Source organism: Corynebacterium sp. HMSC036E10, from assembly GCF_001836265.1.
Taxonomy (GTDB): Bacteria; Actinomycetota; Actinomycetes; order Mycobacteriales; family Mycobacteriaceae; genus Corynebacterium; species Corynebacterium coyleae.
This window is the reverse complement of sequence record NZ_KV827977.1, coordinates 379,652-435,808: the sequence shown is the minus strand read 5'-3', so window position 1 is coordinate 435,808 and position 56,157 is coordinate 379,652. Positions and strand designations below refer to the sequence as shown.

At 61.5% G+C, this 56,157-nt stretch carries 54 protein-coding genes (2 of these 54 only partly in view); 38 read left to right on the top strand and 16 right to left on the bottom strand.

From position 1 onward, the window contains the following. The 9 genes from murC to ileS form a co-directional block, all read left to right on the top strand. A protein-coding gene (gene murC, locus HMPREF2736_RS05980) for a UDP-N-acetylmuramate--L-alanine ligase (RefSeq protein ID WP_070829101.1) crosses the window boundary here: on the top strand, window positions 1-612 show its 3' portion. 810 nt of this gene lie to the left of the window's left edge; the window shows 612 of its 1,422 coding nt (coding positions 811-1,422); its start codon lies beyond the left edge, outside the window; its stop codon occupies window positions 610-612. Window positions 613-629: 17 nt separating this feature from the next. Further along, a complete protein-coding gene (locus tag HMPREF2736_RS05975) occupies window positions 630-1,307 on the top strand; it encodes a cell division protein FtsQ/DivIB (protein ID WP_070829195.1) in 678 nt (225 codons plus the stop codon). A gap of 132 nt (window positions 1,308-1,439) precedes the next feature. Further along, on the top strand, window positions 1,440-2,654 hold the full coding sequence (gene ftsZ / locus HMPREF2736_RS05970; RefSeq protein WP_070422197.1) for a cell division protein FtsZ: 1,215 nt from the start codon (window positions 1,440-1,442) through the stop codon (window positions 2,652-2,654). Between the two features lie 14 nt (window positions 2,655-2,668). Then, on the top strand, window positions 2,669-3,394 hold the full coding sequence (gene pgeF, locus HMPREF2736_RS05965) for a peptidoglycan editing factor PgeF (RefSeq protein ID WP_070829099.1): 726 nt from the start codon (window positions 2,669-2,671) through the stop codon (window positions 3,392-3,394). Further along, window positions 3,387-4,073: a YggS family pyridoxal phosphate-dependent enzyme gene (locus HMPREF2736_RS05960; protein ID WP_070829097.1), complete on the top strand. Its 687-nt coding sequence runs from the start codon at window positions 3,387-3,389 to the stop codon at window positions 4,071-4,073. Before pgeF ends, HMPREF2736_RS05960 begins: the two co-directional genes overlap by 8 nt. 35 nt (window positions 4,074-4,108) lie before the next feature. Further along, on the top strand, window positions 4,109-4,591 hold the full coding sequence (locus HMPREF2736_RS05955; RefSeq protein ID WP_070483971.1) for a cell division protein SepF: 483 nt from the start codon (window positions 4,109-4,111) through the stop codon (window positions 4,589-4,591). A 22-nt stretch (window positions 4,592-4,613) separates the two neighbouring features. Continuing rightward, window positions 4,614-4,922 carry a YggT family protein gene (locus HMPREF2736_RS05950; protein WP_070450893.1) on the top strand — a complete coding sequence of 103 codons (309 nt, stop codon included), beginning with the start codon at window positions 4,614-4,616 and terminating at the stop codon, window positions 4,920-4,922. 131 nt (window positions 4,923-5,053) lie between these two features. Then, window positions 5,054-6,013: a DivIVA domain-containing protein gene (locus HMPREF2736_RS05945; protein ID WP_070829095.1), complete on the top strand. Its 960-nt coding sequence runs from the start codon at window positions 5,054-5,056 to the stop codon at window positions 6,011-6,013. Between the two features lie 218 nt (window positions 6,014-6,231). Then, window positions 6,232-9,396 (top strand): isoleucine--tRNA ligase, encoded by a 3,165-nt coding sequence (gene ileS / locus HMPREF2736_RS05940; RefSeq protein WP_070829094.1) that lies wholly within the window; start codon window positions 6,232-6,234, stop codon window positions 9,394-9,396. A gap of 74 nt (window positions 9,397-9,470) precedes the next feature. Here ileS and HMPREF2736_RS05935 read toward each other — a convergent pair whose 3' ends face one another. Then, entirely contained in the window at window positions 9,471-10,634 is a 1,164-nt protein-coding gene (locus HMPREF2736_RS05935; RefSeq protein ID WP_070450898.1) for a S1 family peptidase, read from the bottom strand. 217 nt (window positions 10,635-10,851) lie between these two features. On the opposite strand from HMPREF2736_RS05935, the gene HMPREF2736_RS12380 reads away from it, so the two are divergent. The 3 genes from HMPREF2736_RS12380 to HMPREF2736_RS05920 are packed head-to-tail and all read left to right on the top strand — an operon-like array spanning window position 10,852 to window position 13,564. After that, window positions 10,852-11,442 (top strand): hypothetical protein, encoded by a 591-nt coding sequence (locus HMPREF2736_RS12380; protein ID WP_070829092.1) that lies wholly within the window; start codon window positions 10,852-10,854, stop codon window positions 11,440-11,442. Further along, window positions 11,390-12,139: an HNH endonuclease signature motif containing protein gene (locus HMPREF2736_RS05925; RefSeq protein ID WP_210399444.1), complete on the top strand. Its 750-nt coding sequence runs from the start codon at window positions 11,390-11,392 to the stop codon at window positions 12,137-12,139. The genes HMPREF2736_RS12380 and HMPREF2736_RS05925 overlap by 53 nt, the downstream gene beginning before the upstream one ends. 42 nt (window positions 12,140-12,181) lie before the next feature. Next, entirely contained in the window at window positions 12,182-13,564 is a 1,383-nt protein-coding gene (locus tag HMPREF2736_RS05920; protein ID WP_070450902.1) for a DNA polymerase IV, read from the top strand. On the opposite strand, the gene HMPREF2736_RS05915 is transcribed toward HMPREF2736_RS05920, so the two are convergent. Then, the gene (locus tag HMPREF2736_RS05915) at window positions 13,553-14,446 is read right to left on the bottom strand and encodes an asparaginase (protein ID WP_070829194.1); all 894 of its coding nucleotides are present in this window, start codon (window positions 14,444-14,446) and stop codon (window positions 13,553-13,555) included. The genes HMPREF2736_RS05920 and HMPREF2736_RS05915 overlap by 12 nt on opposite strands. A gap of 75 nt (window positions 14,447-14,521) precedes the next feature. On the opposite strand from HMPREF2736_RS05915, the gene HMPREF2736_RS05910 reads away from it, so the two are divergent. After that, window positions 14,522-15,118 (top strand): WKL family lipoprotein, encoded by a 597-nt coding sequence (locus tag HMPREF2736_RS05910; RefSeq protein WP_070570073.1) that lies wholly within the window; start codon window positions 14,522-14,524, stop codon window positions 15,116-15,118. A 1-nt stretch (window position 15,119) separates the two neighbouring features. Here the strand turns inward: HMPREF2736_RS05910 and HMPREF2736_RS05905 are convergent, their stop codons facing one another. Beyond that, window positions 15,120-16,040: a hypothetical protein gene (locus HMPREF2736_RS05905; RefSeq protein WP_083308108.1), complete on the bottom strand. Its 921-nt coding sequence runs from the start codon at window positions 16,038-16,040 to the stop codon at window positions 15,120-15,122. A gap of 63 nt (window positions 16,041-16,103) precedes the next feature. Here HMPREF2736_RS05905 and lspA point away from each other — a divergent pair, with 63 nt between their 5' ends. The 7 genes from lspA (at window position 16,104) to dnaE (ending at window position 25,392) form a co-directional block, all read left to right on the top strand. After that, window positions 16,104-16,610 (top strand): signal peptidase II, encoded by a 507-nt coding sequence (lspA, locus tag HMPREF2736_RS05900; RefSeq protein WP_070422208.1) that lies wholly within the window; start codon window positions 16,104-16,106, stop codon window positions 16,608-16,610. Then, entirely contained in the window at window positions 16,603-17,529 is a 927-nt protein-coding gene (locus tag HMPREF2736_RS05895) for an RluA family pseudouridine synthase (protein ID WP_070422209.1), read from the top strand. The genes lspA and HMPREF2736_RS05895 overlap by 8 nt, the downstream gene beginning before the upstream one ends. Continuing rightward, window positions 17,510-18,028, top strand: coding sequence for a hypothetical protein (locus tag HMPREF2736_RS05890; protein ID WP_070450904.1), 519 nt, complete (start codon window positions 17,510-17,512; stop codon window positions 18,026-18,028). The genes HMPREF2736_RS05895 and HMPREF2736_RS05890 overlap by 20 nt, the downstream gene beginning before the upstream one ends. Window positions 18,029-18,066: 38 nt before the next feature. Next, window positions 18,067-19,656: an efflux RND transporter periplasmic adaptor subunit gene (locus HMPREF2736_RS05885; protein ID WP_070829087.1), complete on the top strand. Its 1,590-nt coding sequence runs from the start codon at window positions 18,067-18,069 to the stop codon at window positions 19,654-19,656. A 162-nt stretch (window positions 19,657-19,818) separates the two neighbouring features. After that, window positions 19,819-20,529 (top strand): ABC transporter ATP-binding protein, encoded by a 711-nt coding sequence (locus HMPREF2736_RS05880; protein WP_070422382.1) that lies wholly within the window; start codon window positions 19,819-19,821, stop codon window positions 20,527-20,529. After that, entirely contained in the window at window positions 20,530-21,798 is a 1,269-nt protein-coding gene (locus HMPREF2736_RS05875) for an ABC transporter permease (RefSeq protein ID WP_070450908.1), read from the top strand. It abuts the gene before it with no gap. Between the two features lie 33 nt (window positions 21,799-21,831). Beyond that, window positions 21,832-25,392, top strand: coding sequence for a DNA polymerase III subunit alpha (gene dnaE, locus HMPREF2736_RS05870; RefSeq protein WP_070829085.1), 3,561 nt, complete (start codon window positions 21,832-21,834; stop codon window positions 25,390-25,392). A 233-nt stretch (window positions 25,393-25,625) separates the two neighbouring features. Here dnaE and HMPREF2736_RS05865 read toward each other — a convergent pair whose 3' ends face one another. After that, complete coding sequence (locus tag HMPREF2736_RS05865) at window positions 25,626-26,120, bottom strand: hypothetical protein (protein ID WP_070570065.1); 495 nt, start codon at window positions 26,118-26,120, stop codon at window positions 25,626-25,628. Window positions 26,121-26,149: 29 nt separating this feature from the next. Beyond that, window positions 26,150-26,593: a hypothetical protein gene (locus HMPREF2736_RS05860; protein ID WP_070829083.1), complete on the bottom strand. Its 444-nt coding sequence runs from the start codon at window positions 26,591-26,593 to the stop codon at window positions 26,150-26,152. 277 nt (window positions 26,594-26,870) lie between these two features. Here HMPREF2736_RS05860 and ilvA point away from each other — a divergent pair, with 277 nt between their 5' ends. The 4 genes from ilvA to HMPREF2736_RS05840 are packed head-to-tail and all read left to right on the top strand — an operon-like array spanning window position 26,871 to window position 29,438. Then, window positions 26,871-28,154, top strand: coding sequence for a threonine ammonia-lyase IlvA (gene ilvA, locus HMPREF2736_RS05855; RefSeq protein WP_070829081.1), 1,284 nt, complete (start codon window positions 26,871-26,873; stop codon window positions 28,152-28,154). Then, complete coding sequence (locus HMPREF2736_RS05850; protein ID WP_070450919.1) at window positions 28,155-28,805, top strand: YigZ family protein; 651 nt, start codon at window positions 28,155-28,157, stop codon at window positions 28,803-28,805. Window positions 28,806-28,816: 11 nt separating this feature from the next. Beyond that, window positions 28,817-29,050 carry a hypothetical protein gene (locus tag HMPREF2736_RS05845; protein ID WP_070422217.1) on the top strand — a complete coding sequence of 78 codons (234 nt, stop codon included), beginning with the start codon at window positions 28,817-28,819 and terminating at the stop codon, window positions 29,048-29,050. 4 nt (window positions 29,051-29,054) lie between these two features. Beyond that, the gene (locus tag HMPREF2736_RS05840) at window positions 29,055-29,438 is read left to right on the top strand and encodes an RNA-binding S4 domain-containing protein (RefSeq protein ID WP_070570058.1); all 384 of its coding nucleotides are present in this window, start codon (window positions 29,055-29,057) and stop codon (window positions 29,436-29,438) included. 6 nt (window positions 29,439-29,444) lie between these two features. On the opposite strand, the gene HMPREF2736_RS05835 is transcribed toward HMPREF2736_RS05840, so the two are convergent. From HMPREF2736_RS05835 to HMPREF2736_RS05815, 5 genes are all read right to left on the bottom strand, one after another. Beyond that, a complete protein-coding gene (locus HMPREF2736_RS05835; protein ID WP_070483949.1) occupies window positions 29,445-30,476 on the bottom strand; it encodes a GTP pyrophosphokinase in 1,032 nt (343 codons plus the stop codon). Window positions 30,477-30,490: 14 nt separating this feature from the next. Next, on the bottom strand, window positions 30,491-31,042 hold the full coding sequence (locus HMPREF2736_RS05830; protein WP_141761594.1) for a hypothetical protein: 552 nt from the start codon (window positions 31,040-31,042) through the stop codon (window positions 30,491-30,493). Between the two features lie 103 nt (window positions 31,043-31,145). Continuing rightward, on the bottom strand, window positions 31,146-32,507 hold the full coding sequence (locus tag HMPREF2736_RS05825; protein ID WP_070829079.1) for an exonuclease domain-containing protein: 1,362 nt from the start codon (window positions 32,505-32,507) through the stop codon (window positions 31,146-31,148). After that, window positions 32,508-34,697, bottom strand: coding sequence for a glycogen debranching protein GlgX (glgX, locus tag HMPREF2736_RS05820; protein WP_070829077.1), 2,190 nt, complete (start codon window positions 34,695-34,697; stop codon window positions 32,508-32,510). Between the two features lie 39 nt (window positions 34,698-34,736). After that, the gene (locus HMPREF2736_RS05815) at window positions 34,737-35,294 is read right to left on the bottom strand and encodes a TetR/AcrR family transcriptional regulator (protein WP_070483943.1); all 558 of its coding nucleotides are present in this window, start codon (window positions 35,292-35,294) and stop codon (window positions 34,737-34,739) included. Between the two features lie 210 nt (window positions 35,295-35,504). On the opposite strand from HMPREF2736_RS05815, the gene HMPREF2736_RS05810 reads away from it, so the two are divergent. The 11 genes from HMPREF2736_RS05810 (at window position 35,505) to HMPREF2736_RS05760 (ending at window position 46,162) form a co-directional block, all read left to right on the top strand. Further along, complete coding sequence (locus HMPREF2736_RS05810; RefSeq protein WP_070829075.1) at window positions 35,505-36,224, top strand: hypothetical protein; 720 nt, start codon at window positions 35,505-35,507, stop codon at window positions 36,222-36,224. After that, entirely contained in the window at window positions 36,224-36,745 is a 522-nt protein-coding gene (locus HMPREF2736_RS05805) for a hypothetical protein (RefSeq protein WP_141739363.1), read from the top strand. Before HMPREF2736_RS05810 ends, HMPREF2736_RS05805 begins: the two co-directional genes overlap by 1 nt. A gap of 86 nt (window positions 36,746-36,831) precedes the next feature. After that, complete coding sequence (locus HMPREF2736_RS05800) at window positions 36,832-37,011, top strand: hypothetical protein (protein WP_070422226.1); 180 nt, start codon at window positions 36,832-36,834, stop codon at window positions 37,009-37,011. A 1-nt stretch (window position 37,012) separates the two neighbouring features. After that, window positions 37,013-38,326 carry an MFS transporter gene (locus tag HMPREF2736_RS05795; RefSeq protein WP_070483938.1) on the top strand — a complete coding sequence of 438 codons (1,314 nt, stop codon included), beginning with the start codon at window positions 37,013-37,015 and terminating at the stop codon, window positions 38,324-38,326. 27 nt (window positions 38,327-38,353) lie between these two features. Further along, window positions 38,354-39,010 (top strand): type 1 glutamine amidotransferase family protein, encoded by a 657-nt coding sequence (locus HMPREF2736_RS05790; RefSeq protein WP_070422228.1) that lies wholly within the window; start codon window positions 38,354-38,356, stop codon window positions 39,008-39,010. Beyond that, on the top strand, window positions 39,003-39,791 hold the full coding sequence (locus HMPREF2736_RS05785) for an inositol monophosphatase family protein (protein WP_070422229.1): 789 nt from the start codon (window positions 39,003-39,005) through the stop codon (window positions 39,789-39,791). The genes HMPREF2736_RS05790 and HMPREF2736_RS05785 overlap by 8 nt, the downstream gene beginning before the upstream one ends. Window positions 39,792-39,807: 16 nt before the next feature. Beyond that, window positions 39,808-40,473 (top strand): TIGR02234 family membrane protein, encoded by a 666-nt coding sequence (locus tag HMPREF2736_RS05780; RefSeq protein ID WP_070483936.1) that lies wholly within the window; start codon window positions 39,808-39,810, stop codon window positions 40,471-40,473. 39 nt (window positions 40,474-40,512) lie between these two features. Further along, window positions 40,513-41,331 (top strand): indole-3-glycerol phosphate synthase TrpC, encoded by an 819-nt coding sequence (locus HMPREF2736_RS05775; protein WP_070422231.1) that lies wholly within the window; start codon window positions 40,513-40,515, stop codon window positions 41,329-41,331. 18 nt (window positions 41,332-41,349) lie between these two features. Continuing rightward, entirely contained in the window at window positions 41,350-42,309 is a 960-nt protein-coding gene (gene lgt, locus HMPREF2736_RS05770) for a prolipoprotein diacylglyceryl transferase (RefSeq protein ID WP_070829193.1), read from the top strand. After that, entirely contained in the window at window positions 42,302-43,726 is a 1,425-nt protein-coding gene (gene pyk, locus HMPREF2736_RS05765; protein ID WP_070483934.1) for a pyruvate kinase, read from the top strand. The genes lgt and pyk overlap by 8 nt, the downstream gene beginning before the upstream one ends. Before the next feature lie 18 nt (window positions 43,727-43,744). Beyond that, window positions 43,745-46,162, top strand: a complete 2,418-nt coding sequence (locus tag HMPREF2736_RS05760) for an excinuclease ABC subunit UvrA (protein WP_070829192.1) — start codon at window positions 43,745-43,747, stop codon at window positions 46,160-46,162. Between the two features lie 118 nt (window positions 46,163-46,280). Here HMPREF2736_RS05760 and HMPREF2736_RS05755 read toward each other — a convergent pair whose 3' ends face one another. Both HMPREF2736_RS05755 and HMPREF2736_RS05750 read right to left on the bottom strand, forming a co-directional pair. Next, a complete protein-coding gene (locus HMPREF2736_RS05755) occupies window positions 46,281-47,024 on the bottom strand; it encodes an aminotransferase class IV (RefSeq protein ID WP_070829074.1) in 744 nt (247 codons plus the stop codon). Beyond that, entirely contained in the window at window positions 47,017-48,861 is a 1,845-nt protein-coding gene (locus HMPREF2736_RS05750) for a chorismate-binding protein (protein WP_070829073.1), read from the bottom strand. The genes HMPREF2736_RS05755 and HMPREF2736_RS05750 overlap by 8 nt, the downstream gene beginning before the upstream one ends. Window positions 48,862-48,890: 29 nt before the next feature. Between HMPREF2736_RS05750 and HMPREF2736_RS05745 the strand changes: the two genes are divergently transcribed. Continuing rightward, entirely contained in the window at window positions 48,891-49,349 is a 459-nt protein-coding gene (locus tag HMPREF2736_RS05745; protein WP_070450949.1) for a GNAT family N-acetyltransferase, read from the top strand. Here the strand turns inward: HMPREF2736_RS05745 and HMPREF2736_RS05740 are convergent. Genes HMPREF2736_RS05740 through HMPREF2736_RS05730 form a run of 3 tightly spaced genes read right to left on the bottom strand, consistent with a single transcriptional unit; the run spans window position 49,346 to window position 54,371 of the window. Then, entirely contained in the window at window positions 49,346-51,736 is a 2,391-nt protein-coding gene (locus HMPREF2736_RS05740) for a glycogen/starch/alpha-glucan phosphorylase (protein WP_070829071.1), read from the bottom strand. The genes HMPREF2736_RS05745 and HMPREF2736_RS05740 overlap by 4 nt on opposite strands. Before the next feature lie 21 nt (window positions 51,737-51,757). Beyond that, window positions 51,758-53,011 carry an amidohydrolase gene (locus tag HMPREF2736_RS05735; protein ID WP_070829069.1) on the bottom strand — a complete coding sequence of 418 codons (1,254 nt, stop codon included), beginning with the start codon at window positions 53,009-53,011 and terminating at the stop codon, window positions 51,758-51,760. Between the two features lie 7 nt (window positions 53,012-53,018). Continuing rightward, a complete protein-coding gene (locus tag HMPREF2736_RS05730) occupies window positions 53,019-54,371 on the bottom strand; it encodes a DUF4921 family protein (RefSeq protein WP_246822065.1) in 1,353 nt (450 codons plus the stop codon). Between the two features lie 40 nt (window positions 54,372-54,411). Between HMPREF2736_RS05730 and HMPREF2736_RS05725 the strand changes: the two genes are divergently transcribed. Then, window positions 54,412-54,801: a hypothetical protein gene (locus HMPREF2736_RS05725; RefSeq protein WP_070422386.1), complete on the top strand. Its 390-nt coding sequence runs from the start codon at window positions 54,412-54,414 to the stop codon at window positions 54,799-54,801. Here the strand turns inward: HMPREF2736_RS05725 and HMPREF2736_RS05720 are convergent. Beyond that, entirely contained in the window at window positions 54,771-55,898 is a 1,128-nt protein-coding gene (locus HMPREF2736_RS05720) for a glycerate kinase (protein ID WP_070422238.1), read from the bottom strand. The two genes, HMPREF2736_RS05725 and HMPREF2736_RS05720, sit on opposite strands and share 31 nt — an antisense overlap. Window positions 55,899-56,009: 111 nt before the next feature. On the opposite strand from HMPREF2736_RS05720, the gene gdhA reads away from it, so the two are divergent. After that, window positions 56,010-56,157: the 5' portion of an NADP-specific glutamate dehydrogenase gene (gene gdhA / locus HMPREF2736_RS05715; RefSeq protein WP_070422239.1), read on the top strand. It continues 1,199 nt past the right edge of the window; the window shows 148 of its 1,347 coding nt (coding positions 1-148); it begins with the start codon at window positions 56,010-56,012; its stop codon lies off the right edge, out of view.

The following is a 56,157-nucleotide window of genomic DNA, read 5'->3' as shown; positions in this document are numbered from 1 at the left end:
GTGCGTTTGCGCACGCCTGATGTCTCCGGCGAGGTCACCTACAGCATGGCTATCCCGGGCCGCCACATGGTGCTCAACTCGGCAGCAGCGCTGCTCGGTGGGGTACTCGTCGGCGCGAGTCCGGAGAAGCTCGCCCAGGGGCTCAGCGAGTTCACAGGCGTGCGCCGTCGTTTCGAGTACAAAGGCAGCGTCGGCGAGACTCGCGTGTACGACGACTACGCCCACCACCCGACCGAGGTGGAGGCGGTGCTTACCGCGGCCCGCGACAAGGTGGAGGCAGAAGGCAACGGTGCGCGTGTGGTCGTGTGCTTCCAGCCGCACTTGTACTCGCGCACCCAGGAGTTCTCCAGCGAGTTTGCTAAGGCATTGTCGCTGGCAGACGAGTGCGTGCTGTTAGATATCTACGGTGCCCGTGAAACCCCGGTTGAGGGTGTGACCTCGCGCATTATTAGCGACGAAATGACCATCCCGGTGCACCTTGAACCGGACTTCTCTGCTGCTCCTGCAACCGTTGCGTCCGTGACCGAGCCGGGTGACTTGGTGCTCACGATGGGGGCGGGCAGTGTGACCATGCTGGCAGACGAGATCCTGGATGCGTTGGCGGGCAAGTAATGTCCACGAAAGTTCCCATGCCTGACTCAACTGAGGAGCAGCCGAAGCGCCGGAAGATCCCGTACGGTGCGATCGCAGCAACGGTGGCCATTGTTGTGGCTGTGTGCGCGGCTGTTCCGTTCACGCCGCTGATGAGCGTGAACGATATTGCCGTCGAGGGGTCCGTGAACCTGCCCGAGGAGGAAGTACGCAATCTCACCGGGATTGATTACGGCACGCCGATAGGCAAGGTGAAGCCGCGCCGAGCCGCCGAGAATGTTGCCGCAAACCCCTGGGTGGATTCCGCAACAGTGTCGCGCGCGTGGCCGAACGGCGTCAGTGTGGAGATCACAGAGCATGATCCGGTGGCGTGGGTGGACATTGATGGCCAGCCGCACCTGATCGACCGGGAGGGCCGCGATTTCATCGTTGCGGCGCCGCCCGCAGGCGCTGTGGAGATCCAGGGGGTGGCCCAGGAGCGGTTTGCGCAGGCGGTGGAGGTGGCGTCGTCGATTAGTGATGTTGCCCGGCCTCGCGTCCGCGCGCTCAAAGCCAACGGTGACTACACCTACACGCTCGTGCTTGACGACGACCGCGTAGTCCAGTGGGGAGCTGCAACCGACAATGCGAATAAGGCGCTGGCGCTCGAAACCGTGCTCCAGTTGGAAGGCCACGAGTTCAATATTTCTAACCCCGAGTTGGTGACCTCGCGCTAAAACCCCAGGTCACAACCCTAAAGTACAGGTTTAGGGTTGTGACACGCCGGGGGAGAACACAAAAAATGCTTCGCTTTCAAACATGATGGGACGCAACTGAACACCCGAGTTTTGAAAGGCGAGACTTACGCTATGACTTCTCCCGCCAACTACCTCGCCATGATCCGCGTCGTCGGTGTCGGCGGGGGCGGCGTCAACGCTGTGAACCGAATGATTGAGGAGGGGTTGAAGGGCGTCGAATTCGTCGCCATCAACACTGACTCGCAGGCGCTGCTGTTTACCGATGCCGACACCAAGCTCGACATTGGTCGAGAAGCCACCCGTGGGCTGGGTGCAGGCGCGAACCCCGAGGTTGGCCGCACTTCCGCCGAGGACCACAAGCAGGAGATTGAGGAGTCCCTGAAGGGCTCCGACATGGTCTTCGTTACCGCAGGCGAAGGCGGCGGCACCGGTACTGGTGCGGCCCCGGTCGTCGCAGGTATTGCAAAGAAGATGGGCGCACTGACCATTGGTGTTGTGACCCGCCCGTTCACCTTTGAGGGCAAGCGCCGTACCCGCCAGGCGCTGGCTGGCATTGAGAACCTGAAGGAAGTTTGCGACACCGTCATCGTGATCCCGAACGACCGCCTCCTGCAGCTGGGCGACGCGGAGCTTTCCATGATGGAAGCGTTCCGCGCGGCTGACGAGGTGCTCTACAACGGTGTTCAGGGTATTACCAATCTGATCACCATCCCGGGCATGATCAACGTCGACTTTGCGGACGTGCGCTCCGTTATGGCTGACGCTGGCTCCGCGCTCATGGGCGTCGGCTCTGCGCGCGGCGAGAACCGTGTGATGACCGCAACTGAGCAGGCCATCAACTCCCCGCTGCTGGAGACCACCATGGAGGGCGCCAAGGGCGTGCTCATCTCCGTTGCTGGTGGCTCCGACCTCGGCCTGATGGAAGTTAACAACGCTGCTTCCATCGTGGAGGAGAAGGCCGACGACGATGCGAACATCATCTTCGGCACGATTATCGACGACAACCTGGGCGACGAGGTCCGCGTGACCATCATCGCCACCGGCTTCGACGAGAAGGCCAACGCTCGTCCTGCCGAGGACGCCCCGCAGGCAAGCGTCGTCGCTCCGGCCGAGGAGCTCGAGTCCCAGCCGGAGAAGCCGGCCGAGCCACGCACTGAGACCCGGACCGAGACCCGCGCCGAGCAGCCGTCGGAGAGCTACCAGGCTCGTCACCGCTACGAGCCAAACCGTGGCCTGTTTACGGACCGTGAGGACTCCCGTCCGCGCCGCGACGAGGAGTTCGGCGGCGGCTTCGACGATTTGGATGTGCCTGATTTCATGCGCTAGTTAGACTGGCTGGCATGCCAGATCTTTCCAACCGCCCCGTCCGCATGGTGTTTACTTCCCGTGCTGGCGGGGTTTCGCGTTCTCCGTACGATGCGTTCAACCTGGGAACGCATGTTGGCGACGACCCAGCCGACGTCGCCGCGAACCGTCAGCGTCTCGCCGACATCTTGGGCCTTCTCGCCGAGCGTTTCGTGTGGATGGAACAACTCCACACCAACACCGTCACCGTGGTCGACGGGCCCGCGGATGAGCCGGTTGCGGCCACTGACGCGATCGTGACTCGCGAGAAAAACCTCGCACTGTGCGTGCTGGTTGCGGACTGCACCCCCGTGCTGCTGTCCGACCACAGCGCAGGTGTGATCGCCGCAGCCCACGCGGGCCGTATGGGAGCGCGCAACGGCATTGTGCGCCGCACCGTCGAGGAGATGGTGGCGCTTGGCGCAGCCCCGGAGCGTATCCAGGTGCTGCTCGGGCCGGCGGCGGCAGGTGAGTCCTATGAGGTGCCTGCCGAGATGGCTGCGGACGTCGAAAAGCATTTGCCCGGCTCGCGCACAACCACCAAGCAGGGGACCGCGGGCATCGACGTCCGTGCCGGGCTTGTGCGCCAACTGATGAGCATGGGCGTGACCCACATCGATGCGGATCCGCGCGATACCATCACCGATGCCGACTTCTTCTCCCATCGCCGCGAGGGCGTCACCGGACGTCAGGCCGGCGTGATTTGGATGCCAGATGCATAACCTTGAAACCGTAACCAAGCAGATTCACGACGCCGAGCGTGCCGCAGGTCGCCCGGAAGGCAGTGTGCGACTGCTACCTGTGACCAAGTTCCACCCGGTGGAGCGCATCATCGAACTTGCCGACGCAGGCATCACCCTCGTCGGCGAAAACCGCGAGCAGGAGGCCCGCGCGAAGGCTGAAGCTCTGGATGGGCGGTGCCAGATCGCGATGATCGGCCAGATCCAGTCCAAGAAAGCCAACGCTGTGGCGCGCTGGGCCGCGCAAGTACACTCGCTTGACTCTGTGAAGTTGGCGCACGGCCTCGACCGTGGCATGGCGCTTGCCCTCGAGCGCGGCGACCGCACCACGGACACCCTGCCGTGCCTGATTCAGCTTTCCGACGACGGCGATACCGCCCGCGGCGGCGCCTCCTACGATGACGTGCCGGAAATCATCGAGGCGGTTGAGAATTCCGAGCATCTTCGCCTCGACGGTTTCATGGTCGTGCCCCCGCTGGACTCCGACCCCGAGACGGTGTTCCGCAGGGCACGTGCGCTTGTCGACGACACCTCCGCCCACCTCGGCCGCGACCTCATCTTGTCGGCCGGTATGAGCGGGGATTTTGAGACAGCAATCGCGTGCGGATCCGATCTCGTGCGTGTCGGAACAGCGCTGCTTGGGCCCCGCCCCGTAGGCTGACCTTCATCGCAAAACCACCCCCAAGGAGCCCCACTATGTCCTTCTTTGGCAGCGCAAAAGAATTCTTCGGCCTCGGTCCGATCGAGAACAACGAGGACGACGCCTACTTTGAGGATTCGCGCTACTCCGAAACTTCCTCGACTGCTGGCGCTGGCGCGTACGACCGTGCTGAGCGTCCGTCGCGTTATGAACGTGACCACCGCGAGGTGTCGTCGACACGCGCCAGCTACCGTCCGACCCCGCGCATCGTCAACGTGTCTCCGCGTAATTACAACGATGCCAAGGAGATCGGCGAGCCGTTCCGCGATGGCGACGCAGTGGTTATGGATCTGACCGACCTGGATACCGCCGACGCGAAGCGCATCGTCGACTTTGCTGCTGGCCTGTGCTTCGGCCTGCGCGGCAGCATGCACAACCTGTCCCGTGGTGAGGACACTCGCAAGCGCCTGTTTGCCATCGTCCCGGAAAACGCCAACGTGGACAAAGATGCGCTGAAGCGCTCTGCAGGCCTGCGCTAGCGAACCTGTAGGGTGTGAACGCGTGGCACTTATCGGAGCAATTCTCTACGCCGTCATCGGCATCTACTCGCTATTTGTCGTCGTGCGCATCATCATTGAGATGATTCAGGCCTTCTCGAAGCACTTCGACCCGCCACACTGGTTCATCATGGTGGCGGAACCACTGTTCAAGATCACCGACCCTCCAGTGTTTGCATTGCGCAAGCTCATCCCCCCGTTGAGGTTGAACGGGGGAGTGGGGCTCGACGTGAGCGTGATCGTGCTATTCCTGGCGCTTTCGCTGCTCCAGATGGTTATTCGGGCGACGATGATCGTTCCGGCACTGCATTAGCGCGCTGTCATGTGCGTTGTGTAGACGAAACAGTTACAATTCAGCAGACAAATTAAGTACGTTCCCGTAACGTGGGGCGCATTCGCGACCCGCAGACGCGGGTCCGTTACAAGAACATGAAGGGAACGCAAATGCCGTTGACGCCAGCTGACGTGCACAATGTCGCTTTCAGCAAGCCCCCGATTGGCAAGCGGGGCTACAACGAGGACGAAGTTGATCAGTTCCTCGACCTGGTTGAAGACGCGCTTGCACAGCTCCAGGATGAAAACGAAGAGCTCCGCGCACGACTCGAAGAGGGTGGCGCTGGCGTAGCGGCACCGGCAGCAGCCGGTTCTTCCGCAGACGAGGCTGCAATCCGCCGCGAGGTGGAGCAGAAGATCCGCGCTGACTACGAGGCGCAGCTGCGTTCCGCGAAGGAAGCCAAGGACAAGGCCGAGGCTGAGGCTAAGGCTGCCAAGGAAGATGCGGCAGCAGCCCGCAAGCAGGCTGAGGAAGCTCGCGCACAGGCTGCGAAGAGTCCGGCTGAAGGCGTGTCCAAGGCGGTCAACACCGCCCCGCAGAAGGCAGAGCCTTCGCAGGATTCGCACATCCAGGCTGCCAAGGTGCTCGGCCTTGCACAGGAGATGGCAGACCGTCTGACCAGCGATGCCCAGGCAGAGGCAACCTCCATGCTGGCAGACGCACGCAGCGCTGCAGAGCGTGAGGTGGCCGAGGCTGAGGCGAAGTCCAAGAAGCAACTGCAGGACGCTCAGACCCGCTCCCAGTCTCAGCTGCAGGAGGCGGAGACTCGCGCCAAGCAGCTCGTCGCCGAGGCCCAGAAGAAGGCCGAGGAGACCACTGGCGAGGCCGCTTCCCGCGCCGAGGCCCAGATCCGCCAAGCGGAGGAGAAGGCCAACAAGCTCAAGGCAGATGCAGAGCGCAAGCACACCGAGATTATGAACACGGTGAAGCAGCAGCAGACTGCTCTGGAGAACCGCATTGCGGAGCTGCGCACCTTCGAGCGCGAGTACCGTACTCGCCTGAAGACGTTGCTTGAGTCCCAGCTCGAGGAACTCGAGGCCCGCTCAACTACGGCGCCGAACGAGAAGTAAAACCTCAACGCCCGGGAGTGCTACACTTCCGGGCGTAACGCTTTGATCCGGCTATCACCGGGGAGCATTCCGGAAGAACGGCATCATGCTTATTAGAACCGGACGTTAAATGGGAAGACGTCACTTCCTTCACCACAAATGAAGTGGGGGCTTTCGCCCCAAGCAGGGTGGTACCGCGCAGCACATGCGTCCCTGCAGATTGTGTGTGGAGGAGTGTCATGGTTGGCAACGTCTACCCTAAGGTCGATATGACCGGAGGCAGCGACAAGTTTCCCGAGATGGAACGCGCTGTGCTCGACTACTGGAACAAGGATGAAACGTTCCAGGCATCGCTTGAGCAGCGTGAAGGTTGCGAAGAATACGTGTTCAATGACGGCCCGCCGTTTGCTAACGGTCTGCCTCACTACGGCCACCTGCTGACGGGCTACGTCAAGGACATCGTTCCGCGCTACCGCACGATGACTGGCTTCCATGTGCCGCGTGTGTTCGGCTGGGACTGCCACGGTCTGCCTGCGGAGCTTGAGGCAGAAAAGCAGCTCGGCATCACTGACAAAGCCCAGATCCATGACATGGGTCTGGAGAAATTCAACGAGTACTGCGCCAAGTCCGTCATGCACTATGCCGGCGAGTGGGAAGAGTACGTCACCCGCCAGGCTCGTTGGGTCGATTTTGAGAACGGCTACAAGACCATGGACCCGGAGTACATGGAATCTGTCATGTGGGCGTTCAAGGAGCTCTACGACAAGGGCTTGATCTACCAGGGCTTCCGTGTGCTGCCGTACTCCTGGGCAGAGCACACGCCGTTGTCCAACCAGGAGACGCGTCTCGACGATTCCTACCGCGACCGCCAGGACCCTACCGTCACCGTCACCATGCCGTTCACCGGCGGGCGCGCCGGCTACGCTGCGGAGAAGACGTGGGCTGAGCACCCTGAACTGCACGATGCGGCTGCGATCGCCTGGACCACCACGCCGTGGACGCTGCCGTCGAACTTGGCGTTGGCGGTTCACCCGGAGGTTGAATACTCGTTGGTGAAGCCGGGGGATGAGGGTGTCGTCGATACGCCATTGCTCTTGGCGACGAACCTGCTCGGCGCATACGCGAAGGAACTCGGCGAGTACGAGGTCATCTCCACGTTCACCGGCGCCCAGCTCGAGGGCCTGGAGTACGAGCCGGTATTCGATTACTTCCGCGATCATGAGAACGCGTTCATGGTGCTTAACGCGGACTACGTCACCACCGAGGACGGCACCGGTGTCGTCCACCAGGCGCCCGCCTTCGGTGAAGACGATATGTTCACCTGCCAGGACTACGGCATCGATTTGGTCATCCCCGTCGACGCCGACGGCAAGTTCACCTCGCTGGTTCCGGACTACGAAGGCAAGTTGGTCTTCGACGCGAACCGCGACATCATCCGCGACCTGCGCGCCAAGGGCCGTGTCGTGCGTGACCAGACCATCGTCCACTCTTACCCGCACTCCTGGCGCTCCGGCGAGCCACTGATCTACATGGCGCTGCCGGCTTGGTTTGTGAAGGTCACGGACATCCGCGACCGCATGGTCGAGCTCAACCAGGAGATCGACTGGATCCCGTCGCACATCCGCGATGGCCAGTTTGGCAAGTGGCTCGAAGGCGCTCGCGATTGGAACATTTCGCGTACCCGCTACTGGGGCTCCCCGGTGCCGGCGTGGGTATCCGATAACCCGGAGTACCCGCGCGTGGATGTCTACGGTTCCCTCGATGAGCTCGAGCGTGACTTCGGTGAGCGCCCCAAGTCGCTGCACCGTCCGCACATTGATGAACTGGTGCGTCCGAACCCGGACGACCCGACCGGTAAGTCCATGATGCGCCGCGTGCCGGACGTGCTCGACTGCTGGTTCGAATCCGGCTCTATGCCGTTTGCGCAGTACCACTACCCGTTTGAGAACCGCGAGGAGCACGACGCTCGCCAGCCGGCTGACTTCATCGTCGAGTACTCGGGCCAGACCCGTGGCTGGTTCTACGTCCAGCACGTGCTGTCTACCGCGCTGTTCGACCGTGTGGCGTACAAGAAGGTCGTCGCCCACGGCATCGTGCTTGGTTCCGACGGCCAGAAGATGTCCAAGTCCAAGGGCAACTACCCGAACGTCAACGAGGTTTTCGACCGCGACGGTTCCGACGCGATGCGTTGGTTCCTGATGTCTTCGCCGATCCTGCGTGGTGGCAACCTGATCGTCACTGAGCAGGGCATCCGCGAGGGCGTGCGCCAGGCGCTGCTGCCGATCTGGAACGCGTACACCTTCCTGCAGCTGTACTCCTCTGAGGACGCTCAGTGGTCGGTGGATTCCGACAACGTGCTCGACCGTTACATCCTGGCCAAGACCCACGACTTGGTGGAGGCCGTGGGCGAGGCTCTCGACGACACGCGCATCGCCGATGCTTGCGATGAGGTGCGTCGCTTCGCGGACACCCTGACCAACTGGTACGTGCGTCGCTCCCGCGACCGTTTCTGGGAAGGCCAGGAGGCCCACCCGGAGGCGTTCAATACGCTTTACACGGTGCTTGAAGTCGTGACCCGTACCGTCGCGCCGTTGCTGCCGTACATCTCTGAGGTGATCTGGCGTGGTCTCACCGGCGGCCGTTCGGTGCACCTGACTGACTTCCCGAAGACAGACAACCTGCCGGCGGATGCTGACCTGGTCGCTGCGATGGATGCGACGCGTGCGGTGTGTTCGGCGGCGTCGTCGGTACGCAAGGCGAACAAGCTGCGTAACCGTCTTCCACTGCCGAAGCTCACTGTTGCTCTGCCAGAGGCTGATCTACTTGAGCCGTTCCGCTCCACCATTCGCGACGAAGTGAACGTCAAGGACGTTGAGCTCACCGCGGATGTGGACTCGGCTGGTTCGTTCGAGGTCGTCGTTAATGCGAAGATTGCTGGTCCGAAGCTGGGCAAGGATGTCCAGCGCGCGATCAAGAACGTCAAGGCTGGCAACTATGAGCGTCGTGGCGACGACGTGGTGGTCGACGGAGACATCGTGCTGACTCCGGAGCTCTACACCGAGCGCCTCGTCGCCGAGAACCCGGAGAGCACTGCGCGTGTCGACGCCGACGCCGCCGTCGGCCTCGTCGTCCTGGACACCAACGTCACTGAGGAACTCGAGGCTGAAGGCTGGGCCGCCGATGTCATCCGTGGCCTGCAGGATGCGCGCAAGCGTGAGGGCCTTGAGGTCTCCGATCGCATTGCGGTTGTGCTTGCGGTGCCGGCTGAGAAGGAGGAGTGGGCTCGTCGTCACGCAGAGCACATCGCCGCTGAAACGTTGGCAACCTCCTTCGATGTGGTCACCGAACCAGTCGAAGGCCATGATGTTGTCGACGGTGTGACCGCCACCGTTCGCAAGAATTAGGCGCTGACGGACTATGCCGCTGCATAGTGGATCCTGACCCGGACCACTATGCAGCGGCATAGTGTTTTTAGGGGCTAGCCGTGAAGCGTGAGGCCCCAGTGCTGCATTGCGCCTGCGATTTCCATGCCGCTGGTGAGCGTCTTGTTGTAGTCGCTGCCGTTCGACGTCACCCCTAGCGCCCATGCGTCCGTGCCGTCGAACGCGAAGATCGCGCCTCCGGAATCGCCTCTGTCAGCGATGTTGCGAAACACGAATTGGCCGGCCCTATCTACCTCGACGAATTTGCCGCAGGAGTAGCCAGTGGTGGCACCGAGACGGCAAATGGTCATGTTGCCTTGCCCCGCTTGTGCTGGGGTGATCCAGCCCTTCAATCGGGAATTTACGGGCAGTGCGGAATCCACGTACGGCTTGGCATCGTCGTAAATCTCAATCAGTCCGATGTCGGTGCCGATAAAGCCCGTGTTGTCGCGCTCGTAGAAGGATTCGACCATCTCGCCCACAACCAGTGACCCGCCGTATTGGTCATTGACGTAGAACTGGTCACCCACATCGCCGCAGTGCCCGGCAGTAACGATGAATGTGCGGTTTTCCCGCGACGCGATAAAACCAGTAGAGCAGTAGCTTTTGTTCACGTTGTAAATCTTCGCGCCAGGTACAACCTTGCCCGGAGCCTCGAGAAACAGCCAGTCTTGTTTGTTGTGATAGTAAATGCCCAGGTTGTCGTCCCTGCCGGTTACTCCCGCGCCGTTGTTTCGTGGGTCGATGCGTTGCGGGTCCACGGCCTGTGCCTGTGGTTGCTGCGGCTGTGCGTGCTGTCGCTGTGCTTGCCTTGTGGGGCTGGATTCCGATTGCGGGGCGAGAAAGTTCTCGGGAGGGAAATAAAAATTGCTCACTTGGGCGTCGGAGCCGTCGATCGTGCAGCGGAATGTGAATTCACCGATGTATTCGTCATTGCTGAGAAAACCGGAGATCTCGCTGTCGAACGTCTGTCCTGTGATTGCGTCGGTGGGCACTTCGTGTGCATAGACCGTTAGGGCGTCGTAGGCAACGCCGTCGGCGGTGGACGCGTTTCTGGCGGCGTTCTGACATAATTCGGCGACCTCAGTCGGTGTCAGTTTGGTCTCGGGAGCATCGGCGGCGATATCTTCTGCACCGGAACAGGCAGTGAGCGCAGTGAGCGTGGTCGCGGATGCGAGCGCTACCGAGATTAACGTTTGGATGATCTTCACAGATGTCATGGTGACACATCGTGGCGACGAATGTGTCGACTATGCAGCGGCATAGTTTTTCGAACAAAGAACCGCCGTCTGCTCCAAACTATGCAGCGGCATAGTGAAAAAGCTGCGCAGCCAAGGTGGGGGAATGGCCTCTTTGGGTAGATTTGAGGAAAACTATTTACTCGCACACCTATTCGATATATAAAGGTGTCAATGTTTGTAAACAAGGGGTGTGAACATGACAGTTGCAGTGAGCCAGTGGGTGGCTGATCGAACGAATGATTTGTCGGCAGAGGTGCTCGAAGACCGGATTAAGGTCAACCACCTTTCGGCCAATCACCATCGTGCGCGGATGCTTGAAGCAGTCGGGCAGTTCGATGAGCAGGATCTCGCGTCGCAGTATGGGGAGAAGTCGACCGCGACGTGGTTGCGTAGGGAACTCAACCTGCCCGAACCGACGGCCTTTGAGTATGTGAGGGTTGCCCGGGGCCTGCGCAGGTATCGCCGGTTATTCGAGGCGTTTGAGTCTGGGGTGATGCCGTATTCGACGGTTCGTTTTCTCCTGCAGTTTCTAGACGAGCAAAACGAAGAGGAGCTTGTCGCTCTTGCGTTGTCTCTGGCGTTTTCGGACCTGAAACTTGTGCTCGCCGGTGCCGGGCCGAAAGACGATGAGCCGACCGAGCCCTTCGCCCGGGCCAGCGAGTGCGACGATGGCATGCTTGCGTTCGAGGCCCGTGGCTGGGCAGAAACTTCTGACCGCGCTGAAAATGGCGCAGTTGGCCAGTTTTGGTCTGGAGGACGTCGATCCGGAGGATCTCAACGATCCTGAAAAGGTGCAACTGCTTATCGACGACGCCACCAACGCCAAGGATGCTGTCGCCTCTGAGCAGGATCGCGAACCACGGAAACGGACAAAGATCACCGCCGAAGACATCGCGAAGACGGTTTCGCGCTACGGGCCTCCGGAGAAACAGGACGTTTACGCAGCGTTGCTGGCCATGGTGGATATGGTGCGGGCTCACCCGATTAGTCCGCTTCGTAGCCCCGGTGTGCAGGTCAATCTCATGGTGAATCAGGGCGGGGGCTGTTGGATGCCCGAAAACCGTGCCGCACGGTCAGAGGATGTGCGAAGCTACCTTGCTAACGCCGTGGTGCGGTTGCACTTGATGGACAAACATGGGCTGACCATCAACGTCGGCCGTGCACAGCGGTTCGCCACTGACGGCCAGGTGCAGGCGTTGCTAGCAACGTGGGGGTATCAATGTGCCATGCCTGGGTGCTCGCATCGCCGGTTTATTGAGATCCACCACATCCGAGAATGGGAGCATGGTGGCTCGACCAACATGGATAACCTCATTCCACTGTGCTCGAGTTGTCACTCGCAGGTTAGCCACGGGACGATCACAATTGAAAGCAGGGGAACCGACCTGTTCTTCACGTTTAACGATGGTGCGCGGTTTGTTTCCCGCGGGCGAGGGTTGCCGCGTCGCCTGGATTTCATCACGGGTACCTCATTCGATGAATGACGAAATTGGAACTCGGCGGTAGCGGTGGTGCACAGTGGTGGCATGACTCGCTGGGTGCTGCATATCGACATGGACGCGTTCTACGCGTCATGTGAGCAGCTCACCCGTCCCACGCTGAAAGGGCGGCCAGTGCTCGTTGCGGGTGTGACCGGCCGCGGGGTCGTGGCGGGCGCCAGTTACGAGGCAAGAAAGTATGGGGCGCGCTCCGCCATGCCAACACACCGGGCGGCACGTCTGGTGGGGCCAAAAGCAGTTCTTGTGGCACCCCGGCGGGCGGTGTACACGACCGCGTCGAGGCGAGTGTTCGAGGTGATTAGCAAGCACGTTGATGTGGTGGAGCAACTGTCCATCGATGAAGCCTTCATGGAGCCAGCTGAGCTCATTGGTGCTACCCCTGACGAGGTGCGTGAGTGGGCGAACCAGTTGCGCGCGGAGATCAAGGAGGAGACTGGCTTGCCGAGCTCGATCGGAGCTGGGTCGGGCAAGCAATACGCCAAGATTGGTTCGGGCCGCGCGAAACCGGACGGAGTGTTTGTCATCCCGCATGAAGAACAGTTAGAGATCCTGCATCCGATGCCGGTCAATGAGTTGTGGGGTGTGGGGCCGGTGACGGAGGCGAAGTTAGCGTCGGCGGGGATCGAGACGATTGGGGATTTGGCGGCGCTGACCGAGAAAGAACTCGATATCGCGATTGGTGGTGCGGTGGGCAAGCAGCTGTGGTGGCTTGCTCGCGGTGTGGATGAGCGGCCGGTTGCCCCGCGTGCTGTGGCGAAGCAGATCTCCTCCGAGCACACCTACCCGAACGATTTAACCCAGCCGTCGGAGGTAGACACTGCGCTGGAACGTGCGGCAGCGGATTCGCATCGACGGTTGCTCAAGGACGGGAGAGGGGCTCGCACGGTGACAGTGAAGCTGCGGATGGCGGACTTTCGCATCGAATCCCGCTCGGCGACCCTGCCGTATGCAACCGACGATGCGGAAACCCTGCTCGCAACGGCGTTTCGACTGGTGCGTTACCCGGACGAAGTCGGGCCAATCAGGCTTGTGGGGGTGTCGTATTCGGGCCTGGAGGATGCGCTGCAGGATGTGTTGTTTCCGGAGTTGGATCAGGAGATTGTGAAGCCGGCGCCGGTGGCGGAGGACTACGAAACTGGGGTGAGTGATCATGCCGCACCGGCTGGACTCGAGGTGGTCTCAGAGATGGGAGACACGCCAGGGCAGTGGCGGGCTACCCAGGACGTGTTTCACCCTGAGTTTGGGCACGGTTGGGTGCAAGGGGCCGGCAAAGGGTGGGTCACGGTGCGGTTTGAAACTCGCGCGACGGGGCCTGGCAGGGTCAAGAGCTTGCGTAGCGACGATCCCGCGCTCGTCCCGGCCGACCCCGTCGATTCGTTGGCGTGGGAGGACTGGCTGTCAGAGCAGTGAGCTGGGATTCACACCGGTGGCCAGGGCGGTGAGCAGTGCGATACGAGCTTGGCCGGGGGAGAGATGGCCGGCGGGCAGCGCGCCGAGGTCGCCGAGGGTAGAGCCGCCACCTGCGCCGCCGTAGGCGAAGGTCACTGCACCGTAGGGGGCAGAAGTGGCAATCACTACGGGGATGCCGCGGCGCAGCATGTCGCGAAGTGCTTCGCCGGTGCCGTCGGAGACGTTGCCGGCACCGAGGGCCTCGACAATGACGCCGTCGGGGGACTTCGAGGCGACAAGATGTGCAACGGTGCCGTCGTCACCTGGCCATGCACGCAGGATCGGCACGAACAAGCCGTCCAATGGCGCAGCGGGGACAGGCATAGGTCGGCGCAGTGAAACGGGGACGTCGAAGGCGTCCAGATCGGTAGTGTGCCGCTTGCGTAGGCCGCGTGCAGGCAAGGTTGCGCCACCGAAGTGAACGAAGGCGCCACCGCCGCGTTGGGTGGCGGCCACCTCGATCGCGCCACGCAGGTTTGCGGGCCCGTCAGGGTGGGGATGATCGGCGGAGCGCATCGCACCGGTCAACACGACGGGCCGTTCATCGCGGTGGACGAGTTCTAACGCGAGGGCGGTTTCTGCCAAGGAGTCGGTGCCGTGGGTGATGACGAGGCCGGTGAGGGTGTCGTCGTTAAGCAATGCGCTAGTGAGCGCACGAAGGCGGTCGATGTCGGCGAGCCCCATTGACGACGAATCCAGGCTCGCGATCTCGCGAGTTCGCACGTCACGGGTTGTTTTGCTGCGGGCGACAAGTTCGTCGGCGGACAGGGTGGGCACCAGTGCGCCGGACACATCGGCGGTGGAGGCGATGGTGCCTCCGGTGGAGACAACGTAGACGGTCATGTGCACCAGAGTGCCAGAAATGGGCTTCAGTGCAGTAACGTTGAGCAAGTCAATCAAGGTATGCAAGGAGAACACGTGAAAGCACAGCGATTTGCTGCGGCACTTGCAGCGGCCAGCCTCGCGCTGGGTCTGACCGCCTGCTCGGGCGAGTCCGACAACACGGAGAACACCACCACCGCAGCCGAACAGGCAAGCGCATCCGACGCAGCGCCCGTGGCAGAAATGCCCACCGCAGAAGAGCTCAACGCAGTCCTGCAGCGCGCTGCCGACCCGAACCTGCCCATCGCAGAACGCGCGAACACCGTCCAGGGTGGCGAAACCACGCCGGAACTGTTCGATCTGATGACCCAGTCTCAGCAGGAATCAGGCGCGAACTTCCAGGTGGTCAACCCGGTGTTGCCGGGCTACACCACCAACTCGGTGTTGGCGACGGTGAACTTCACCCGACCGGACGCGGAATCGCAGCTGGCTGAGGATGTGGAGTTTGTGTACGAGGAGGGCCACTGGAAGATCTCGCAAAGCTGGGCGTGCTTCCTGGTCAGCAACACCTTGCCGCCGGAGCAGGTGCCGGACATGTGCAACACCGGCGCACCGGCCGCACCGGCCGCACCGGCTGAGGCCCCGGCCGAAGCCCCAGCCGAGCAGGCGCCTCCGGCAGCTCCTGGCCTGTAAGTTAAGCGCCGTACCGCACAGCCCGCGTGATGTCTTGGACCACGCGGGTTGTTTGCTCCCCGCCGGAGTACACCAGGTGGGTTGTCGCTTCCACCTCGCCTGACACTGGCAACGGGCGGGAGAAATCGACGGTGATGTGCCCCTTCGACGTGGTGGAAGAGGACTCCACCTCGATGTGCTGGCCGTTGAGGTCCCCGGCGGCATCGGCGTCGATCGTCATGTCCTTTTCCGAGGGGCGTTCCTCGATGTCGACGGCGAGGTCAACGGTGGAATCGGTAAGCGACTCGACAGTGTAGGTGGTGGTGCGCAACATCGTGTTGTCGCCGGCGACTCGGTTTTCCACCTTCCACACGCCACCCTCACCGATTGGTTCGGTGGGGAACACGACGTTTTGGGTGATCAGCGCCAGCAGGGCGGGCTCCACATGCTGCAGGCCGCGCTCCGGTGCTTCCGGTGGGGCGAGCAGTTTGATGGTGGAGATCTTCCCAGAGTCGTCGCCACGCCAGCTCATGCGGAAGCCTTCAGTGGCGGCGACGTCCTGGCCGATGTCCAGGTTGGAGTGTTTGCCGGAGCCGACGGTGAAGTCGATTCGTCGAGAAGCAGCTGCTTCTCCCTCGCCGGGTTCAGGTGCGTCACCAACCGAGATGTCCAGCGGCAACGTCGTGATCGCCACATCGCCGCCCCGGACCTGATCGCCCACTGTCTGCGCGACACCGGACGAGACCGCAACCGTGGTGGACCAGGGCTCGGCGTTCTCGGTGTACGACAACACGCGAGCATGTTCGCCCGTATCGACGACAGTGACACCCGGCTCGTCCACAGGGAACGCGGGCACGCCCTCGATCAGGTCTTCCTCGCCCGCGCATGCGGTGAGGGACAGTGACAAAGCAACGGCGGCAACGGCGGCAGTTAAACGAGACATCTTTAAGAACGTACCGCACGGCATACGCAGGGGTAGCGTCCGAGGCGCTAAGGTGGGACGGCGATGGAACAGGCAACGAAACCCCGCTCGACACCCCGCTACCTTGGTGTCGTGATCGCTGTGATGCTCATCGTGGCGGCGCTGGACCAGCTCCTGAAAATCATCATGGTCGCATGGCTGGAACCCGGAGTGCCCCACCCAGTGATCGGAGATTGGTTCCGCTTCTACCTGCTGTTTAACCCGGGCGCCGCATTTTCAATGGGGCAGAATTCGACGTGGTTATTCACCACCCTCCAACTTGCGTTTGTCATTGGTGCGCTGTGGTTTGGTCCTCGCATGTCCACACGTTGGGAGGCGTTTGGTCTAGCGCTGGTCGCAGGTGGCGCACTGGGCAACCTGTGCGACAGGTTGTTCCGTGAGCCTGGATTCTGGTTCGGACATGTGGTGGACTACATCTCCGTAGGCAGTTTCGCGGTGTTTAACCTGGCCGATGCTGCTATTACGGTCGGTGTGGTGGTGTTTGTCGTGGCCACCTTTGTTGCAGAGCGGAAGGGGGACAACGATGGGTAAGTTCCGGGCGCTTCCAGTGCCGGAAGGGCTGGACGGGATGCGTGTCGATGCTGCGATGTCGAAGCTGTTCGGTGTCTCCCGTGCCGTCGCCGCAGAAATTGCCGCGAACGGTGACGTGCTTGTCAACGGCACTGCTGCACAGAAATCGGAACGAGTCCACACAGGCGCCATGCTGGAGGTCACTCTGCCGGAGCCGAAGCGGGCGCCGCAGCCGGTCACCGAACTCGTTGAAGGTCTGGAGATCCTGTACAAGGATGCCGACGTCATCGCGGTGGATAAGCCTGTGGGCGTGGCGGCGCACCCGACCTTGGGCTGGGAAGGCCCCGATGTGGTCGGTGGGTTGCAAGCCATGGGATTCACGCTTCCCGATGCCGGCCCGCCGGAGCGCAAGGGCATCGTGCAGCGTCTCGACGTCGGCACATCCGGCGTCATGATCGTTGCCGCAAGCGTGCCCGCTTACTCCGCGTTGAAACGCGCCTTTAAAGAACGCACCGTGGACAAGACCTATAACGCGTTGGTGCAGGGGCTGCCGGACCCGACAGTTGGCACAATCGATGCACCGATCGGACGCCACCCTTCCGCCGGGTGGAAGTTTGCCGTCACGCAGGACGGCCGGCCGAGCGTGACCCACTACGAGGTAATTGAAGCGTTCCGCCGGGCGAGTCTCATCGAGGTGCACCTAGAAACGGGCCGGACCCACCAGATCAGAGTGCATATGTCCTCGGTGGGCCATCCCTGCGTGGGAGATCCGATGTATGGGTCGGACCCGACTCTGTCGAAGCAACTCGGGTTGAAGCGTCAGTGGCTGCATGCCACCAGCCTTGGGTTCGTCCACCCGCGTACCGGTGAATATATGGAGGTCACCTCCGAGTATCCGGAGGACCTTCGTGTGGCGCTTGATGCGGTCCGTAACGGGTAGGCGGGTCGTCGCAACGCTGCTTGCAGCTGGTGTTGCGCTCTCAGCGTTGTGGGCGATTGGCGTTGCGACGCCACCACTGCCATCTGTGCTGCAAGGCGACACCCTCGGGCCCGAAGACGGGGAAGAGAACTACAAGCAACGCGCCGACGACACCTTGCGTGCCGCTGACGCCCCCGCGTTCGCGCTTGTGACGTTCGATACAGCATTATCTGTTCACGATGCTGCGGTGACGGTTGCGCCGGCGCGCCGGGCGAGTGCTCTGGTCGCGAACGGCGGAGCGCCTATCGCGGTTGGTGAACCGCTTGCGGGGCAGCTACGTGACGAAATCTTCCAGCAAGCAACCACGCAGCCAATTGACGCAGTGATCGTTTACGGTTCAGGCGATGAACTCCGCGCGGTTGCCGAACAGCCAGCTGTTTTCGCCGTGGAAGTATTGCCTTCTGATGCTGTGTGGGGAGCGTTTGCATTGACCCGAAACGTCTCTGGGGGCCGTGTATAGTTTGCGGAGTTATATGCCTGCTACCGGGAGGAGACCCCTTGGCTTCCGAGACCAATCACTCGACCGCACGTCGCCGGCTGACACGCGTGAGCCTGGCAATTGTCACGTCGTCCGCACTGCTGCTCGGCGCGTGCGGATTCGGTGGCGATGGCAACGGCGAAGGCGAAGGTGACGGGCTGCAGCCCGGCGATTACACCGTCGTGTCCCAGGAAGGCGTCTCTGCCAGTGTTGTCGTCTCCGGCAAGATTGAGCCGGTGCGCACTGTCAACATCACCTCGGCGGTGCAGTCTGAGGTAAAGAATGTTGCAGTGAAGGCTGGTGACAGGGTCCAGGCGCAGCAGTTCCTCGTTGCCATGAATACCGAGGAGCTGGAGCGCCAGTTGGCGGTCCAGCAAAAGCAGCAGGCGAACGCGCAGGCTGATGCGCAGGCCAACGTGCAGCAGGCGCAGCAGCAGTTGAACGCGTATCAGGCAAGCATCAATAACGGGACGCACCCGGCGATTGCTGCTGCTCAAGCGCAGGTCGACCAGGCGCAGGCGGCTTACAACGCTGCTGTTGCTGCAGAGGGCGGCCCGCGCTTGATCAACCGCGGCATGGCGGCTGTGGAGCAGATGGCGGGTCAGATCTCCTCGCTTGGCAATGCGACGGCAAAGCCGGGTGTTCCAGCACCACCGGCACAGCCGGCACAACCGGCACCGCAAGCTCCGGCGCAGCTCGCTGGTGGTTCGTTGAGCAAGCAGGAGGCTCAGGCGGCGCTGCAGCAGGCTCAGGCGGAACTTGAGTCCGCACGTGCGCAGGCGGCGCAGGAACGTGACCAGTTGCAGGCGCAGGTGAGCTCCGCTACCCGTCAGGCCGAGTCGGCGCAGCTTGGCGAGGGCGACGGCACCCTCGAATACCAAGTCCGTGAAGGCACCGTGTACGCCCCGATCGCGGGATTGGTGACCGAGGTTTCCGTGCACGAAGGCGACATCCCGCAAGGCAAATTGCTCAGTATTGCCGACGATTCCTCCCTGGTCATTCGGGCAGAGGTCCGTGAGTCGGACGTGCCAAACATCTCGGTCGGGGACCGGGTTGATTTCACGTCGACCGCAACTGGCAAGAAGCAGTTCAAGGGCAAGGTCACGCGCATTGCGCCGGCCGCGAGCGGTTCTGGTTCTGCTGAGGTTCCTGGCATGGCGATGGGCGGCGGCGGATCGCAAAATTCGAGCGAGGTGACGTTCCCGGTCGAGATCGAAATCACCGGCGACAAGGAAGGCCTGCTGCTGGGTGGCACTGCGCGTGCGGAGATCATTACCGCTGAGGCGAAGGACGCGCTCAACGTCCCGCTCGACGCCGTGTATGAGGAGGACGGCAAGAAGAAGGTTCTCGTCATGGCAACCGAGGGCGAAGATGCGACCTCTGGCAAGGTCGAGGAACGCATCGTGAAAACCGGTGCGTCCAACGACGTCGACATTGCCATTACGGGCGGCGACCTCAAGGCTGGCGATATTGTCGTGAACTGGCCGGACGAGTACCGCGAGCGTATCGGGGAGACCGTTGAGATCAACGACCCGAACTTCGACCCGGAGAAGGTCCGCGAGGCTCGCGAAGGCAAGAAGAAGCAGGACGGCGAGAAGGAGCAGCCGTAAGTGTTTCGCAGGAAAAAGCGTCCGCTTGACGACGACACCCTGACCGACACGACAGACACCCACGACCCGTTCTTCCTCGACGGCGAAGAAGACCCAGCCGATGAAGACGAACCGGTAGTTGAAACTGTCCCGGTGGAGGAAGTCGTCGATACGCAGCCGCGCATGGAGAACACCGGCAGGTTGATCGACATGCGCCGGATCGTGAAGACGTACAACGTTGGCGAGCCGAGCGAACTGACCGTACTGCACGGCGTGGATTTCTACGCTGAACAGGGCGAATTTGTTTCTATCGTGGGTCCTTCGGGCTGCGGTAAATCGACGTTGATGAACCTAATCGGCATGCTTGATCGCCCCACGGAAGGTGCGTATGCCTTCAACGGCGAACCTGTGTACGCGAAGCAGGACAAGGAACTGGCGCATTACCGCAGCCAAAACATCGGATTCATTTTTCAGAACTTCAACCTCGTTGGCCGCATCGACGCGCTGCAGAACGTGGCCATGCCGATGATGTACGCCGGTGTGCCGAAGCGCGAGCGCGAGGAGCGCGCCGCCGAACTGCTGGATCGCATGGGCATGGGGGATCGGTTGCACCACAACCCCAACGAACTTTCGGGTGGCCAGAAGCAGCGTGTGGCAATCGCACGCAGCCTGGCCAATGACCCAGGGCTGCTGCTTGCCGACGAGCCCACGGGCGCCCTGGATTCCAAAACCGGACGCATGGTCATGGATCTGTTCCACGAACTCAACCAGGAACTGGGCAAAGCCATCGTGTTTATTACCCACAACCCGGAGTTGGCTGAAGAAACCGGCCGGATCGTGGAAATGATGGACGGAAAAATCGCTCGTGTGCGCCAGCCGGGTGGGGTGAACTAGGTGAATATTCGCGAATCGCTACGGTTGGCGCTGTCCAGCCTGAATACCAACAAGTTGCGCTCGCTGCTGACGCTTTTGGGCATCATCATCGGCATCATGGCCGTGATCATCATCATGACGTTGGGCCGTGCTCTCGAGAACGATGTGATGGGTGGTCTGGAAGACGCCGGCACGACCACGTACCCGGTGATGGTGCACGAACGCGCGGAAGAAGGCGAGAAATCCGAGGACCCGTTTGCGGCGTTTGATCTTGCCCCGCCGACAAACGAGAACGATGCTGTCACGTTTGATCAGCTCAACGAGCTGCAAGCGTCGTTCGGCGACCGCGTGCAAGGCATCGATCTGGAGCTTTCCGGCGGTGGTGACGCACAGGTCGGGGACAACACTTCAAGTGTGTCGATCTACCCGTCGCTTGCGAGTTCGCTCGACATGCGTGGCCTGAAGGTTCAGTACGGTCGCGGGTTGGATCAAGACATCATTGATAGTCGTCGCCCCGTTGCCGTTGTGTCGCCAGAGCTGGTCGAGGCGTTGTTCGACAACGATCCGAGCAAGGCGCTCGGCTCCCGCTTCGACCTCATCATCGATGGCAAGCCGGCGGTGTTCACCATCATCGGTGTGCTGGAAAAATCGGAGAGCCAGCCCATGTTCGGGGAAACCGCGTTTGCGGACGCCTACATTCCGGTCACGGCCGCGGGCAGGGTTGGCTTGGAGGCGGACTGGGTGTCGTCGTTTAGCGTGCGTGCTGCTGTGGATGAGGACCCGGAAGTGTTCCGCGCAGACCTGCAAACGTACCTGGATCGCATGTACGCCGGTAACGACAACTACGAGGCCGAGGTGTTCGATATCTCAGCGAGCCTCGAAGGCTTGACGACGATCTTCCGCACCCTGTCGACCGTGCTCTCCGCAATCGGCGGCATCTCGCTCCTCGTCGGCGGTATCGGCGTGATGAACATCATGCTGATCACGGTTACTGAACGCACCCGCGAAATCGGCGTGCGTAAAGCGCTCGGCGCAACCCACAATGATATTCGTGTCCAGTTCATCGTCGAGGCGATGCTGGTGTGCCTCATCGGCGGCGTCATTGGCGTCATCCTAGGTGGCGCTGTCGGCATGATCGCCAGCTCGGCGCTTTTGGAAATGACATGGCCACCGATCGGAGCCGTGGTGTTCGCGCTGCTGTTCTCGCTGGCGACCGGTGTGTTCTTCGGCGCATACCCTGCGTCGAAGGCCGCGAAGATGCAGCCCATCGACGCGCTGCGCTACGAATAATTCGGACTTGCGTAGCCGTCTAAGATGAGCCGCATGGCCAAAAAATCCTCCTTCGTTCATCTTCATAACCACACCGAGTTCTCCATGTTGGACGGCATGGCAAAGGTGGACTTGCTGGCTGAGGAGGTGTCCCGCCAGGGCATGCCAGCAGTCGGCATGACCGACCACGGCAACATGTTCGGCTCCAATGCGTTTTACCGTCGCATGGTCGATGCTGGTGTGAAGCCGATCATCGGCATTGAGTCTTACATGGCACCGGACTCTCGTTTTAATAAGAAGCGTGTGCTGTGGGGTACGCCGGATCAAAAGCGTGACGATGTCTCCGCGTCCGGCGCATATCTCCACCAGACCATGCTCGCCGAGAACGCGACGGGTCTGCGCAACCTGTTCAAGCTGAGCTCCCTTGCGTCGTACGAGGGACAGTTGGGCAAGTGGCCTCGCATGGATGCGGAACTTATCGCCGAGCATGCTGACGGCATTATCGCGACCACTGGCTGCCCGTCCGGTGACGTGCAAACTCGCCTGCGTCTAGGCCAGTTTGACGCCGCGTTGGAGGCTGCGGCGATGTGGCAGGACATCTACGGCAAGGACAACTACTTCCTTGAACTGATGGACCACGGGTTGCACATCGAACGCCGCGTGCGCGACGACCTGTTGCGCATCGGAGAGATGCTTGAACTGCCGCCGCTGGTGACCAACGACTGCCACTACGTCCTCGAATCCCAGGCGCCCGCGCACGAGGCAATGCTGTGTGTCCAGACAGGCAAGACGCTGCTGGATCCGGACCGCTTCAAGTTTGATGGCTCCGGCTACTACATCAAGACTGCCGAACAGATGCGTGAGTTGTGGGACTCCACCGTGCCTGACGGGTGCGACAACACCCTGTGGATCGCGGAGCGTGTCGGCGACTACAGCGAGTTGTGGGAGGAACACCCGCACGATCGCATGCCGATCGCGGACGTTCCGGAGGGACACACTCCGACGACGTGGCTGCGTGAGGAGGTTCGCCGCGGACTGTCGGAGCGTTTCAACGGGGGAGAGGTTCCGCAGGAATACACCGAGCGTGCGAATTACGAGATCGACGTCATCGACATGAAGGGCTACCCCTCCTACTTCCTGATCGTTGCGGAGCTGATTAAGCACGCCCGCGAGATCGGCATTCGCGTTGGTCCCGGTCGTGGTTCCGCCGCTGGTTCGTTGGTTGCGTATGCGTTGACCATTACAAATATTGACCCGATGGAGCACGGCCTGCTCTTCGAGCGATTCCTCAACCCGGAGCGTCCGTCCGCACCGGATATCGATATCGACTTCGACGATCGCCGCCGCGGCGAAATGATCACCTACGCCGCCGAGCGTTGGGGTGAGGACAAGATCGCCCAGGTGATCACCTTCGGCACAGTGAAGACAAAGCAGGCGATTAAGGACTCGGCGAAGGTGAACTTCGGCCAGCCGGGCTTCCAGATGGCCGACCGCATCAACGGTGCCTTGCCACCAGCAATTATGGCGAAGGATATTCCGCTGTCCGGCATCACGGACCCGGAGCACGAGCGCTACGCGGAAGCGGCTGAGGTTCGCTCGCTGATCGAGACAGATCCGGATGTGGCCAAGATCTATGAAACCGCCCGTGGACTTGAAGGCGTTGTGCGCCAAGCAGGTGTGCACGCATGTGCGGTGATTATGGCGTCGGTGCCGCTGATGGACCACATTCCGATGTGGAAGCGTCCTGCCGACGGTGCGATCATTACCGGTTGGGACTATCCGGCGTGCGAGGCCATTGGCCTGCTGAAGATGGACTTCCTCGGCCTACGCAACCTGACAGTGCTTGGCGACGCGCTGGAGAACGTGGAGAAGAACCGCGGCGAGTCCATCGACCTTGAAGCCTTGGACACCGACGACGAGGCGGTGTACGAGTTGCTGTCTCGTGGCGACACCCTTGGTGTGTTCCAGCTCGACTCCGGAGGTATGCAAGAGTTGCTCAAGCGCATGAAGCCGACGGGCTTTAACGATATTGTCGCCTCGCTCGCTCTGTACCGTCCGGGCCCGATGGGTGTGAACGCTCACTGGGACTACGCCGACCGCAAGAATGGGCGCAAGCCGATCACTCCGATTCACCCGGAGCTTGAGGAGCCGCTGCGCGAGATTCTCGACGAAACCTACGGCCTGATCGTCTACCAAGAGCAGATCATGAACATCTCGCAGAAGGTAGCCAACTACACGGCTGGTCAGGCAGACGGCTTCCGTAAAGCCATGGGTAAGAAGAAGCCGGAGGTGCTGGCGAAGGAGTACGAGACATTTTCTGCCGGCATGTTTGAAAACGGCTACTCCAAGGAAGCCGTCGATGCACTGTGGGGAACGATTGAGCCGTTCGCGTCGTACGCGTTTAACAAGTCGCACGCCGCAGGCTATGCGTTGGTGTCGTACTGGACTGCCTACATGAAGGCGAATTACGCCGCTGAGTACATGGCCGCGCTGCTGACCTCTGTTGGTGATAAGAAGGACAAGTCCGCGATTTACCTGGCGGATTGCCGCCACTTGGGCATTAGCGTGTTGCAGCCAGATATTAACGAGTCTGAAGAGAACTTCATGGCTGTCGGCAAAGACATCCGTTACGGACTTGCGGCTGTGCGAAACGTCGGTGCGGAAGTGGTGGAGTCCATCAAAGAGACCCGCAAGTCCAAGGGGCACTTCACCAGCTTCTCTGACTACCTGGACAAGATCGATCTCCTTCCGTGCAACAAGCGCATCACGGAATCGCTGATCAAGGCAGGCGCGTTCGATTCTTTGGGTCACCCGCGTAAAGGCTTGATGCTGATCCAGGAAGACGCGGTGGACTCAGTCTTGGCGACGAAGAAGGCCGCTGACAAGGGCCAATTCGACCTCTTCGCGGGCCTTGGCGGCGAGGACGGTTCCGCGAACTCTGCGTTTGCCATTGAAGTACCTGAAGACGAATGGGACCGTAAGCACAAACTCGCCCTCGAGCGCGAAATGCTTGGCCTATACGTGTCCGGGCACCCGCTTGATGGGTACGAGGAAGCCATCGATGCACAGACCGATACGCAGCTCACCACCATCCTGTCCGGTGAACTACGCAACGGCGCAGAGGTCACCATCGGTGGGTTGATTTCGAATGTGGACCGACGCTTCTCTAAGAAGGACGGTTCCCCCTGGGCGATTGTGACCATCGAGGATCACCACGGCGCACAGGTGGATGTGCTGCTCTTCAACAAGGTGTACGCGCTCGTCGCTCCGCAAATTGTGGAGGACAACATCATTTTGGTCAGAGCACATGTCTCAATTCGCGACGAGCGTATGAGCTTGTTTGGCGACGACGTCAAAGTCCCCGAACTTGGCCCCGGCAACGGTGCTGGCCTGCCGCTCCGTCTAACGCTGCGGACGGACCAGTGCACCATCGACAACATTTCGAAACTCAAGGGAGTGCTGTCGAACAACCCAGGCGACTCAGACGTCTATCTCAACCTGGTCAACGGCGAACACAGTCAACTGATGATCCTCGGCGACCATTTGCGAGTGCACCGTTCTGCGAGCCTGATGGGTGATCTCAAGGCAACCCTGGGTGCGGGGATCTTGGGCTAGGGGAAACTATGCCGCTGCATAGTGTGCTCGTTTGAGGCTCGTGCGGTAGTGACTATGCCGCTGCATAGTCGGCTTCGGTGATTCTCTGCGGGCGTACCGCGCCGCGAGCTTGTCGGGTGACGCCTTGGGAACCGGGATGTTGGGTTAGGGGAAACTATGCCGCTGCATAGTCGGCGCAGCTAAATGCCCGCTGGCATATTGCACAGCGGGCATGAGGAGATGAAGCGCGTGTCTTACTTGAAGAACTTACGCAGCGCCTCGCGACCACCAGGGATCGAGTTGATGAAGACAACCAGGCTGCCGATTGCAGCACCAAGCGTCGTAACAATCACGCTGATAGTCGTGATTGCTTTCAGGATTTCTTCCTCATTATCGGCAGGGCCGATGCTTCCGTGCGGAGCCAGCGTTGCCGAAGGCTCAGCGGTCACCTTCGTCGGCGTAGGAGCGGTCGTGGTTTCCTTCGTCGTGGTTTCGGTCGACTGGTTGGTGGTAGTTTCCTCCGACGTCTCAGTAGTCGTCGTCGAGGTGGTGGTTTCCTCCGTGCCCTCGGAAGGTGCCGGTTCCGCCGGCGCCTCAGTGGTCGTCGTCGGTGCCGGTTCCGAGGTGGCGGTGGTAGTTGCCGAAGTGGGTTCGGATGTGGTGGTCTCTGCAGCGAGAGCTGAAGTGCCAAGAGCGCCAGCGGCGACGGCGGCACCGGCTGCGGAAACCAACAGAGTGCGGAGCTTCATGCTTGAATATTCCTAGCTGGGGTGGAGGTTTAGAACGGGAGCTTCGGGAGCTGGACCTGCGGCACGTGGACGTGCGGGATGCCCAGGTGGAACTCGCGGTTCAGTGCGTCGATGATCTTGTTGATGCCACGCGGGTCAGAGAACACGATCAGACCGGTGGTCAGAACCGCAGCGAGGGTGCCAGACACTGCGCCGATGATGTGACCCTGGGAGGAACCGGAAGTCTGCTTCTGGGGAGCCGGCGGGTTGTTGGTCTCGTCCTTGTCGGTTTCGCCCTCGCCCGGCTTGTCGGTTTCGCCCTCGCCCGGCTTGTCGGTCTCGCCCTTGTTGTCCTCGGGCTGGTCAACCGGAGCGGTGGTGTGGGTGTCGGTGGCCTCGTTGCCGGTGTTCTTGGCGTCCTCAGCGTAAGCCGGGGTAACAGCCAGGGTCAGCGCGGTCGCGGCAGCGACCATTGCAGAAGAAAAGCGCTTCATTATGAAAAACTCCTATGGAAATTTAGGGGGTTTGTCGCTGTCGACCGTGCGCTCGACAGATCACTCGGAAGAACCTAGCAGGTTCCCAGAAGAAAACATAGTGATATAGGCAATGTTTTCAGTGTTCCCCGCATCGGATTGGCCAACACCTGGAAGTCAGGGGTTTGGTCACGGCGAGCAGTGTACCCCAAATCATCTATATGTCTAAGTTCTATGGAGGTGGGGTAAATCGAGGTTTGAACAAACTGAAAACTCGTCGCGCGTACACTGATCGACCATGCGCCCATCCGACACATTCCGAGAGGTCCATGCCGCCGATATCCAGTTCGCGCAGGGAAGGATTTCTTCTGTCATTACTCCGTCGCCGCTGCAGTACTGCCCGCGGCTGTCTCAGCAGTACGGTGCTGAGATTTATCTCAAGCGTGAAGACCTGCAGGATGTGCGTTCGTACAAGATTCGCGGGGCTTACTTTGGTATTTCGCAGCTGACCCCGGAGGAGCGGGAGGCTGGCGTTGTGGCGGCGTCGGCAGGCAATCACGCCCAAGGCGTGGCGTACGCGTGCCGTGCGCTTGGTATTCAGGGCAAGATCTTTGTCCCGAAGCCAACCCCGAAGCAGAAGCGTGACCGCATTTTGGTGCACGGCGGTGATGCGATTGAGCTCGTCGTTACGGGCAACACGTTTGACGAGGCTGCCCAGGCTGCGCGCGAAGACGCTGCGGCACGGGGAGCGACGGTGATTGAGCCGTTCGACTCGCGCAATACCGTGGTCGGGCAAGGCACCGTCGCGGCCGAGATCGTCGCGCAATTGTCCAGTATGGGCAAGCAGCTCGACACTGTTCTTGTGCCGGTCGGTGGCGGTGGCCTGATGTCAGGTGTGATGTCGTATGTGGCGGACATGTCGCCGTCGACGAGGGTGGTTGGTGTTGAGCCGGTGGGGGCGTCGTCGTTACGCGCTGCGATTGAGGCGGGCGAGCCGGTGACGCTGGAATCTATCGACCCATTCGTAGACGGTGCGGCGGTGAAGCGGATCGGTGACACTCCCTGGCAGGTGTTCCAAGCACACAAAGATCGTGCTGAGGTGTTTTCTTGCGACGAAGGGGCAGTGTGCACGGAGATGCTCTCGCTGTATCAAAACGAAGGCATCATCGCTGAGCCCGCGGGTGCGCTGTCGGTTGCGGGCCTTGCACAAACGACGATTAAGCCAGGCTCGACCGTCGTCTGCATCATCTCTGGGGGCAACAACGATGTGCTGCGCTACGCGGAGGTCATGGAGCGCTCCTTGGTCCACCGCGGGCTGCGTCACTACTTCCTGGTCAACTTCCCCCAAGAGCCAGGGCAGCTTCGCATGTTCCTGCGGGAGATCCTGGGTGAGGAAGACGACATCGTCTTGTTTGAGTACCTGAAGAAGAACAACCGCGAAACCGGTGCCGCGCTCGTCGGTATTGAATTGGCGCATGCGGACGACCTTGCCCCGCTTCTGGAGCGCATGGACGGATCGCCGATCGGCTGCCGACGTTTGGAGCCCGGCACGCCGGAGTACGACTTCATCGTTGCAGGTTAAATGGTTACTTCCTACGTCCGACCCAAGGCTGGGGAGACAGCCATCCACGAACTTGAGATCAAGCGTTCGCGGTTTATTACCTGGGTGACGCGCGCCACCACTGAGGAGGAAGCGCGCGAGGTCATCCATGCCGCGCGTGAGGCGTACCCGGATGCGCGTCACCACTGTTCGGCGTTCATCGTTCATGTCGACGACGCACAGCCGATCGAGCGCTCTTCCGACGACGGTGAGCCCTCCGGCACGGCAGGAAAGCCGATGCTTGAGGTGCTCAAAGGATCAGGTATGTCCGACATTGTCGCCGTGGTTATTCGCTACTTTGGTGGCATCAAGCTTGGCACAGGCGGCCTTGTGAGTGCGTATACGAACGCGGTGTCTGAAACACTGCCGAGCGTTGTCACCACCACACGTGCCATGCGTGAGCAAGTTGCCGTGGACCTTCCGCATGCTGAAGCCGGCCGAATCGAAGCAGAACTACGCAACGCTGGGGTGGAAGTCGTAGACGTCGAATACGGAGCTGCCGCCACGTACACGCTCGCGTTCGAACCAGGGGAGCGTGAGCGTATCGACGACCTCCTCGCCGCCGCCACCCAAGGCCAAGCAGAAAGCAAAACGCTCGGACCACGGTGGGTCGAGTTGTCTACTTCGCGCTAGAATTGCATGCCATGACTATGCAGCCGCGCCCAAACAACCCGATCGACCAACGAAAAGCCGCCGTGCGCAAATACTCGCGCGACGCGCTGGTGTGGGCCGGCGGCGGCCTCGCCGGCGGCATCGCGTTCGGTCTGCTGATGCAGTCCTGGACGATCCTGGTGCTTGGGCTCGTCATCGGAGTTGCGGGTGGTTTTGTGAATTGGAACAAGGTCCAAAAGATCGTCAATCACCAGGACCGTTACTAGCGCCTTGATCGAACCGTCAGGCAAAGCCGTCCGTATCGACGCCTGGCTGTGGGCCGTGCGGATCTTCAAAACACGCAGCCAGGCCGCCGAAGCCGTTCGTGCTGGGCACGTCAAGATCGGTGGCAAGGCAGTCAAACCTGCCGTCCAGGTCGTGCCGGGAGACACGGTGCGGGTATGGAAGAACCACCACGAGTACATTCTCGAGGTTACGGCGACGGTGTCGAAGCGCGTTGGCGCCCCGGTGGCGCGCACCTGCTACATCGACCACAGTCCGCCACCACCACCGCGTGAACTCTTCGCGGCACCTCCTGTGCGCGATCGCGGAACTGGGCGCCCCACGAAGAAGGAACGCCGCGAAATCGACCGCCTCATGGGGCGGCGTAACTAAACGCAGCTAATCGATGCTGCTGCGCAGCCGGGCTAGACGGCCGTTCAGACGCTTGCGGCGCACCTCTGGGCGGTTTCCCGAATCCCAGGTTTTCTCGATGTGTTCGGTGCCGAACCGGTTGAGCAGCAGATCGTCGATAATGCGCACTTGCCCCGGGACGAATGAGTAGTTCATCGAGTTGGACACAGCCTCGATGTCTGCCGGGTTGGTCAGGTCCGCAACGTCCGAGACAAGCTCAATGCCGTGGGCACGCAGCAACTCGGTGAGGAAGCGGTAGTCGCCCGCGCGTGAGAGCGGAAACTGGCTGCCAAGCAACACGGTCAGAATGCCCGGCAGTGTCTCAGGCGAGATTTCGGTGTCCACGTCGGTGTGCACCTTTTCCTGTGGGTCTGCCAAGGCTGAGATTTGGTCAAACTGCTGATCGGCTAGCTCGATAAGTCCCGCGGCGAGGGTGAACGCGCGGTCCACCTGCGGGTCGAGTTTTTCCGCTGAGCGTTTGTACCTGATGTCGTGCTCAAACTCCGCCCACGCATGCTGCAGCACTGTACGAATCTGCACCTCGAAGACTTGGCCGACGAACTCCTCAAGGCCCTCGGATTGCTCCTCAACACGGACGACAAGGTGGTGCGAGCCGTAGCCGAAGTTGCCGGCGACTCGGGTTTCTTCGGCTTTGTCCACGCTGCGCAACACCTCAAACTCGTCGGCGAGCAGGCGCTGCACTGCAGGGATCTCGGTCGAGTGCAGCACGGTGATTCGGGCGCCGATGATGTCTTTGATGTCGTGCCACGGGTCGGGGTAGAGCAACTCACCGTCGCGAGTTTTGCGGGCTTTTTCCTTCAACGAGGTCCAGGATTTTACTCGTGCATCTACGCGGTCGAAATTCACGCCGGCATCGCGCATGAGTTCATGGAGGGCGTGGCGGAAGGTCATCGCCACGTCCTCGTGTGCGTTTACCCAAGCGAAGTAGGTGGAGCCGAGACGTGCGATTGTGTCGTCAGCTTCCTTGTTTCGCTTGGCCGGTTGTTTTGAAGTGCTCATGTCGGCGGGTGAGCTTACCCGGAAACTGGCGGATCGTGCATTAGCGGGAAGCCGACCGAGTATGTCATCAGTGCGCCGCGCCCCAGGATGTCGTGGACGTGATGCAGCGGTGCGTCGAAGATAAACAGTTCCTGGTCGTCGCGGGTGGCGTAGACCAGCTCGTGGTGGGGGTCGAGCACCGTCTGAAAATGGCGGTGCATCACGGTAAACGTTTTCGGGTGAGCGAGCCACGCGGTGGGTGGCACACCGTGTCCACCTACCTCTAAACCGGGCGGAAGGCCGGTCTGCTCCAGCGCTGCAGCGGGGTTGCGCACCAAAAACTCGACGCCCGTGTCGACGAGCGCCCGCTTCGCCAACCGGTCAGCGGCACCATTCCAGAGCTGGTTCATGCTCGGCGTGAGCTCACCGATTTGTTGGTGGGTCAGCGCCGGACCGTCGTCGACGGTAAAGACACACACCAGGCGCGGTGCAAGGTTGATAAACGCGGTCGAGGCCGAAAAGCCAGGCGTGAGCCAGGAACGTGATGACGACGATGGCGCGACGTCGTCACGCCGCGCCAGCCGCAATTCAATAGCATCTTGGTGGACAGGGCGGGGAAGTGTTTCTACTACGTACATACTCAGTTAGACGTAGCCAACACCGCCCCGGTTCCATCCGAACCAAAACTTTTTACAGACCGAGTACCTCGAGGAGTTTCGGGGCCTGCCAAATCTGAATGTCCTGGCCCTTTTCCTGCAGTTCGCGGGCTCGCTTTTCCTTCGAGGTCACACTCGACCATTCGCCGACAACCAAGATGGTCGTTTTCTTGGTGACGTTCTTGCCCACCTGCGCGCCCTGCTTCGCAATCGCGTCCCACAACTCGCCCTTATCGTGCGGTTCGAACTCACCGGTTAAGGTGACGTGCTCGCCGTACAGAGGAGCGTTCGGGTCGGCTTGAGCATCTGGCTCCGGCACGGTGTCCGGGGTGGCCACCGACTGCCACGGAGCGGGTTTGCGCTCCTTCTTCACCGGCCCGGCCTGGTTGGAACCACGTGGCTCGGCGGTGGCGGCAACGGCAGCAGCGACACCACCTTCGGCGACCTGCTTCGCCTGCACCGCGCGGCCGGCACCGGAGCGGTCGCGGAGGACAGGGGTGACGCGGGCGTCGTCGATCGATCCGAGCGTGAACCCGGTGTCGTGGATGAAGCTCATCAGGCTGCCAGTGTGGCCGGCCTCCCGGGCGAGACCAACCATCACACCGGCGCACGCAGCGGCATCTTCGCAGGCATCGTGGTGGTTGTCCAAGGAAACGCCGAAGTGCTGCGCAAGGGTTGGAAGCTTGTGATTTGCCACATCCAGCTTGGTAGCGCGGGCCTGTGCCAACGTGCACGCGAACAGCATCTTCGGGACGGCGATGGAGGAGGCCAAGCAAGCATCGCGAAGTGCGGAGGCATCGAACTGTGCGTTGTGCGCGACAAGGGGTAAATCCCCGACAAAGGCGCTCATCTCCTCGATGCAGTCGCGTACGTCTGGGGCATCAGTGACATCCTCAGCAGAAATGCCGTGGATAGCAACGTTGCCGGATTCGAACTCGTCTAAACCGGCAGGCGGCTTACATAACCAAGACTTTCGCTCGACCTCTTCGCCGTCGACAATCTTGACCAACCCGATCTGACAGATCGAGCCCCAGCGACGGTTCGCGGTTTCCACATCGAAACCGACGAAGGAGAAGCCAGGAATGCCTGCTCCGCCGTCGGCGGTAGCGGTGGTGGGGGCCTTGCCGTGCTTGGCATCGTCGAGAAGCGTGCGTAGCTTCTTTGCGCCATCGACGTCTCCCGGTGCGAACCAGACGGTCAGCGGAGCACCGGTGGTGGCAACATCCACTTTGGTCGGCGACCATGCGTCACCTTCGGTGATATCCACGCCGGTGATATCCGCAATACTAACGGTGCGGTCCGAGGAGTCGCCGCGCAGCGAGGCGAGGAGGGCAGTTGGGGTCACGGTGAGGGCGTCGTTGGTCACAGTCAACGTTGCACCATGAGCGGAAATCATTTAGGCGTTGTCTTCCTTTCGGCCCGCTCCAGCGGGCGGTTGCGTACGGCGCAGCACCACGGTCGAGCGCTGGCCGACGGTGACAGTCGAATCCGGACCGATGGGCTGTGCGCCTTCACGGTAGCCGAGGGGGCCAGTCGTATCGACGACGATCTCCCACTCGTCACCAAACCTCGCGCCGGGAACAGTGAAGTCAATGTCCTCATAATGGGCGTTGAACATGAGAAGGAATGAATCGTCCACGATGCGCTGGCCGCGGCTATCGGGTTCCGCGATCGCTTCGCCATCGAGGTGAACCATAAGTGCACGGCCGAAGGCGGCGTTCCAATCGTCTTGTGTCATGAGACGGCAGTCGGGGGTGAGCCAAGCGATCTCTCGGCCGTGTTCGTCGTCGCCAAGCGCACCGCCCTCGAGGAACCTGCGGCGGCGAAACACCGGATGATCTCGGCGCAAAGCGATGAGCCGACGCGTGAATTCGTGCAGGTCTGCTGCGCTTTCAAGGTTGGACCAGTCCATCCAAGCCGTCTCGTTGTCCTGGCAGTACACGTTGTTGTTACCGCCCTGGGTGCGTGCGATCTCGTCGCCGTGAGCGAGCATCGGGGTGCCCTGAGATAGCAAGAGTGTGGTCAGGAAGTTGCGGCGTTGCCGTGCTCGCAGGTCGAGCACCACAGGGTCGTCCGTGTGGCCCTCCACACCACAGTTCCAGGACCTGTTGTGGTTCTCGCCATCGCGGCTGTCTTCGCCGTTGGCTTCATTGTGTTTGTCGTTGTAGGACACCAGATCATTCAGGGTGAACCCGTCGTGGGCGGTAATGAAGTTGATCGACGCGGTCGGGCGACGCCCGTTGTGCTGGTACAGGTCCGACGAGCCGGTGAGGCGCGAGGCGAACTCGCCGAGGGTGGAGTCCTCGCCGCGCCAAAAGTCACGCATGGTGTCGCGGTACTTGCCGTTCCACTCGCTCCACAGGGCAGGGAAGTTACCGACCTGGTAGCCGCCTTCGCCCACATCCCACGGCTCGGCGATGAGTTTGACCTGGCTCACCACCGGGTCCTGTTGAACCAAGTCGAAGAAGGTGGCCAGACGGTCCACGTCTGAAAACTCGCGCGCGAGGGTCGAGGCGAGGTCGAAGCGGAACCCGTCGACGTGCATCTCGGTGACCCAGTAGCGCAGCGAATCCATAATCAACTGCAGGGAGTGCGGGTAGCGCACGTTCAGTGAGTTTCCGGTGCCGGTGTAGTCCATATAGAGGAACCGGTTGTCGTCGACAAGCCTGTAATACGCCTCGTTATCAATGCCACGAAACGCAATTGTCGGGCCCATGTGGTTGCCCTCCGCGGTGTGGTTGTATACCACATCCAGGATCACCTCGATGCCGGCCTCGTGGTAGGCGCGCACCATCTGTTTGAACTCGGCCACGGCATCGCCAGGGGCAGAGGAGGAGGCGTAGCTGTGCTCCGGGGCGAAGAAACCGAACGTGTTGTAGCCCCAGTAGTTGCGCAACCCGAGTTTGAGTAGGCGGTCATCTTGCAAAAATTGGTGCACCGGCAGCAACTCAATCGAGGTCACACCAAGGTCGGTGAGGTAATCCACCATTACCGGGTGCGCCATACCCGCATAGGTGCCGCGCAACTGCTCAGGAATGCCCGGGTGGGTCTGTGTCATGCCCTTGACATGGCACTCGTAGATCACCATCTCCTCATCAGGGATCTTCGGCGCGCGGTCGTCGCCCCAGTCGAAGAACGGGTTGATCACCACCGACAACATCGTGTGGCCGAGCGAGTCTTCTTCATTGCGACCGGTACCAGGTTCTTCTGCGTTGACGTCGTAGGAAAACAGCGAGGAATGCTGATCAAACTCCCCATCAAAGGCGCGCGCGTACGGGTCCACGAGCAGCTTGCTGGGATCGCAACGCTTGCCGTCGGCCGGGTCCCACGGCCCGTGCACGCGGTAGCCATAACGCTGACCTGGGCCAACACCGGGCAGGTAAGCGTGCCAGACATGGTTATCCACCTCGTCGAGGGCGATACGCGTTTCGGCGCCGGTGTCGTCGATAAGACAAAGCTCAACTGCATCAGCAACCCCCGAAAACAGTGCAAAGTTCGTCCCCGCCCCATCAAACGTCGAGCCCAGCGGATGTGCGGAGCCAGGCCAGACTTGCTGCTGCAGATCCGGATGCGTCGTCTCAGTCATGCTGCCCGAGCATAGTGCACCCGCTCGACACTGCCCGGGCTACGAATGCTGCGCCAAACCGTCCAGCAAAAACTTCACGGCCGCAGCATGCGTCTGCGCAGAATCGTCTTCGTACGTGTCCGAAACACTGCCGGTCGCTTCCGCAAGTTGTGTGCTTGCTTGGTGCACGGCGGCATCCCCAAGCGTCAAATGCAACAGGCCGAGAGCCACAGCACGCATCTCGCTTGACGACGACCCCTCACCCGAATACTCACGCACCGACGCAATAAACAATTCCGACAACTGGGCGCGAACCTCAGCGTCCGGCTGACTCACTGCAGCCACAAGCACCTCTGCGCCATCGCGGATGCCGAGCACCGCTTCCCGCAGCGCGCGACTTAGCTCAGCTGGGTCGGCAACTGGATCGCTCATGAGCGGGCGCACAATATGCTCCGCCAACGACGCGAGCAACTCCTGCTTGTTGGCGATATGCCAGTACAACGCGCCAGGGGCGACGCCCAGCGACGACGCCACACGCCGCATGGAAACATCGGCCAAACCGTACCCAGACAGCAGCTCAAGCGCCGCCTGCGTGATGCGCTCGCGAGACAATTGCATGACACACCACCCTAGACCGAAGTGGCCGAAACATGGGTTTACGTGACTTCACAGGAACCATTCAGAACAATAGTACGGACGTTCAACCGTCAGGTAAGCGTTGCGTTGGTACTCTTTGGGACGAACGTCCCGTCGTGGCGCCAATCCACGCCCAAGACGGTTGCCCGCGTCCAGCGAACGGATGGGGTGAAACTAGGAAGGTAGTCAAAGATGAAAATGAACACTACGTCCGGCATGGCAGCATGCGTAGCTGCAGCAATGCTCGTACTTCCGCTTTCGGCATGCGGATCCTCCGACGAAGGCAAGTCCGGAGGGCTGTCCACCGCTGCTGAGGCTGCTCCGGCCGATACGGCTGTCGAGTCCACCGTCTCCAAGGAAGCTGACAAGGGCGACGAGAAGGACAAGAAGAAGGACGACGCCAAGAAGGACGAGAAGAAGGCAACCGCCACGACTTCGAAGAAGAAGGAGTCGAAGGAAGAGGGCGGCAACCAGGGCGAGGCGCCGACCCTTGCCAATCCGTTTGAGAACGGCATGCCGGAAAACACCAACCAGCCGCTCGAGGGCGCACAGGAAGGTACCGACGAAGACCGCAAGCAGATGGAAGACACTGCACGTGCTGTGCTGAACCCGGGTTCTTTCGCTGACTGGACCCGCACCATCTTGGACAATTCCTGTAAGGCAGTCGCTGACCCGATGATGGAGGAACTGGAGCGTCAGGGTCTGACCCTTGAGCAGGTTGAAGAGGCGGGCCGCCTTGCTGAGCAGCAGGGCCAGGCGCTCGAGCTGCCGAAGTCCGAGGTCAGCATTTCCGACGTTCGTGTGGACGGTAACCGTGCGTCTGCCAACCTGACTGCAAAGAACGCAAACGGTGAAGAAACCCAGGTCATGATCTTCGAGAAGGAAGACGGCCGCTGGAAGTTCTGCAACTAGTGATGGGATCTGGTGCAGGGCTGCTCGCACTAGCCCTGCTCCTCGGTATCGCTGGAGGTTTCGCCTGGGGTGGTCTTCGTCCCGCATACGTCGGCGTGATCACAGAAAACGGCGGTATCGGGGTCGACGAAGTGGCAAGCCCTGTGAATGTACAGTTCACAGGGTTTGCGTGGTTTGTGCTGCTGGCACTCCTGCTCGGGGTGGTGCTTGGCGCCGTGGGGTGGCGCAGCGTGCGCCGCGGCAGGGTCGGCGGTTCTGTGTGGTGGATGCTGTGGATCATGACCGTTGCCGTACTCGGCGCGATCTCGATCTACTTGTTTGGTGACTGGTTGAGCCTCAAACTGCACCCCAGGCCTACCCACGATGTCTTGGAAACCGGATCGAGCTTCACGCTTGTCCCGCCGGTTTCGCCGGGGGTCGGGTGGGCTGTTGCGCCGCTGACAGCTGGTCTGGTGTTTTGGATCGGCAACCTGCGCGCCTATGCGCGTGAACCACGCGGGGATGACGACAGCCGTCTGTAAGGCCCCGAACGGCCGGAATCGGACTGCGTCGTTACACTGACGGCGTACACAGCTTGAACGCGCCAATAACGCAGGAGGTTCGCCCAGTGACAGGTGCCGGAAACACATTCTTCATTCTTTTGCTGTTCCTCCTTGCAGGCATCCTCGTCGGTGGAGTGTGGTCGTCGTATCAGAACGGCTCCTCAAGAGCGGTGACTGCCGTCCTCGCGCTTCTTGCAGTTATGGCAGCTCTAGGTGGTGTGCTGATGTTGGTGGAGGTGATGTGAGATGTTCGGAGTTCGGCCCCTTACCCGCGACGAGGTTGATTCGCTAACCAATGTGTGGCGGGCCCGTGGTTTGATCCCGGTGCTCGTCGCCGTTGCATCCGCCTTCGCCGCCTGGTCGCTTCTGTTGCCGGTAGTGCCCACAGCCGTCATCGATGCCGGACAGTCTGCATCCCTTGCCGGGCTGTCCACTGGTGTGTTCATGCTGGCAACAGTGCTCACACAAGTTTGTACACCGTGGGCTCTGCGGAGGTTCGGCTACAGCATCATCATGGCAGTGGCCTCAATGCTTCTGGGTATCCCGGCGTTGGGGTACATCATCGGCATGGATGCAGCGCCGCTGCTGACGGTTAGTGCGATTCGTGGCATCGGCTTCGGTGCATTGTCCGTGGCTGAAGCGGCGATTATCGCGGAGCTGGTACCGCTGCGCCTGCTCGGCAGTGCCACGGGAATTTTCGGTGGTGTTGTCGGCCTTGCTCAGATGATTGCGCTGCCATCGGGCTTGGCCCTGGTGGACAGGATTGGCTACGACGCCGTGTACATGATCGCGGCATCGATCGGTGGCATCTCGCTCATTGCCTGTGCGGCGATCCCTGCTATTCCACCACCGGATCCCGAGCCAGAGACCACAAACATGGTCCATGTGCCCATGTGGCATCTGGTGCTCGTGCCGGCACTCGCGTTGATGTTTGTGACCACTGCTTACGGTGCGATCACGAACTTCTTGCCGGTCTCCATGCGTGATCTCGACCCTGCCACGGGTGCCGCGATGGGTGGCGTAATGCTCGGCGTGATGAACTTTGCGTCGATGATCTCGCGCTACACGGCAGGCAAGATCATGGACCGTCGTGGGCAGCCCGGCACCGTGCTCATCCCATGCCAGGTCCTTTGTGCACTCGGCGTGTTGCTTATGGCTGCCATCTTGGCGCTTGAGCTACCGGTGTGGACCATGCTGCTGGCCGCCCTGTGTTACGGCGCAGGCTTCGGCGCGGTGCAAAACGAGGCACTGACCATGATGTTCTACCGCCTGCCGCGCTCGAAGACCTCGGAAGCTTCTGCTATCTGGAACATTGCTTTCGACGGCGGAACGGGCCTAGGTTCTACCTTCTACGGCATGCTCATTGCCACGATGGCGTTCGCGCCGATGTTCGGCATCGCCTCCGGTGTCATCGCGATTGGGCTGATTGTCACGTTGCTTGACCGTCAGTTGGGCCGCCACCGTGTGGTGGAAGTTAACAATCTGTCGGCTCGTTTGAAGGCTGTGCAGGCGCCGCGTCGTTATCCGTCGAAGAATAAGAAGCAGCCGAAGAACCAGTAATCGGGGGAGCGGATACACTACGCAACCATGACGAACACCCCGGCAAGCCCGACAGTCGCGGTACTTGATTACCTCGGCAGTGAGACCACCACCAGCCTTGTCAGTGCTTTGGTGAATGCAGGTGCTGATGCTTTTGCCACCACTGACCCCGACAAGGCTGTGCAGGCAAGCGGTCTTGTCCTGCCTGGTGGGGCATCGTTTGCAGACGCTGCTGCGGCGATCAAGCGCATCAAAGGGGATCGCATCGTAGGCCAGCGTCTGGCAGGGGGTAGGGCACTGCTTGCGGTCGGCACTGGAATGCACGTGCTTTTCGACGACGCCGTGACCGGCAGCCGCACCACACCAGGCCTTGGGGAGTGGCCGGGCCAAGTTGTGGAGGCAGCATTTGAAGCGGGGGAGTACCCCGTCGTGGCGGCAGATGGTTCGAAGCTGCTGGCCGGAATTGTTGGAGACGTGTTCTTCGACGCGCCACAAGCCGTGAAGTCGTTCCCGTTGGCAGAGGATGACTTCATCGCCTACCCGAAACTGTCTTGGGCAGACATCAACGGCGAGCGCATCCTTGCCGCTGTAGAAAATGGGCCATTGTGGGCGATGGCGTTCGACCCAGCCATGTCCGGTGAGGTTGGTGTGAGCGTGCTGGGCAACTGGGTGCAGCAGCTGCAGCCGGAGGTGTCTCATGCATAAGCCGGCGGAGCTGCTTGATGCTGCATTGTGCGCGGTTGATGAGGCGCGTGAGGTATTCGTCGACAAAGTGGGGGCTGCTCCTGCACTGCGCAAGGGGGCCGGCGACTTTGCCACAGAGGCTGATCTGATCATTGAGAAGCTGTTGCGCAAGCGTCTGACGGACACGACTGGCATTGCGGTGTACGGCGAGGAACAAGGCGGGTCGTTTGATCCGGAGGCGTGCTGGGTTGTTGACCCGATCGACGGTACGTCGAACTACTCGTCCGGCAATCCGAACTGCGCCATCCTGTGCACGCTGCTGCTTGGTGGAAAACCGGTCGCAGCGATTACCGATGCGCCGCTGCTGAACATGCGCCTCACCGCGGTCGATGGCGAGCCCGTGCACCTCAACGGCAACGCCTTGCCACCGGTTGGTGCGCTGACTTCCGCTGCGGAGCAGGTGGGGATTGGCTCGTTGGCCTCGGCGGATAGGCAGCGATACCCAGCATCGTTCCGTCTCGACTTGGCAGGCGCACTCACGGATTCGCACCTGCGGCCGCGCATCAGCGGATCGGTCGGCGTTGACCTGGCCTTCGTCGCGCAGGGGATCTACCAGGCTGCGGTCAGTTTTTCCCCGCACATCTGGGATAACGCAGCTGGTGTGTTGTTGGCACGCAGTGCAGGGGCGAACGCAAGCGCGTTTGATGGTTCGGAATGGACTCCGACCACCGCCGGTGTGGTTATCGGTACACCGCATGCGCATCGTACTGTGCTCGATGCGATCCAGATGGTTGCAAAGTAGCGGAAGGACGCTTCAGATGAAGAAGAACAAAACCGGTGCACTGCTGCTCGGTGTGGCGGGTGCGGTGATGTGGGGCTTTTCCCGCATGGACTGGGTGACCGCGAAGTACAACGACGACCTCTCCGGCGAAGGTGTAGCAACCATCACCGGCGCGGAGTGGTCCACCGAGATCACCGCAGTGGCGGTGCTGCTGCTCGCCGGTGCGATTGCCGCGTTTGCGTTGCGCAAGGTCGGTCGTCGTGTTATCGGCGGAATTTGCGCGCTCGCCGCCGCTGCTGCTGTCATCCCAGCAGCAGCGCTTCTGGCGCGTGGTGCTGACCATGAGCGTATCCACGCCATCTTGACGGCAGGGGCGGAACAGGCAGCCACGGATACGTCCTCCGCTGCTATTGCGAACTGGGCGGAGATCACCGCCGCCGACGTTGCTGTGGTAGGCCCAGTACTCACGATCGTGGGATGTGTGCTGGGGGTGATTGGCGGTGCGATGCTCGTCGTCAAGCCTGGCGAGGATGCGCCGAAGCAACACAAATACGAGAAGGAAGCTGTGCGCAAAGAAACCATCCGTCACGACCTGAAAGAGGAGCCAGATTCCGGACGCGTGATGTGGGATGCGCTCGACGCGGATATCGACCCGACCGAAACTGGTGACGAGGATTTTCGTCCTACGCAGGGCAACCGCTAACCTATAGCGCTATAGGCCGTATCACCTGGAGGTAGGCGCATGTCGGCACCGAGCGCAGTATCAAACGTTGTCGCTGGTGTGCTCCGTGATGTCGAAAAACGCGAAGCGGTCGTGCCGTTCCAGGAAATCAAGGCCCGCTCGCGCGACATGCCCCCAACCCGCGATGCTAAAGCAGCACTTTTGCGCCACGGCTGCGGGGTCATCGTGGAGATCAAACGCAACTCGCCAGTTTTTGGCCCAACCGCGGTAGGCAGACGCTCGATCGAGTCGGTTGCCCAAGACATCGAGCGCGGTGGCGCCCACCTCATCGCTTGCCAGACAGAGCGGCTGCGTTTCGACGGCTCCCTGGCAGATCTGGCCAACGCCCGCGCAGCCGTAAGCCTGCCGATGGTGTGTCGCGATGTCATCGTCGACCCGTACCAGATCCACGAGGCCCGCTGCTACGGCGCCGACATGCTCCCGCTGCAGGTAGGCATCCTCGAACAGCCGCGCCTGGAGGCACTGCTGGACCGAGTGGAATCGCTGGGCATGGTCGGTGTGGCCGAGGTGCGCACGCCAGCGGAGGCGGATCGGGCCCTTAAGGCCGGCGTGAGTGTGATCGCGGTGAACTCCTGGACCTTTGACACCAACGACCTCAACCGCAACGCCTTTGCGGATATCGCGCCGGGGCTTCCCACCGAAGTGATCAAGATCAGCCTGGGTGGTGTGACCACTCCGCGTGACCTGATGGACGCCGCCGCGTGTGGTGCGGATGCCGTGTTGGCAGCGGAGGCTGTGATGGCGTCTGGCGATGTGTACGAGGCAACCCGCTCTTTGGCGGCCGCGGGACAGCACCCAGCCTGTCCATCGCGGAATTAAACTGGCACACTGTTGGGCGTGCAAACAACACTTCTGGCAAACATTCCTTCCCCGCCGCAGGGGGTGTGGCAGCTCGGACCGATTCCGATTCGTGCCTATGCGCTGTGCATCATGGCGGGCATTGTTGTCGCGCTGTTGATTTCCCTGCGTCGCTACAAGGCCCGCGGTGGTAATCCGGAGACGATCTGGGATGCAGCGATCGTGATTATCCCGACCGGCATTATCGGCGGGCGCCTTTACCACGTGATCACGGATTACGATAAGTACTTCGGTGAGGGCAAGAACCCGTGGAAGGCCTTCGACATCACCTCGGGTGGGTTGGGCATCATCGGCGCAGTCGCGCTGGGAACCCTGTGCGTGTGGGTGATGATGCGCCGCAAGGGCCTTCCGTTCGCGCCACTTGCGGATGCAGTTGCGCCGACGGTGATTCTTGCCCAAGGCATCGGCCGGTTGGGCAATTACTTCAACCAGGAGCTCTATGGGGCCGAAACCAATGTGCCGTGGGCGCTGGATATTTACTACCGCGTCAACGAGGCGGGGGAGTTCGCGCCGCTGACCGGCCGGTCCACCGGTGAGGTGATCGCGAGCGTGCACCCGACGTTCCTCTACGAGCTGATCTGGAACGTTGCGGTGTTCTTCCTGCTCATCTGGATTGACCGCCGCCGGCGCCTTGGCCATGGCAGCGTGTTTTGGCTCTATGTCGCGGGTTATACCCTTGGCCGGTTCTTCATCGAGCTGATGCGTAGCGACGAAGCCACGCTCATCCTCGGCCTGCGCGTCAACACCTGGATGACCGCAATCTTGTTCATCATCGCAGTGGTGATGTTCATGCGCACACCGAAGGGGCGCGAGACCCCGGAAGAGGTCGATCCAGATTACAACGCACCGTCCACGGCAGAAGAGGGCAATCCGGAGTACCGTGTTGCGGTGGAAGACACGCGAGAAGCCTACGAAGGTGAGGTTGGAAAACGTGGATAGGAAAACGAAGATCGTTTGTACGCTCGGTCCCGCTGTGGCCAGCAAGGATGCGATCTTAGGACTCGTGCGCGACGGCATGGATGTCGCGCGCCTGAACTTTTCGCACGGCGATTACCCGGATCACGAGCAGAATTACCGTTGGGTGCGCGAAGCCACCGATGAGACCGGCCATGCGGTCGGTATTTTGGCGGACTTGCAGGGGCCGAAGATTCGCCTTGGCCGCTTTGAAGGCGACGGTAAAACCTACTGGGAGACGGGCGAAACCGTCCGCATCACCGTCGACGATGTTGTAGGTACGCACGACCGTGTGTCTACGACGTACAAGCAGCTGGCCAAGGACGCGAAGCCGGGGGACCGTTTGCTTGTCGACGACGGCAAGGTCGGCCTCGTCTGCACCGACATCGACGGCAACGACGTGGTCTGCCGCGTCACCGAGGGCGGCCCGGTGTCGAACAACAAGGGCGTGTCGCTTCCAGGTATGGACATCTCCGTGCCTGCGCTGAGCGAGAAGGACAAGGAAGACCTGCGGTTCGCGCTGAAGCTCGGCGTGGACATTATTGCGTTGTCGTTCGTCCGTTCGCCGTCTGATGTCGACCTCGTGCACGAGATCATGGATGAGGTCGGACGGCGTGTGCCGGTCGTCGCAAAGCTGGAAAAGCCCGAGGCGGTCGACGCTCTGGAATCCATCATCCTTGCATTTGACGCGGTGATGGTCGCCCGTGGTGACCTGGGCGTGGAGATCCCGCTCGAGCAGGTGCCGGCTGTGCAGAAGCGTGTGATTCAGATCGCGCGTGAGAATGCGAAGCCGGTGATCGTCGCAACGCAGATGCTCGATTCGATGATTGAGAACTCCCGCCCCACCCGTGCGGAGGCCTCCGACGTAGCCAACGCGGTGCTCGACGGTGCGGATGCGGTGATGCTGTCCGGCGAGACGTCCGTCGGCGTGGATCCACACAACGTGGTACGCACCATGAGCCGCATCGTGCGTTCCGCGGAAACGATGGGCAACGTCCCGCCGCTGAACCACATTCCGCGCACCAAGCGTGGCGTGGTGTCCTACTCGGCGAACGACATTGCGCGGCGACTCAACGCGCGTGCCATTGTCACGTTTACGACCTCCGGCGATACTGCACGCCGCGTGGCGCGTCTGCACCCGGACCTGCCACTGCTCGTGTTCACACCGGTGCAGCAGGTGCGTTCGCAATTGGCCATGACCTGGGGTGCGGAGACGTTCCTGTGCGATGAGGTCAACAGCACCGACGAGATGGTCAAGGTTGTGGACAAGCAATTGCTGGCCATGGACCAGTACCACGAAGGCGACACCATGGTGGTCGTCGCGGGCACCCCGCCAGGAGTTGCGGGCACTACCAACACGATCCTCGTGCACCAACTCGGCGAGGACACGCGAAACCCCTAACGCGTTACCCTGGTGGGCATGCCTGAAACACATGCTGGAATCCAAGTACGCGATGCCCACCTACACAACCTGCGCAACGTGGACGTGGATATCCCACGCGGCACTCTCGTTGCGGTGACAGGGGTGTCAGGCTCCGGCAAGTCGTCGCTGGCGTTCGGCACCATCCACGGGGAGGGACAACGGCGCTACCTTGAATCGGTGGCGCCGTTTGCGCGTCGCCTGATTGGTTCTGCAGTAGACCCGCAGGTCGGCGCGGTTGAGGGACTGCCGCCGACCGTGGCGCTCGAACAGTCCACCTCCGGGGGCGGGGCGCGCTCGACGGTGGGGACGGTCTCGGCGCTGTCCAACAGCATCCGCCTGCTGTACTCGCGCGCTGGCGATAACCCGAAGGGGCTGTACTCCGACTCGTTTTCGCCCAACACGCCGGAAGGCATGTGCCCGACGTGCCAGGGCACAGGTGTCGTGCACGAGCCAACCGAAGAGTCGATGGTGCCGGACCCGACGCTATCCATCGAGGAGGGCGCGATTAAAGCCTGGCCTGGCGCGTGGGCAGGTAAGAACTTCCACGACATTTTGCAGACGCTGGGCTACGACCTCGATTCACCCTGGCAGGATCTGCCGAAGAAGGACCGTGACTGGATCCTGTTCACCGACGAGCGCCCCGTGGTGACCGTGAAACCGCTGCGCGGCGCGGACCAGATCCAGCGAAACTACAAAGGCACCTGGCGATCTGTGGCGTCGTATCTGACCAGTACACTCGCCGAAACACAGTCCGATACCCTGCGCAAACGCGTGCTGTCCTACATGGAGTCACGCGTCTGCGAGACCTGCCACGGCCGTCGCCTCAACCCGGAAGCACTCAAGGTTACCTATGCTGGCATGCCCATCGACCAACTCGGCGCCTTGCCTCTCGACCGTGTCTATGAGGTACTCGCGGCACAGAAGCCCTCGGAGGGCTCCGCCGAAGACTTGCTGCTCAAACAGATTTTGCCCGCGGTGCAGTCCGCACTCGACTTGGGCCTTGCGCACTTGAGCCTGGATCGGCCCGCGCCCACGTTGTCCGCGGGTGAGTTGCAGCGCATCCGTTTGTCCTCGCAGCTGCGCTCCGGCCTGTTCGGTGTGGCGTATGTGCTCGACGAGCCGTCAGCGGGCCTACACCCGTCCGAGCGTGGTGCGGTGCTGGATATTTGCCGCCGATTCATCGACGCAGGCAATTCCGTTCTCTTGGTGGAACACGACATGGAACTCGTTGCCCAGACTGACTGGCTCGTCGACGTCGGGCCGCTCGCGGGTGAGCGCGGCGGCGAAGTGGTCTATTCCGGCCCCACCAGCGAATACTCCGGCGATGCGCCAACTGCCCGCGCGCTTGCCAACCGCAAGCTCTCGCTTAACGACGACCCCCGCGCCGCCACCGGCGAACTTTCCCTGTCCGGTGTCTCGGCCCGCTCCATCGACGGCCTGGATGTGTCGTTTGGGATGGGGCAGTTCATCGCCGTGGCTGGTGTGTCTGGTTCAGGCAAGTCGACGCTGGTCAGCACCGTTCTCGCCGGTGTCCTTCGCGACGCCGCCTCTACCGTTGTTGATGAAGACGATGAGGTGGGACAGGAGGGCGAGTGGGGCGTCGATAAGCATGATGGCTTTGACGCTGTCACCCGCGTCGTGCAAATTACCCAAAAGCCGATCGGGCGCACCCCGCGGTCAACCCTGGCCACCTACACCGGACTCTTCGACGGCGTGCGCAAACTCTTCGCCGCAACCGACGAAGCAAAGCGGCGCAAATGGAGCGTGTCGCGCTTTTCCTACAACGTCAAGCAAGGGCAGTGCCCGACCTGCGGCGGCGCCGGCAAGATCGAAGTCGAGCTCGTGTTCCTGCCCGGCTCGTACACCACCTGCCCCGACTGCGGCGGTGCACGCTACAACGACGAAACCCTCGAAGTGACCTGGGAAGGACTCAGCGTTACGGACGTGCTGGAGTTGACCGTCGACGAAGCCGCGGACGTATTCGCCGACGAACCGAAGATCCTGCGCGCCGTCGAAACTCTGCAAGCCGTGGGGCTGGGGTACCTGCGCCTCGGCCAGGGCGCGCCCGAACTGTCCGGTGGCGAGGCACAGCGCATCAAACTCGCCACCGAGTTGCAGCGCTCCCGCAACTCGCGCCGGGGCCACACCGTGTACCTCCTCGACGAGCCCACCACCGGCCTGCATCCGGCCGACATCTCACTGCTAGTCAAGGAACTCAACAGCCTCGTCGAAGCGGGCCAAACCGTGATCGTGGTCGAGCATGACGTCTCCGTGATCGCGCAGGCGGACCGTGTCATCGAGATGGGTCCGGGCGCTGGCGCCGACGGCGGACAAGTTGTGGCTTCGGGCACCCCGTCAGAGCTCGCAAAGTGCGACACCGCAACAGGGCGCGTGCTCGCCGAGCGGTCGGCATAGTCCCGGGGGCTCGCTGGGTTTCGGACCCGGCGGTGGTGCGACGCTATGCAGCGGCATAGTGTGTTGGCGGTTGTAGAGACTATGCAGCGGCATAGTCCTGGGGACCCACGGTGTTTCGCTATGCCTCGATGTGCCATTCGGTCGTAAAACTGCCCCACCACCAGTCGCGCCACTCGTTGAAACTTGGGTGGACCGGCGGAGTGATCACATCGCCGCCTACATGCAGTTCGCTGACGGGGCTAATGCCGTGGAGCGAGTTGAGGAACCACAACGGGTGCTTGGCGGCGAGTTCGGGTTTGAGCTGACGGCGCTCCACCCGCATATCTAACTTCTCGGCGCGCGCGACAACCTGGTGCAGTGTGACACTCGGCAGCCACACGCCGTCGGGGATGCACAGCGTGTCGCCGTCCCACATCACCAGCGCGCCGGTGGTTGTTTCCAGCATGGCGCCATGCTTATCGACGACCACCGTGTCGTCAGTTCCCTCCACCTGGTACCGCGAACGGTACGCGCGGAACGCGCCGAAGTCGGGGCCTTTCACCTCGGGCTGGGTGCGCGGGTCTGGGGCTTGCGTGTAGGTCAGTGAGGTGGTGGGGCGAGGGGATGGGACGGGGCGGACGTCGAGAAGCAAAAGCCCTGAGGAGAGCGCGATGCGGGGGAAGAGTTCGCCTTCGCTGAGCAGCGGCAGCATCGCGTCGACAAACCCGGCGGGGAGCGGACCGGCGGTGCGAGTGAAGCGCTCGATGTGCAGGCTGAGGCCGTTGGTGCTGCCGGAGGAGTGGCGCCAAGAATCTGCGACGTCGATGGGGCCGTCAAGGAAGTCACGTGGAACAAACGCGCCGTGCCAGGCGTACTTACGCATCCCACGCTCCTAAAACGGACTGGGCCTTCAGGTTGCGCTCGGCGAGCTCAGCGGAAGGGTCGGAGGCGAGTACGATCGCGCCACCTGCACCGACTGTCACAGTGGAGCCAGCGCGTACTGCGGTGCGGATGACCACCGACAGGTCGGCTTGGCCGTCGAACCCGATGTAGCCGAGCGCGCCCGAGTAGACGCCGCGCGGGGAGGTTTCCAGCCGGTCGATGATTTCGCACGTCCGTAGTTTCGGTGCGCCGGTCATGGAACCGGGCGGGAAGGTGGCACGGATGGCGTCGACGGCAGTGGCTCCCTCGCGTAGCTGCCCGGTGATGGTGGAAACCAGTTGGTGCACGGTGGCATACGACTCCACCTGCATCAGACCCGGGACCTGTACGCTGCCGGGTTCGCAGACGCGGGAAAGATCGTTGCGCAGCAGGTCGACGATCATGAGGTTTTCGGCGCGGGTTTTGTCGTCGTGAAGCAATGCGGGGTCCTGATCAGCGGCGATGGTGCCCTTGATCGGCTTGGCCTCCACCTCGCGGCCTCGCACGGTGAGGAAACGTTCGGGCGAGGCGCTGGCGACTTCCACACCGTCGAAGATGAGGTGCGCGGCATATGGCGCGGGGTTGTGCTCACGCAGCGGCGCATAGATCTCGCCGGTCGCTTCGGCGGTGTAGGTGTCGGTCAGGCAGACCTCGTAACTCTCACCGGCGCGCAGCAGGTCCTGTGCTTTCTCGATGCACCCGAGGTAGTCGGGGTTGCTCCAGGAACCATTGCTTATCGACGACCCCCGCGCACCGTCCGCCCCATCCAAGGCCTTCTCGAGGCGGTCAAGGAGTGCATCCGTGCCGTCGCCGGCGAGTGCACACAAGTGGGCGATTTCGGCCTCGTGGTCGTAAACGATGAACGATTGCGGGCGCACAAAGTAAGCATCCGGGTACGGCGAGCGGTGGCGCAGCGTGATCGGGAGCGTAAGTTCCGCGCACTCGTAGCCGAGGTACCCAATGACACCGCCGGTAAAGGGCAGGTCAGGCGCGTCGTGGAGAGGGGCGGATAGTTCGTGTTGGAGGGTGTGGAGGATATCGGGGTCGCTACCAAACGAATAGCGAAACGAGCGCGACAGGGCGCCCGCGGTGTCTCCGAGGATGGAGAAACGCCCGCGGGGGTCGGCGGAATCGAGGAAAAACGCATCGTTGCCGTCGCGCTTGATCGCGTTGAAGACGCGCTGGCAGTCGAGTGCGCCGGGCACCTCGCGGTGCAGCAACCGCCAGCCGCCGAGGAAGTTACGCATGATCGCGGCGCCGTGCTCAGTCAGCACCGATTCGGGGTGGAACTGCACACCCCAATGCGGAGCGCCATCGACCTTGAGCGCCTGGATGACGCCGTCTTCGCTGCGAGCGTGCACGGTCACGCCGGGGATTTCCTCGACGTGCAGAGAGTGGTAGCGCACCACCTGAAAACCCTGCGGAATACCAGCGAAAATGCCCTCACCGGAATGGGTAATTGTGGAAACGAACCCGTGGCGAGGCTCCGGAGCACGAGTGACGGAGGCCCCTGCGAGCATCGCCAGACCCTGGTGTCCCAGACACACGCCCAGCAGCGGGACCCCGGAATCGGCGGCAGCCTCAATCACGCGCCGGGACGTACCAAAGTCTTCCTCGCGTTCGGGGGTACCTGGCCCGGGGGAGATCACAACGTGGCTGAACTCGCCGGCGCGCACACGCTGTGGAAGGTCAGCACCCTCGCCAGCAGGCACAACGAGTGGTTCGCGGCCGGCAGCCTCGGCGATGAGGTGGGCGAGGTTGAACGTGTATGAATCGTAATTGTCAATGAGCAGGATCATCGATTCGGAATCGTATAGCGTTGACGCGCATGGACGCCAGCATCCGACAAGCAAGCGCACAAGACGCCATCGCCATTGCCGACATGCACTACCGCTCCCGTGCCCAAGCATTCCGGGGGCATATTGACGACGACGTCCTCGACGATCACGCAGCACTCGAACAACAGTGGGTCGAGTACTTCCGCAACCCGAACGGCCGCGTCGCAATCGCGGAGTTTGACGGAAAGATCATCGGGTTGGCGTACGGCATCCCAGGCGAGCGCACCGAACTTCGCAACCTGTACCTGCTCGAGGACGCAGCAGGGACCGGAGTGGCGCCGAAGCTTCTCGACGCCGTCATCCACCCCGGCGAACCAGCATTCCTCTGGGTGGCAGACTTCAACGACCGCGCCCAGGCCTTCTACACCAAGCAAGGCTTTGCGTTTGATGGTGAGTCGAAAACCCATGAGCGGGACAAGATCACCACCAAACGCATGGTGCGCGATTAGTTGATCGGGGTTGGGCTGATCTTCCAGACCTCGTCGGCGTAGTCGCGGATGGTGCGGTCGGAGGAGAACCGGCCCGACTCGCAAATGTTGATCCAGCACTTCCGCGCCCACTCGTCCTGGTCGGCGTAGTAGTCAGCGGCCATACGGTCGCGAGTCGCACGGAAATCAGCGAAGTCGCCTAAGACGTAGAAGACGTCGCGCTCGCCGTAGCCGTTGTCGTCGAGAAGCGATGCGCGAATGTCGTGGAATGCGCCGGTGCCACGGTCATCCAAGGTGCCGTCGACAAGCGCATCGAGTGCGCGCATGAGCCCTGGGGTCTGCTCCGCAACCTGGCGCGGGTTGTAGTGCGCCTTCAACTCCGGCAGGTCCTCCTCGCGGGCGCCGAAGATGTAGGCGTTGTCCTCGCTAACAGCATCGACGATCTCCACATTCGCGCCGTCCATCGTGCCCAGCGTGAGCGCGCCATTCATCATGAACTTCATGTTTGACGTGCCCGAGGCTTCCTTGCCAGCGGTGGAAATCTGCTCGGAAACATCCGTTGCCGGGATGATCTGCTCGGCGGGGGAGACGTTGTAGTTCTCCACGAAGACCACATGGATGTACTGGGAAGCAACCGGATCATTGTTCACCAGGTCTGCGATGGTGTTGATGAGCTTGATGATGCCCTTCGCCGTGACGTACCCCGGGGCCGCCTTCGCACCAAAGATGAACGTGCGCTTCGGAATGTTGTGCTCGCCATCCTTGGTGATCCGGAAGTACAGATCCAGGATGTACAGGGCGTTCATCAACTGGCGCTTGTACTCGTGCAGACGCTTGATCTGGGTGTCAAAGATCGAGTCCGGGTCGATCACCGCACCCTGGCGGGCGTTGATCCATCCGGCGAAGTCACGTTTGTTCGCTGCCTTGATCTCGCGCAGCTCGCGCATGATATCCGGGTCGTCCGCGAAGTGGCGTAGCTCCTGCAGCTTGGAAAGGTCGGTAACCCACTCGTCCGAACCCGCGAGACGGTCCAACAGCTCGGACAAGCGCGGGTTGCACATACGCAACCAACGGCGAGGGGTCACACCGTTGGTCTTGTTGTTAAAACGTTCCGGATACAGCCCGTGCCAGAAGCCGAGCGTGTCGCGTTTGATGATCTCCGTGTGAAGCGCAGCCACACCATTGACCGAATAGGAGGCGTAGCAGGCGATCCATGCCATGTGGACGCGACCGTCGTGGATCGGGGAGTGGTGGTGCGCCGTTTCTGGATCAACCCCACGTGCCTCCATATCAAGGCGGTAACGGCGGTCAATCTCTTCCACAATCTCCCAGATGCGCCAGAAGAGCTGCTTGAAGATGGACTCCTCCCAGGTCTCCAGCGCCTCCTGCAGCACCGTGTGGTTGGTGTAGGCAAACGTGTTGGTGGTGACTTCCCAGGCGTCGTCCCAGCCGAGTCCGTGCTCGTCCATAAGCAAACGCATCAGCTCAGGAATGCCGAGCACCGGGTGTGTGTCGTTGAGCTGGATCGAGTTGTACTTGTGGAAGTTGCGCAGGTCGTCGCCGTGGGCGGCGCGGTAGTCGTCGATAAGTTCCTGCAACGATGCAGACACGAAGAAGTATTGCTGACGCACGCGCAGCAACTTGCCGGCGTACGTGGTGTCGTTCGGGTAGAGCACACGCGTGATGTCGTGGACAGCCTCGCGCTCAAGGATCGCGTCGGCAAAGCGCTGAGAATTGAACGCGTCATAGTCGAACTCATCGATCGGGGAAGCGTCCCACAGACGCAGTGTGCCCACATTGTTCGTGCCGTAACCCGTGATCGGCATGTCGTACGGAATTGCGCGCACATCCATGTCGTCGAAATGAACAATGCGCTGCTCAGAGCCACGACGCACGATAAACGGGTAGAACGATTCCTTCCAACGGTCCGGGTGCTCGCGCTGGAAGCCGTCCTCGAACTCCTGGCGGAACAACCCGTAGCGGTACAGCAGGCCATAGCCGGTCAGCGGATAGTCCTGCGTCGCTGCCGAATCCAAGAAGCAGGCGGCGAGGCGGCCGAGCCCGCCATTGCCCAGTGCCGCGTCGTGTTCTGCCTCCAACACGTCGGAGAGATCGTGGCCCAACTCGCGGGTCACCGCCTCAGCCTTATCGACGAGCCCAAGGTTCGTCAGATTGTTCAGCAGCGCACGGCCCTGCAAAAACTCCGCCGAGAAATACGCAGCGCGACGAGTCTTGCGGTAGGTGTTGCGAGTTTCATCCCAATCGTCGGCGATCTGCTCAACGACAGCGGCCGACAAGCCGGTCCAAAACTTCTTTACGGTTGCGGCTTGCGGCGACTTGCCGGCAAAGCCACGGACATGGCCTGCGATCGTCTGCTCAAATGCGGGTGACTGCTTGGAGAACGTCATGGCGCCCAAGCGTACCGCCAGTTAGCCAGCTAGGTAGGTCAAGACAGCAACTGCGGCCGAGCGTGTGGCAGCAGAAATCGTGGGCTCATAATCCGGCAGGAAGTTCGGCATATGGTTGACCGGAACATCCTCGGCAACCCGATCCTCCTCGACAGCACGATCCCACACGTCGCGCGGGGTGCAACCGATGAGCCAGAAGAGGTACGGCGCCCCAAACGTTTGACCGATGATCGGGAAGTCCTCGGAAACCGTCTTCGGATCGGACGTGACCGACTCCTCACCGAACACCGCATCGAAGTTCGCGCGCACTGCGGAAAAGACCGCCTCGTCGTTGTCCAACAGTTCGCCGTGAGCAAAGTACTCGATGCCAGCCGTGCCCTCCGCGCCCGAGGCAGCTACCTCGGCATGGACAACACGCTCGATGGCGGCATACACGCGTGCCTTGACCTTGTCGTCGTAGAAACGGCAGTTGAGCACCAACTCCGCCGACCCTGGAATGATATTGATCGCGCGCCCAGCACTCATGCTGCCGACGGTGACCACCGCGAAATCCGCCGGATTGACCTCACGCCCCACAATCGCCTGCAGACGAGCGATAATCATCGCGGCAGTAAACGTGGGATCCACCGAGTTGTGCGGCATCGAACCGTGGGCCGAACGGCCGGGAATGTGCACCCTGATCGAATCACAAGCAGCGAACTGCGGGCCGGGCTTGGACATGACCTCGCCAGCGCGACCAGGCATCACGTGCAGGCCCAACACCACGTCCGGGGTGGGCACCTTCTCAGCCAGGCCGCCATCGGCCATGTCTTGGGCGCCCGCAGCCAGCTCCTCGCCAGGCTGGAACAATGCGATAAACGTGCCCGACCAGTGGTCGCGCGTGTTGTCCATGACGTGGCACAAGCTCAGCAGAGCCGTGGTGTGGATGTCGTGGCCGCAAGCGTGCATCGTGCCGGTCGTGTGCCCATCCGCAGTGGTGACCACTTTGCGGGAAGCGAACGGTACGCCGGTGCGCTCCGTGACCGGAAGGCCATCAAAGTCGGCGCGGTAGAGCGCTGTCGGGCCTTCGCCGTTGCGAAAGACTGCGCAGATGCCGTACTTGCCAATCGGGGCAACAACCTCGCAATCAAGCGGCTTCAACTCATGCAGGATTCGCTGGTAGGTCTCCTCCTCGTGCATGGAGAGCTCCGGGTTAGCGTGCAGTTCCTCGTAGAGTCGGCGCTGCCAGGCTGCATCAACCTGGTACGTATCCAAGATGTCGGCGATGTTGCTCATAGTCTCGTTACCTCTCTACGTTCGGGGCCAAACCTTGGGTATAGCGCAGCACGTTCGGCCTAGGCGTGCATTCTTGGCCTATACGGATACTAGGCGCGACCGCTCCCACGGCACGCAAGCGCTCCAGTTCCGTGGTGACGCGGTCGTGGACATCAAAGGGCGAAAGCGTATTGACGAAGATCTGCGTGCCGCCCTCAAAACCCGCAACAGTAGAGATGCGCCACTTCACATTGATACGCCACGGCATTGGCACCTCGACATCGTGTGGTTTGTAGTGCCACTCTTCGTTCGTGGCCACACGGGTACCGGTCGCGGCGTGTGCGGCGTGGAGCAGGTCCGACATGGCACGGACCTCGTCGTCAGTGTGCAGCCATGGCTCGCATGCTTCCGACTTCGAATACACCGTCATCGTGGGGTAGCGGTGCCCCACACCGGCAACTAGGACGGCGTGGTCGTTCTCCGCGATGACCAGGTTGTTGTCGAAAGCGGGGTTCACACCCCAGTCGTTGTACATGTTCGGGTGCTGCTGCAACTTGGCGATTTCGGACTCAGCGTTGACGCCATGCTCGTCGATAGCAACCAACTGCTTATGCAGGTGTTCAAAGGACGCGCCGGCTGCGGCGAGCCAGTTTTGAAACACCACAACATAGCGGGCGTGACGGTGGTGAGTGATGAGGTCGTGCAACGAATCGACGGTGAAGGCGATGAACTGGTAATGCTCATCCGCAGTGAGCGAGCCTGAGCCTGCGAGGTCGGAGGTGTCGCGGGCGTCGTCGATAAAGTGCCGCCTTGCAATGATGACGTCGTGCCCACCACCAAAATAAGCAGGCGCGATGCTGAGCAGTTGCTCGTCCGGCAGATCCGGATCCTGACCCGACGCAGACAAGCGCGTGCGCACAATATCCAACACGTGGTGTCGGCCAGACGGGTCCGACAGGTAGCGCTCCATGTGCTCCTGCCAATCTTTTGACATTTCCGCACCATAGTTTTCGCGCCAGTAGTCGTAAGAAACGATCTCGAACAGGTTGGGCACGCGCCGAAAGTCGGCCTGTGTCGCATCGAGTTCATCCGGCATGACATTGCGCAGAATGTCGAAACCCGTGCTGGTAGTCACCAGTCGCGAACGCTCCGGGGGAGTATGCAGCATGCGGTCCGCGCAGAAATTACACGTATCGGTGTGCGCGCCGGGGCCAAGTGCTGCAGGTTCGTTCGGCTGGGGGTGAAGCGGACGGTTGCCACGGCCAGGCACCGTCCACACATGGGTTCCGGTGAACGGATTGACCTGCTTTAACGTGCCGTCCTTCATACGTTGCAGCGCTGTGTGCTGCGCGGGCGTCGGGTTGACAGCAGCGTGAGACATGAACGACACCCTACCGCCCCGAGCGTCTAGCCTTATGCCCATGTCTGTCATTCAATTCGACGTCCTCGTCCCACCCGCGGCAGCTCCAGAGGTACGCGACGCATTCCAGCGCGCCCTCGACATCCTGGTGCGCCGCGAGATGCTCACCTCCGGCAGCGTGACAATGGAGCAAGTGCGTATCGACGACACCGTGCACGCCCAGCTCGCCGAAACCTATGAACACGACCGCGGCGAGCCAGCAGACGACGCTGAAATCCACCGCTACCGCATCGAGTCCGAAGGCGCGGACAGTATTAACCGCCTCGCTATGGGGCTCTCACGCATCCTGACCCCCAAGCGCGACCTGCCACGCGACCCCGTGGCGCTCGAGGACCAGGACAAGTTCGAGGCCCCGTCGATTTATCCCTGGACAGTTGAAGTGTTGAGGTAAGCGACCGCAATCTCCGCACCGGCGCGAACGAGCTGCTCGCGGACGTCGTCAATCTCGGGCAGCGTCACTGCGAGAGTTCCGTCGGCGGGCTGCTCGTCGAAACGCCCTGCAGCAATCGCGAATACCGCACCTGCTTCCGCAGCAAGCTCGCCGACCACAGACGCCACCTTGCCGGTGCCTGTCTGTCCATCGAAGCGACCTTCGCCGGTGATCACCAACGCAGCGCCATCGATCTGCTCAGTCAGCCCGTTGGAATCTGCGACAACGCGCGCGCCGGGCACGATATGCACGTGGGAATCGGTCCCGTGCAGCATGGTGGAAAGCCATGTCAGGCCGATGCCCACGCCGCCCGCCGCACCAAGCCCCGGGGTTGTGGGGTCGATCTCTGCGACCTCGCACAGTCGAGCAAGGCCACGATCCAAGAGTTCAACATCGTCGGTGGTAGCGCCCTTTTGTGGGCCAAACACGTGAGCTGCACCGTTCGGGCCTGTTGCTGGTGCAGACGTGTCAGTGAGCAGCACCCACTCCATAGCGCCAGCAGGGACATTGACTTTGGCAGTGTCGAAATCCGCAAGGTTTTCCAAAGCGCCACCGCCAGGTTTTAGCTGATAGCCAGCAGCGTCGAGGGGGTTGACACCGAGCGCCACCAGAATGCCGGTACCGCCATCGACCGTTGCGGTGCCACCGAGACCAAGCACGATACGTTTCGCGCCGCGGGTCTCCGCATCAGCGATGAGCACACCGGTGCCGTAAGTGTCGCCGGTCAGCGGGACCGGCTTTTCCACAGCGGGCAACCCAGAAGCAGCAGACACATCGATATAGGCGGTGGAGGAGGGGGCGTGGAATGTGTATTCGGCCTCGGTAAGGCGACCGTCTGCTGTGGTCGTCGGTAAGCAAATGCGTTCCCCCTCAAACAACGCGGACGTGCCCTCGCCACCGTCGGCCATCGGGGCAAGGATGATTTGGGCATCGCGGATCACGCTTGTCACACCCTCTGCCAGCCATTCAGCAGCCTCCTGCGCAGTAGCAGTGGACTTAAACGAATCCGGGGCGATGACGATTTTCGGCGACGGAGCCGGGTCGAAAGAGGAAGACATGCGGGCAAGTTTAACCGGAAGACCGCAAAATTCCGCGGGCGGGCGAGATGTGTTGTAGCATCTTTCCGGTAAACAATTCTGCAAGCCTATAGAAATTGGAGGCGGGGTCCCATGAGTGCAATCGACCAGGAAGTTGCGAGTTTTTACGACAGGGTGCTCGAGCGAAACGCGGGAGAACCCGAGTTCCACCAAGCAGTTGCCGAGGTGCTCGACTCGCTGAAGATCGTCCTGGAAAAAGACCCGCACTACGCCGACTACG

What these genes read in the sequence shown, in the direction of transcription:
- HMPREF2736_RS05975 (WP_070829195.1), top strand. Translation starts at nt 630, where the DNA reads ATGCCTGACTCAACTGAGGAGCAGCCGAAGCGCCGGAAGATCCCGTAC.
- ftsZ (WP_070422197.1), top strand. Translation starts at nt 1,440, where the DNA reads ATGACTTCTCCCGCCAACTACCTCGCCATGATCCGCGTCGTCGGTGTC.
- pgeF (WP_070829099.1), top strand. Translation starts at nt 2,669, where the DNA reads ATGCCAGATCTTTCCAACCGCCCCGTCCGCATGGTGTTTACTTCCCGT.
- HMPREF2736_RS05960 (WP_070829097.1), top strand. Translation starts at nt 3,387, where the DNA reads ATGCATAACCTTGAAACCGTAACCAAGCAGATTCACGACGCCGAGCGT.
- HMPREF2736_RS05955 (WP_070483971.1), top strand. Translation starts at nt 4,109, where the DNA reads ATGTCCTTCTTTGGCAGCGCAAAAGAATTCTTCGGCCTCGGTCCGATC.
- HMPREF2736_RS05945 (WP_070829095.1), top strand. Translation starts at nt 5,054, where the DNA reads ATGCCGTTGACGCCAGCTGACGTGCACAATGTCGCTTTCAGCAAGCCC.
- ileS (WP_070829094.1), top strand. Translation starts at nt 6,232, where the DNA reads ATGGTTGGCAACGTCTACCCTAAGGTCGATATGACCGGAGGCAGCGAC.
- HMPREF2736_RS05935 (WP_070450898.1), bottom strand. Translation starts at nt 10,634, where the DNA reads ATGACATCTGTGAAGATCATCCAAACGTTAATCTCGGTAGCGCTCGCA.
- HMPREF2736_RS12380 (WP_070829092.1), top strand. Translation starts at nt 10,852, where the DNA reads ATGACAGTTGCAGTGAGCCAGTGGGTGGCTGATCGAACGAATGATTTG.
- HMPREF2736_RS05920 (WP_070450902.1), top strand. Translation starts at nt 12,182, where the DNA reads ATGACTCGCTGGGTGCTGCATATCGACATGGACGCGTTCTACGCGTCA.
- HMPREF2736_RS05915 (WP_070829194.1), bottom strand. Translation starts at nt 14,446, where the DNA reads ATGACCGTCTACGTTGTCTCCACCGGAGGCACCATCGCCTCCACCGCC.
- HMPREF2736_RS05905 (WP_083308108.1), bottom strand. Translation starts at nt 16,040, where the DNA reads ATGTCTCGTTTAACTGCCGCCGTTGCCGCCGTTGCTTTGTCACTGTCC.
- lspA (WP_070422208.1), top strand. Translation starts at nt 16,104, where the DNA reads ATGGAACAGGCAACGAAACCCCGCTCGACACCCCGCTACCTTGGTGTC.
- HMPREF2736_RS05895 (WP_070422209.1), top strand. Translation starts at nt 16,603, where the DNA reads ATGGGTAAGTTCCGGGCGCTTCCAGTGCCGGAAGGGCTGGACGGGATG.
- HMPREF2736_RS05890 (WP_070450904.1), top strand. Translation starts at nt 17,510, where the DNA reads ATGCGGTCCGTAACGGGTAGGCGGGTCGTCGCAACGCTGCTTGCAGCT.
- HMPREF2736_RS05880 (WP_070422382.1), top strand. Translation starts at nt 19,819, where the DNA reads ATGGAGAACACCGGCAGGTTGATCGACATGCGCCGGATCGTGAAGACG.
- dnaE (WP_070829085.1), top strand. Translation starts at nt 21,832, where the DNA reads ATGGCCAAAAAATCCTCCTTCGTTCATCTTCATAACCACACCGAGTTC.
- HMPREF2736_RS05865 (WP_070570065.1), bottom strand. Translation starts at nt 26,120, where the DNA reads ATGAAGCTCCGCACTCTGTTGGTTTCCGCAGCCGGTGCCGCCGTCGCC.
- HMPREF2736_RS05860 (WP_070829083.1), bottom strand. Translation starts at nt 26,593, where the DNA reads ATGAAGCGCTTTTCTTCTGCAATGGTCGCTGCCGCGACCGCGCTGACC.
- ilvA (WP_070829081.1), top strand. Translation starts at nt 26,871, where the DNA reads ATGCGCCCATCCGACACATTCCGAGAGGTCCATGCCGCCGATATCCAG.
- HMPREF2736_RS05850 (WP_070450919.1), top strand. Translation starts at nt 28,155, where the DNA reads ATGGTTACTTCCTACGTCCGACCCAAGGCTGGGGAGACAGCCATCCAC.
- HMPREF2736_RS05845 (WP_070422217.1), top strand. Translation starts at nt 28,817, where the DNA reads ATGACTATGCAGCCGCGCCCAAACAACCCGATCGACCAACGAAAAGCC.
- HMPREF2736_RS05835 (WP_070483949.1), bottom strand. Translation starts at nt 30,476, where the DNA reads ATGAGCACTTCAAAACAACCGGCCAAGCGAAACAAGGAAGCTGACGAC.
- HMPREF2736_RS05825 (WP_070829079.1), bottom strand. Translation starts at nt 32,507, where the DNA reads ATGATTTCCGCTCATGGTGCAACGTTGACTGTGACCAACGACGCCCTC.
- glgX (WP_070829077.1), bottom strand. Translation starts at nt 34,697, where the DNA reads ATGACTGAGACGACGCATCCGGATCTGCAGCAGCAAGTCTGGCCTGGC.
- HMPREF2736_RS05815 (WP_070483943.1), bottom strand. Translation starts at nt 35,294, where the DNA reads ATGCAATTGTCTCGCGAGCGCATCACGCAGGCGGCGCTTGAGCTGCTG.
- HMPREF2736_RS05810 (WP_070829075.1), top strand. Translation starts at nt 35,505, where the DNA reads ATGAAAATGAACACTACGTCCGGCATGGCAGCATGCGTAGCTGCAGCA.
- HMPREF2736_RS05795 (WP_070483938.1), top strand. Translation starts at nt 37,013, where the DNA reads ATGTTCGGAGTTCGGCCCCTTACCCGCGACGAGGTTGATTCGCTAACC.
- HMPREF2736_RS05790 (WP_070422228.1), top strand. Translation starts at nt 38,354, where the DNA reads ATGACGAACACCCCGGCAAGCCCGACAGTCGCGGTACTTGATTACCTC.
- HMPREF2736_RS05785 (WP_070422229.1), top strand. Translation starts at nt 39,003, where the DNA reads ATGCATAAGCCGGCGGAGCTGCTTGATGCTGCATTGTGCGCGGTTGAT.
- HMPREF2736_RS05780 (WP_070483936.1), top strand. Translation starts at nt 39,808, where the DNA reads ATGAAGAAGAACAAAACCGGTGCACTGCTGCTCGGTGTGGCGGGTGCG.
- HMPREF2736_RS05775 (WP_070422231.1), top strand. Translation starts at nt 40,513, where the DNA reads ATGTCGGCACCGAGCGCAGTATCAAACGTTGTCGCTGGTGTGCTCCGT.
- HMPREF2736_RS05760 (WP_070829192.1), top strand. Translation starts at nt 43,745, where the DNA reads ATGCCTGAAACACATGCTGGAATCCAAGTACGCGATGCCCACCTACAC.
- HMPREF2736_RS05755 (WP_070829074.1), bottom strand. Translation starts at nt 47,024, where the DNA reads ATGCGTAAGTACGCCTGGCACGGCGCGTTTGTTCCACGTGACTTCCTT.
- HMPREF2736_RS05750 (WP_070829073.1), bottom strand. Translation starts at nt 48,861, where the DNA reads ATGATCCTGCTCATTGACAATTACGATTCATACACGTTCAACCTCGCC.
- HMPREF2736_RS05745 (WP_070450949.1), top strand. Translation starts at nt 48,891, where the DNA reads ATGGACGCCAGCATCCGACAAGCAAGCGCACAAGACGCCATCGCCATT.
- HMPREF2736_RS05740 (WP_070829071.1), bottom strand. Translation starts at nt 51,736, where the DNA reads ATGACGTTCTCCAAGCAGTCACCCGCATTTGAGCAGACGATCGCAGGC.
- HMPREF2736_RS05735 (WP_070829069.1), bottom strand. Translation starts at nt 53,011, where the DNA reads ATGAGCAACATCGCCGACATCTTGGATACGTACCAGGTTGATGCAGCC.
- HMPREF2736_RS05730 (WP_246822065.1), bottom strand. Translation starts at nt 54,371, where the DNA reads ATGTCTCACGCTGCTGTCAACCCGACGCCCGCGCAGCACACAGCGCTG.
- HMPREF2736_RS05725 (WP_070422386.1), top strand. Translation starts at nt 54,412, where the DNA reads ATGTCTGTCATTCAATTCGACGTCCTCGTCCCACCCGCGGCAGCTCCA.
- HMPREF2736_RS05720 (WP_070422238.1), bottom strand. Translation starts at nt 55,898, where the DNA reads ATGTCTTCCTCTTTCGACCCGGCTCCGTCGCCGAAAATCGTCATCGCC.